The sequence below is a fragment of the Anabaena sp. FACHB-1237 genome (genome assembly GCF_014696225.1).
Taxonomy (GTDB): domain Bacteria; phylum Cyanobacteriota; class Cyanobacteriia; order Cyanobacteriales; family Nostocaceae; genus FACHB-1237.
Window position 1 is genome coordinate 1 of the sequence record NZ_JACJPV010000029.1, and the last position, 53,109, is coordinate 53,109.

At 34.3% G+C, this 53,109-nt stretch carries 63 protein-coding genes and 7 pseudogenes; 28 read left to right on the forward strand and 42 right to left on the reverse strand.

Annotation, left to right across the window (positions count from 1 at the left end):
* The first annotated feature begins 263 nt into the window (after positions 1–263).
* Complete coding sequence (locus H6F32_RS14135; protein ID WP_190369969.1) at positions 264–653, forward strand: hypothetical protein; 390 nt, start codon at positions 264–266, stop codon at positions 651–653.
* A gap of 16 nt (positions 654–669) precedes the next feature.
* Here the strand turns inward: H6F32_RS14135 and H6F32_RS14140 are convergent, their stop codons facing one another.
* The 3 genes from H6F32_RS14140 to H6F32_RS14150 all read right to left on the reverse strand — a co-directional run bounded on the left by H6F32_RS14140 (position 670) and on the right by H6F32_RS14150 (position 2,823).
* A complete protein-coding gene (locus H6F32_RS14140) occupies positions 670–1,278 on the reverse strand; it encodes a Uma2 family endonuclease (RefSeq protein WP_190369970.1) in 609 nt (202 codons plus the stop codon).
* Positions 1,279–1,446: 168 nt separating this feature from the next.
* Positions 1,447–2,022 (reverse strand): Uma2 family endonuclease, encoded by a 576-nt coding sequence (locus H6F32_RS14145; RefSeq protein ID WP_190369971.1) that lies wholly within the window; start codon positions 2,020–2,022, stop codon positions 1,447–1,449.
* 66 nt (positions 2,023–2,088) lie between these two features.
* Positions 2,089–2,823 (reverse strand): Uma2 family endonuclease, encoded by a 735-nt coding sequence (locus H6F32_RS14150; RefSeq protein ID WP_190369972.1) that lies wholly within the window; start codon positions 2,821–2,823, stop codon positions 2,089–2,091.
* 155 nt (positions 2,824–2,978) lie between these two features.
* Here H6F32_RS14150 and H6F32_RS21105 point away from each other — a divergent pair, with 155 nt between their 5' ends.
* Positions 2,979–3,125 carry a hypothetical protein gene (locus H6F32_RS21105; protein ID WP_313926643.1) on the forward strand — a complete coding sequence of 49 codons (147 nt, stop codon included), beginning with the start codon at positions 2,979–2,981 and terminating at the stop codon, positions 3,123–3,125.
* A gap of 17 nt (positions 3,126–3,142) precedes the next feature.
* Positions 3,143–3,442: a hypothetical protein gene (locus H6F32_RS14160; RefSeq protein ID WP_190369973.1), complete on the forward strand. Its 300-nt coding sequence runs from the start codon at positions 3,143–3,145 to the stop codon at positions 3,440–3,442.
* On the opposite strand, the gene H6F32_RS14165 is transcribed toward H6F32_RS14160, so the two are convergent.
* The 3 genes and pseudogenes from H6F32_RS14165 to H6F32_RS20625 form a co-directional block, all read right to left on the reverse strand.
* Positions 3,425–3,739: a hypothetical protein gene (locus tag H6F32_RS14165; RefSeq protein WP_190369974.1), complete on the reverse strand. Its 315-nt coding sequence runs from the start codon at positions 3,737–3,739 to the stop codon at positions 3,425–3,427. The genes H6F32_RS14160 and H6F32_RS14165 overlap by 18 nt on opposite strands.
* Positions 3,740–3,853: 114 nt before the next feature.
* Positions 3,854–3,976, reverse strand: coding sequence for a hypothetical protein (locus tag H6F32_RS20940; protein ID WP_277875069.1), 123 nt, complete (start codon positions 3,974–3,976; stop codon positions 3,854–3,856).
* Positions 3,977–4,040: 64 nt separating this feature from the next.
* Positions 4,041–4,241, reverse strand: a pseudogene (locus H6F32_RS20625) (IS607 family transposase); the annotation flags it as partial.
* 11 nt (positions 4,242–4,252) lie between these two features.
* On the opposite strand from H6F32_RS20625, the gene H6F32_RS14170 reads away from it, so the two are divergent.
* The gene (locus H6F32_RS14170) at positions 4,253–4,669 is read left to right on the forward strand and encodes an HNH endonuclease (protein ID WP_190369975.1); all 417 of its coding nucleotides are present in this window, start codon (positions 4,253–4,255) and stop codon (positions 4,667–4,669) included.
* Positions 4,670–4,876: 207 nt separating this feature from the next.
* Here H6F32_RS14170 and H6F32_RS14175 read toward each other — a convergent pair.
* A pseudogene (locus H6F32_RS14175) lies at positions 4,877–5,426 on the reverse strand (nitrogenase component 1); the annotation flags it as partial.
* 479 nt (positions 5,427–5,905) lie between these two features.
* On the opposite strand from H6F32_RS14175, the gene H6F32_RS14180 reads away from it, so the two are divergent.
* Positions 5,906–6,265, forward strand: a complete 360-nt coding sequence (locus H6F32_RS14180; protein WP_190370023.1) for a hypothetical protein — start codon at positions 5,906–5,908, stop codon at positions 6,263–6,265.
* On the opposite strand, the gene H6F32_RS14185 is transcribed toward H6F32_RS14180, so the two are convergent.
* The 3 genes and pseudogenes from H6F32_RS14185 to nifH form a co-directional block, all read right to left on the reverse strand.
* Positions 6,254–7,654, reverse strand: coding sequence for a site-specific integrase (locus H6F32_RS14185; protein WP_190370015.1), 1,401 nt, complete (start codon positions 7,652–7,654; stop codon positions 6,254–6,256). The genes H6F32_RS14180 and H6F32_RS14185 overlap by 12 nt on opposite strands.
* Positions 7,655–7,754: 100 nt before the next feature.
* Positions 7,755–8,666, reverse strand: a pseudogene (locus H6F32_RS14190) (nitrogenase component 1); the annotation flags it as partial.
* Between the two features lie 136 nt (positions 8,667–8,802).
* Positions 8,803–9,264, reverse strand: a pseudogene (gene nifH, locus H6F32_RS14195) (nitrogenase reductase); the annotation flags it as partial.
* Between the two features lie 109 nt (positions 9,265–9,373).
* Here nifH and H6F32_RS14200 point away from each other — a divergent pair.
* Entirely contained in the window at positions 9,374–10,801 is a 1,428-nt protein-coding gene (locus H6F32_RS14200; protein WP_190369976.1) for a site-specific integrase, read from the forward strand.
* A 115-nt stretch (positions 10,802–10,916) separates the two neighbouring features.
* On the opposite strand, the gene H6F32_RS14205 is transcribed toward H6F32_RS14200, so the two are convergent.
* Positions 10,917–11,288 carry a hypothetical protein gene (locus H6F32_RS14205; RefSeq protein ID WP_190369977.1) on the reverse strand — a complete coding sequence of 124 codons (372 nt, stop codon included), beginning with the start codon at positions 11,286–11,288 and terminating at the stop codon, positions 10,917–10,919.
* 43 nt (positions 11,289–11,331) lie between these two features.
* Positions 11,332–11,565 (reverse strand): hypothetical protein, encoded by a 234-nt coding sequence (locus H6F32_RS14210; RefSeq protein ID WP_190369978.1) that lies wholly within the window; start codon positions 11,563–11,565, stop codon positions 11,332–11,334.
* 187 nt (positions 11,566–11,752) lie between these two features.
* On the opposite strand from H6F32_RS14210, the gene H6F32_RS14215 reads away from it, so the two are divergent.
* The gene (locus H6F32_RS14215; RefSeq protein WP_190369979.1) at positions 11,753–12,358 is read left to right on the forward strand and encodes a hypothetical protein; all 606 of its coding nucleotides are present in this window, start codon (positions 11,753–11,755) and stop codon (positions 12,356–12,358) included.
* A 278-nt stretch (positions 12,359–12,636) separates the two neighbouring features.
* A complete protein-coding gene (locus H6F32_RS14220) occupies positions 12,637–13,074 on the forward strand; it encodes a DUF6918 family protein (RefSeq protein WP_190369980.1) in 438 nt (145 codons plus the stop codon).
* Positions 13,075–14,178: 1,104 nt separating this feature from the next.
* On the opposite strand, the gene H6F32_RS14225 is transcribed toward H6F32_RS14220, so the two are convergent.
* The 10 genes from H6F32_RS14225 to H6F32_RS14265 form a co-directional block, all read right to left on the reverse strand.
* The gene (locus H6F32_RS14225; protein WP_190369981.1) at positions 14,179–15,504 is read right to left on the reverse strand and encodes a type ISP restriction/modification enzyme; all 1,326 of its coding nucleotides are present in this window, start codon (positions 15,502–15,504) and stop codon (positions 14,179–14,181) included.
* A complete protein-coding gene (locus tag H6F32_RS20265) occupies positions 15,501–15,665 on the reverse strand; it encodes a type II toxin-antitoxin system RelE/ParE family toxin (protein WP_199294580.1) in 165 nt (54 codons plus the stop codon). Before H6F32_RS20265 ends, H6F32_RS14225 begins: the two co-directional genes overlap by 4 nt.
* A gap of 1 nt (position 15,666) precedes the next feature.
* Positions 15,667–15,804, reverse strand: a complete 138-nt coding sequence (locus tag H6F32_RS20270; RefSeq protein WP_199294581.1) for a type II toxin-antitoxin system RelE/ParE family toxin — start codon at positions 15,802–15,804, stop codon at positions 15,667–15,669.
* Between the two features lie 2 nt (positions 15,805–15,806).
* Positions 15,807–16,064, reverse strand: coding sequence for a type II toxin-antitoxin system ParD family antitoxin (locus tag H6F32_RS14235; RefSeq protein WP_137908491.1), 258 nt, complete (start codon positions 16,062–16,064; stop codon positions 15,807–15,809).
* Between the two features lie 79 nt (positions 16,065–16,143).
* Positions 16,144–16,350, reverse strand: coding sequence for a hypothetical protein (locus tag H6F32_RS14240; protein ID WP_190370024.1), 207 nt, complete (start codon positions 16,348–16,350; stop codon positions 16,144–16,146).
* Positions 16,340–16,567, reverse strand: coding sequence for a type II toxin-antitoxin system HicB family antitoxin (locus H6F32_RS14245; protein ID WP_190369982.1), 228 nt, complete (start codon positions 16,565–16,567; stop codon positions 16,340–16,342). Before H6F32_RS14245 ends, H6F32_RS14240 begins: the two co-directional genes overlap by 11 nt.
* A gap of 2 nt (positions 16,568–16,569) precedes the next feature.
* Complete coding sequence (locus H6F32_RS14250; RefSeq protein WP_190369983.1) at positions 16,570–16,785, reverse strand: type II toxin-antitoxin system HicA family toxin; 216 nt, start codon at positions 16,783–16,785, stop codon at positions 16,570–16,572.
* Positions 16,786–16,801: 16 nt separating this feature from the next.
* Positions 16,802–17,014 (reverse strand): type II toxin-antitoxin system ParD family antitoxin, encoded by a 213-nt coding sequence (locus H6F32_RS14255; RefSeq protein WP_190369984.1) that lies wholly within the window; start codon positions 17,012–17,014, stop codon positions 16,802–16,804.
* Positions 17,015–17,093: 79 nt separating this feature from the next.
* A complete protein-coding gene (locus H6F32_RS14260) occupies positions 17,094–18,848 on the reverse strand; it encodes an N-6 DNA methylase (RefSeq protein WP_190369985.1) in 1,755 nt (584 codons plus the stop codon).
* Between the two features lie 167 nt (positions 18,849–19,015).
* Entirely contained in the window at positions 19,016–19,672 is a 657-nt protein-coding gene (locus H6F32_RS14265) for a hypothetical protein (RefSeq protein ID WP_190369986.1), read from the reverse strand.
* Positions 19,673–19,836: 164 nt separating this feature from the next.
* Between H6F32_RS14265 and H6F32_RS14270 the strand changes: the two genes are divergently transcribed.
* Together H6F32_RS14270 and H6F32_RS14275 are read left to right on the forward strand one after the other, a co-directional pair.
* On the forward strand, positions 19,837–20,202 hold the full coding sequence (locus tag H6F32_RS14270) for a hypothetical protein (RefSeq protein ID WP_190369987.1): 366 nt from the start codon (positions 19,837–19,839) through the stop codon (positions 20,200–20,202).
* A 36-nt stretch (positions 20,203–20,238) separates the two neighbouring features.
* Entirely contained in the window at positions 20,239–20,751 is a 513-nt protein-coding gene (locus H6F32_RS14275) for a hypothetical protein (protein ID WP_190369988.1), read from the forward strand.
* Between the two features lie 287 nt (positions 20,752–21,038).
* Here the strand turns inward: H6F32_RS14275 and H6F32_RS14280 are convergent.
* The 5 genes and pseudogenes from H6F32_RS14280 to nifB form a co-directional block, all read right to left on the reverse strand.
* Positions 21,039–21,473, reverse strand: a pseudogene (locus H6F32_RS14280) (AAA family ATPase); the annotation flags it as partial.
* A 202-nt stretch (positions 21,474–21,675) separates the two neighbouring features.
* Complete coding sequence (nifU, locus tag H6F32_RS14285) at positions 21,676–22,578, reverse strand: Fe-S cluster assembly protein NifU (RefSeq protein ID WP_190369990.1); 903 nt, start codon at positions 22,576–22,578, stop codon at positions 21,676–21,678.
* Between the two features lie 117 nt (positions 22,579–22,695).
* Positions 22,696–23,904, reverse strand: coding sequence for a cysteine desulfurase NifS (gene nifS / locus H6F32_RS14290; RefSeq protein ID WP_190370016.1), 1,209 nt, complete (start codon positions 23,902–23,904; stop codon positions 22,696–22,698).
* A 122-nt stretch (positions 23,905–24,026) separates the two neighbouring features.
* Positions 24,027–24,365, reverse strand: coding sequence for a 4Fe-4S dicluster domain-containing protein (locus H6F32_RS14295; protein ID WP_190369991.1), 339 nt, complete (start codon positions 24,363–24,365; stop codon positions 24,027–24,029).
* 162 nt (positions 24,366–24,527) lie between these two features.
* Entirely contained in the window at positions 24,528–25,934 is a 1,407-nt protein-coding gene (gene nifB, locus H6F32_RS14300) for a nitrogenase cofactor biosynthesis protein NifB (protein WP_190369992.1), read from the reverse strand.
* A 1,404-nt stretch (positions 25,935–27,338) separates the two neighbouring features.
* On the opposite strand from nifB, the gene cysE reads away from it, so the two are divergent.
* From cysE to H6F32_RS14340, 8 genes and pseudogenes are all read left to right on the forward strand, one after another.
* Positions 27,339–28,070, forward strand: coding sequence for a serine O-acetyltransferase (cysE, locus tag H6F32_RS14305; RefSeq protein WP_190369993.1), 732 nt, complete (start codon positions 27,339–27,341; stop codon positions 28,068–28,070).
* Positions 28,063–28,320 carry an Asr1405/Asl0597 family protein gene (locus tag H6F32_RS14310; RefSeq protein WP_190369994.1) on the forward strand — a complete coding sequence of 86 codons (258 nt, stop codon included), beginning with the start codon at positions 28,063–28,065 and terminating at the stop codon, positions 28,318–28,320. The genes cysE and H6F32_RS14310 overlap by 8 nt, the downstream gene beginning before the upstream one ends.
* A 151-nt stretch (positions 28,321–28,471) precedes the next feature.
* Entirely contained in the window at positions 28,472–28,669 is a 198-nt protein-coding gene (locus H6F32_RS14315; RefSeq protein WP_190370017.1) for a DUF2949 domain-containing protein, read from the forward strand.
* Positions 28,670–29,192: 523 nt separating this feature from the next.
* Positions 29,193–30,326 (forward strand): homocitrate synthase, encoded by a 1,134-nt coding sequence (gene nifV, locus H6F32_RS14320; protein WP_190369995.1) that lies wholly within the window; start codon positions 29,193–29,195, stop codon positions 30,324–30,326.
* Positions 30,313–30,601 (forward strand): annotated as a pseudogene (locus H6F32_RS14325) (nitrogen fixation protein NifZ). Before nifV ends, H6F32_RS14325 begins: the two are co-directional and overlap by 14 nt.
* Positions 30,576–30,779 carry a putative nitrogen fixation protein NifT gene (gene nifT / locus H6F32_RS14330; protein ID WP_190369997.1) on the forward strand — a complete coding sequence of 68 codons (204 nt, stop codon included), beginning with the start codon at positions 30,576–30,578 and terminating at the stop codon, positions 30,777–30,779. Before H6F32_RS14325 ends, nifT begins: the two are co-directional and overlap by 26 nt.
* A gap of 337 nt (positions 30,780–31,116) precedes the next feature.
* Positions 31,117–31,659 carry a (2Fe-2S) ferredoxin domain-containing protein gene (locus H6F32_RS14335; protein WP_190369998.1) on the forward strand — a complete coding sequence of 181 codons (543 nt, stop codon included), beginning with the start codon at positions 31,117–31,119 and terminating at the stop codon, positions 31,657–31,659.
* Positions 31,660–31,800: 141 nt separating this feature from the next.
* A complete protein-coding gene (locus H6F32_RS14340; RefSeq protein ID WP_190369999.1) occupies positions 31,801–32,325 on the forward strand; it encodes a hypothetical protein in 525 nt (174 codons plus the stop codon).
* A gap of 117 nt (positions 32,326–32,442) precedes the next feature.
* Here the strand turns inward: H6F32_RS14340 and H6F32_RS14345 are convergent, their stop codons facing one another.
* From H6F32_RS14345 to H6F32_RS14370, 6 genes and pseudogenes are all read right to left on the reverse strand, one after another.
* A complete protein-coding gene (locus tag H6F32_RS14345; RefSeq protein WP_313926644.1) occupies positions 32,443–33,126 on the reverse strand; it encodes an NB-ARC domain-containing protein in 684 nt (227 codons plus the stop codon).
* Positions 33,060–33,314 (reverse strand): annotated as a pseudogene (locus H6F32_RS21250) (helix-turn-helix domain-containing protein); the annotation flags it as partial. The gene H6F32_RS14345 and the pseudogene H6F32_RS21250, both read right to left, overlap by 67 nt.
* Positions 33,315–33,338: 24 nt before the next feature.
* Complete coding sequence (locus H6F32_RS14355) at positions 33,339–33,590, reverse strand: type II toxin-antitoxin system Phd/YefM family antitoxin (RefSeq protein ID WP_190370000.1); 252 nt, start codon at positions 33,588–33,590, stop codon at positions 33,339–33,341.
* Between the two features lie 66 nt (positions 33,591–33,656).
* On the reverse strand, positions 33,657–34,118 hold the full coding sequence (locus H6F32_RS14360) for a DUF29 domain-containing protein (RefSeq protein ID WP_190370001.1): 462 nt from the start codon (positions 34,116–34,118) through the stop codon (positions 33,657–33,659).
* Between the two features lie 30 nt (positions 34,119–34,148).
* On the reverse strand, positions 34,149–34,391 hold the full coding sequence (locus H6F32_RS14365) for a DUF29 family protein (RefSeq protein ID WP_395939617.1): 243 nt from the start codon (positions 34,389–34,391) through the stop codon (positions 34,149–34,151).
* Between the two features lie 74 nt (positions 34,392–34,465).
* Positions 34,466–34,627, reverse strand: a complete 162-nt coding sequence (locus H6F32_RS14370) for a DUF29 family protein (RefSeq protein WP_242031139.1) — start codon at positions 34,625–34,627, stop codon at positions 34,466–34,468.
* 213 nt (positions 34,628–34,840) lie between these two features.
* Here H6F32_RS14370 and H6F32_RS14375 point away from each other — a divergent pair, with 213 nt between their 5' ends.
* The 4 genes from H6F32_RS14375 (at position 34,841) to H6F32_RS14390 (ending at position 36,528) form a co-directional block, all read left to right on the forward strand.
* Entirely contained in the window at positions 34,841–35,416 is a 576-nt protein-coding gene (locus tag H6F32_RS14375; protein ID WP_190370002.1) for a Uma2 family endonuclease, read from the forward strand.
* A 122-nt stretch (positions 35,417–35,538) separates the two neighbouring features.
* Complete coding sequence (locus tag H6F32_RS14380) at positions 35,539–36,003, forward strand: hypothetical protein (RefSeq protein WP_190370003.1); 465 nt, start codon at positions 35,539–35,541, stop codon at positions 36,001–36,003.
* 163 nt (positions 36,004–36,166) lie between these two features.
* Positions 36,167–36,382: a hypothetical protein gene (locus H6F32_RS14385; RefSeq protein WP_190370004.1), complete on the forward strand. Its 216-nt coding sequence runs from the start codon at positions 36,167–36,169 to the stop codon at positions 36,380–36,382.
* Between the two features lie 2 nt (positions 36,383–36,384).
* On the forward strand, positions 36,385–36,528 hold the full coding sequence (locus H6F32_RS14390; protein ID WP_242031140.1) for a hypothetical protein: 144 nt from the start codon (positions 36,385–36,387) through the stop codon (positions 36,526–36,528).
* On the opposite strand, the gene H6F32_RS14395 is transcribed toward H6F32_RS14390, so the two are convergent.
* Together H6F32_RS14395 and H6F32_RS14400 are read right to left on the reverse strand one after the other, a co-directional pair.
* Positions 36,520–37,227, reverse strand: a complete 708-nt coding sequence (locus H6F32_RS14395) for an NB-ARC domain-containing protein (RefSeq protein ID WP_313926645.1) — start codon at positions 37,225–37,227, stop codon at positions 36,520–36,522. The genes H6F32_RS14390 and H6F32_RS14395 overlap by 9 nt on opposite strands.
* A complete protein-coding gene (locus H6F32_RS14400) occupies positions 37,209–37,481 on the reverse strand; it encodes a helix-turn-helix transcriptional regulator (protein ID WP_190370005.1) in 273 nt (90 codons plus the stop codon). The genes H6F32_RS14395 and H6F32_RS14400 overlap by 19 nt, the downstream gene beginning before the upstream one ends.
* A 579-nt stretch (positions 37,482–38,060) precedes the next feature.
* Between H6F32_RS14400 and H6F32_RS14405 the strand changes: the two genes are divergently transcribed.
* A complete protein-coding gene (locus tag H6F32_RS14405) occupies positions 38,061–39,686 on the forward strand; it encodes a hypothetical protein (protein ID WP_199294583.1) in 1,626 nt (541 codons plus the stop codon).
* An 18-nt stretch (positions 39,687–39,704) separates the two neighbouring features.
* On the opposite strand, the gene H6F32_RS14410 is transcribed toward H6F32_RS14405, so the two are convergent.
* Positions 39,705–40,172: a DUF29 domain-containing protein gene (locus H6F32_RS14410; RefSeq protein ID WP_190370006.1), complete on the reverse strand. Its 468-nt coding sequence runs from the start codon at positions 40,170–40,172 to the stop codon at positions 39,705–39,707.
* A gap of 147 nt (positions 40,173–40,319) precedes the next feature.
* On the opposite strand from H6F32_RS14410, the gene H6F32_RS14415 reads away from it, so the two are divergent.
* Complete coding sequence (locus tag H6F32_RS14415) at positions 40,320–40,607, forward strand: DUF1778 domain-containing protein (protein ID WP_190370007.1); 288 nt, start codon at positions 40,320–40,322, stop codon at positions 40,605–40,607.
* Positions 40,608–40,806: 199 nt separating this feature from the next.
* A complete protein-coding gene (locus H6F32_RS14420) occupies positions 40,807–42,078 on the forward strand; it encodes a glycosyltransferase family 4 protein (protein ID WP_242031141.1) in 1,272 nt (423 codons plus the stop codon).
* A 277-nt stretch (positions 42,079–42,355) separates the two neighbouring features.
* On the opposite strand, the gene H6F32_RS14425 is transcribed toward H6F32_RS14420, so the two are convergent.
* On the reverse strand, positions 42,356–42,664 hold the full coding sequence (locus H6F32_RS14425) for a PIN domain-containing protein (protein WP_190370008.1): 309 nt from the start codon (positions 42,662–42,664) through the stop codon (positions 42,356–42,358).
* Positions 42,645–42,809, reverse strand: a complete 165-nt coding sequence (locus tag H6F32_RS14430) for a hypothetical protein (protein WP_242031142.1) — start codon at positions 42,807–42,809, stop codon at positions 42,645–42,647. Before H6F32_RS14430 ends, H6F32_RS14425 begins: the two co-directional genes overlap by 20 nt.
* 276 nt (positions 42,810–43,085) lie before the next feature.
* Here H6F32_RS14430 and H6F32_RS14435 point away from each other — a divergent pair, with 276 nt between their 5' ends.
* Positions 43,086–43,679, forward strand: a complete 594-nt coding sequence (locus tag H6F32_RS14435) for a Uma2 family endonuclease (RefSeq protein WP_190370009.1) — start codon at positions 43,086–43,088, stop codon at positions 43,677–43,679.
* 77 nt (positions 43,680–43,756) lie between these two features.
* Here the strand turns inward: H6F32_RS14435 and H6F32_RS14440 are convergent, their stop codons facing one another.
* Positions 43,757–45,136 carry a 1-acyl-sn-glycerol-3-phosphate acyltransferase gene (locus H6F32_RS14440; protein WP_190370010.1) on the reverse strand — a complete coding sequence of 460 codons (1,380 nt, stop codon included), beginning with the start codon at positions 45,134–45,136 and terminating at the stop codon, positions 43,757–43,759.
* A 156-nt stretch (positions 45,137–45,292) separates the two neighbouring features.
* Between H6F32_RS14440 and proS the strand changes: the two genes are divergently transcribed.
* Entirely contained in the window at positions 45,293–47,101 is a 1,809-nt protein-coding gene (proS, locus tag H6F32_RS14445) for a proline--tRNA ligase (protein ID WP_190370011.1), read from the forward strand.
* Positions 47,102–47,168: 67 nt separating this feature from the next.
* Here proS and H6F32_RS14450 read toward each other — a convergent pair whose 3' ends face one another.
* Positions 47,169–47,741, reverse strand: coding sequence for a Uma2 family endonuclease (locus H6F32_RS14450; protein ID WP_190370012.1), 573 nt, complete (start codon positions 47,739–47,741; stop codon positions 47,169–47,171).
* 571 nt (positions 47,742–48,312) lie between these two features.
* Positions 48,313–49,317, reverse strand: a complete 1,005-nt coding sequence (locus tag H6F32_RS14455) for a mechanosensitive ion channel family protein (RefSeq protein WP_190370022.1) — start codon at positions 49,315–49,317, stop codon at positions 48,313–48,315.
* Between the two features lie 441 nt (positions 49,318–49,758).
* On the opposite strand from H6F32_RS14455, the gene H6F32_RS14460 reads away from it, so the two are divergent.
* Positions 49,759–50,490, forward strand: coding sequence for a 2-phosphosulfolactate phosphatase family protein (locus H6F32_RS14460; protein WP_190370013.1), 732 nt, complete (start codon positions 49,759–49,761; stop codon positions 50,488–50,490).
* A gap of 146 nt (positions 50,491–50,636) precedes the next feature.
* On the opposite strand, the gene H6F32_RS14465 is transcribed toward H6F32_RS14460, so the two are convergent.
* On the reverse strand, positions 50,637–52,418 hold the full coding sequence (locus tag H6F32_RS14465) for a M61 family metallopeptidase (protein WP_190370014.1): 1,782 nt from the start codon (positions 52,416–52,418) through the stop codon (positions 50,637–50,639).
* Between the last annotated feature and the right edge of the window lie 691 nt (positions 52,419–53,109).

Sequence of the window (53,109 nt, forward strand, 5' to 3'; positions counted from 1 at the left end):
GACTAAAAAACTTAGCTTACAACACAGGTCAAACTATTTATCAAATTAAGCATAATTTGCTTTCTAATTATTTAATAGGACAACTAAAACGTCCAGATATTGCTATGTCAATGGTTTAGTCTTTAGGCGCTCGGTGCGGCTACGCCGCACCATCGCTTGTGCCAGTTGCGTAAGTCCTATCAATATTTAATTCTCGCAACTTTGGTGCTAAACGTTGAGTTTCTTAAAATGTTACAATATCAGTGGTAGTAGAGGAAAAAACGATGAAAAAAGCATTGATGATTAAAATACTCATTTCATCACTAACTTGCTTAAATATATTTACTCCTGATCAGGTTGCGGCTCAACTTTTACCACAACCTTGGGTGACGGTGGGAAGTAAAGATAGTGAAGTTACTTATGGTGCGGGTGTTAAGGTTTTAGGTTTTGGTGTTGAAGTAGGAAGGGGTCCTCAAGGTGCTACGGGAGCAGATGTTTTAAAATTCTTGAGTTTACCAGTGATTTCACCTTATGTCGGAATTGGCTGGTATTCGGAAGATAAAGGAGTGGCTGTTTCTGGAGGTGTACAAGTAGTGACTAGCGATCATCTTTTTGTAGGTGCTGGTTACAATTCTGTGCGAGGATTTAATGGTCAAATCGGTGTAAAATTCTAGAGGATGTTTGGATTTTTTAATTCTTTTTTTCAATCCCCTTGTCGTCCGTTAAGCCTTCTATTTCTTCCTCTGTAAAAATAGGAGGCCATAATTCAAAAATAGGTACTTCCCAACCAGGAAAAAGTTCAGGTAAAGTTAAAATATCGCCATTATAAAAAACTATTGGCTCACCTTGAGAACGATAAACTGTGACTGTTTCCTCATCAGGGTCAATTAAAATTCCAATAATTGCACCTAATTTGATCAAGTTAAGAATTTTATTTTTTAATGTTTTAATTCTATCACTTTGAGATTTAATTTCTACTACTAAATCTGGTACAAGTTCACCAAAATAACGGGGACTTTGACGCAACCTTGCAGCACTGACAAAAGAAACATCAGGAGCGGTTAAGTTGCTATCTGGTAAAATAAAACCACCCGCAGAATCAAATACTCTTCCTAAACGACGGGGATTTACCCAAGCAAAGAGGAAAGCAATTAAACGACTGCTAATTTCACTAGATACAATATCCGATGGACCCACAATAGAAATTCTCCCGTTTTCTAATTCCACATCGTAATCTAAACCTGCTTCATTGATGGCACTTTGTAGTTTTTCTACATCTTGAACTGTCATGATAGCCATAAGTTTATACTCCTGATGATAAATTTAAATTATAAGCTAATGTGCAGCACTCACTGTATAATTAAAAAACCTGAAGTTACAGTAGCACAAGCATCTTGCCTGTATTAATTATTCAAGTTAAAGGCACAACAGCTTAGACTAGTTTTGGATCATTTTCTATTTGATGTTTTAACCTTGTATTTCTTCCTCTGTAAAAATAGGAGGCCATAATTCAGAAATAGGTACTTCCCAACCAGGAAAAAGTTCAGGTAAAGTTAAAATATCGCCATTATGAAAAACTATTGCTTCACCTTGAGAACGATAAACTGTTACAGTTTCTTCATCAGGATCAATTAAAATTCCAATAATTGCACCTAATTTGATCAAGTTGAGAATCTTATTTTTTAATGTTTTAATTCTATCACTTTGAGATTTAATTTCTACTACTAAATCTGGTACAAGTTCGCCAAAATAACCAGGACTTTGACGCAGACGTGCAGCACTGACAAAAGAAACATCGGGAGCGGTTAAGTTGCTATCTGGTAAAATAAAACCTCCAGCAGAATCAAATACTCTTCCTAAGCGACAGGGATAAACCCAGTTAGCTAATAGTCGGCTAAAAAGAATACCAATTTCGCTAGATACGACATCTGATGGACCCACAATAGAAATTCTCCCGTTTGTTAACTCAACATCGTAATCTAAACCTGCATCATTGATAGCAGTTTGCAGTTTTTCCACATCTTTAATAGTCATGATTGGCATAAAATAATACTCCTAATATACAAAGTTGGGGTAATTCAACCAAACACAATTTGATTTTAGATTTCCTTAAATTGTATCTGGATCAATATTTAACTCTCTCAATTTTGCGGCTAACCTTTGATATTTTTCATTTGATATTTTCGCTTTTTCTGCTTCCATTGCTGCTCTTTTTGCTTCCATCTGTGCGCTTTCTTCCGGTGTAGGAACTAAAACTCCTGATGATGTAAAATATCTTAATAAACCCTCATGAATCCCTAAGTATAAACCCAATTCTTCACTCCATAAATGTCCTTTTTCGTTAGGTTGTAAGGGTTGATATTTGCCACTAATTAAATTAAATCCTGCAAATTCTAATGTATAAGGATCAAACCAAAAATAATCAGGTGTACGGAAAGTATCTTGATAAAGTAGTTTTTTAGTTTCTCTATCAGTTTTAGCTGTAGTTGGTGAAATAATTTCGACAATGACATGAGGATATTTGCCATTTTCTTCCCACACTACCCAACTTTTTCTAGTTTTTCGTTCTGTTCCTAAAACTACGAAAAAATCTGGATCTCTAACATCTTTTGATTTTTTTTGATGAGGACTATAGTAGATGCTTAGATTTCCGACAGCATAAAAATCAGTTCTCTCCTTCCATAACCATTCTAAACATTTAAGGAGGAGAATAATTTGTCGTAAATGCAGTTCTGTTTCCACGGGAGGTTCATCACTATATAGGTCACTGGGGGGGAAAATTATCTCTTCTGATATATCTTCTAAGGTATTAGTTTGTGATTCCAGCGCTTGAGTAATCATCATGTATGATACCAAGTAGTTACTTATCAATTATAACATGAATGTAAAAATGTTAAATTATTGGTACACTGATTATTAAGTCACCATAAACTTTAGGATGTCGCCCTCCTATTGCTGGTACTAGGGTTTCTGTCCAACGCATTGCTGCTTAGTACAAAATGGGATTAAATGCGGAAGAAATCACTGAACGCATGGGTAATGTAACTCTTATTCCAGTGTATGCAGCTTTAACTTATTATCATGCTGATCGAGAAGAAATGGAGGGCTATATTGCTGCTGAAAAAGCTGATTATCAACGGTTATAGATGAAGGAGATAAGTCTATGGAAAGTATGAAAATCAAAGCACAAATTGGTAATGATGGGATAGTCAAAATTGAACTTCCTCCTGAGTTTGCTAATGAAGAATTAGAAATGGTGATTGTATTTCAACGTATTGCCAAAACGTCATTAAAATCTGACAATAAATCTCCAGAAGAGTTAGGATATTCTCGGAGATTTTTAGAAGAAGTAGTAGGTATTTGGGAAGGTGAAATGATTCAAATTCCAGAACAGCTTCAGTTTGAAGAACGGGAAGAAATTCAATTTCATTTAGTAAAAAACCAGTTAGACTTCATCGTCTGATTCTTTCGGCAACGAACTTAAATTTTCACCTTGCGCGTGGACTGTTCTGTGCTTTTTAGAGATATTCAGCAAATATTTTTCTGGTGGGGGGATGGGATGGCTTTTACCTTTGGGAGTAAGTCTTTGGTGGGCTTCGTAGCGAGCGACGATTTTCTGCCAATCATCTGGGTATAACTCCTTAAACTTCAGGATAAAGTCTGAATCAGAATGGTTTCCATTTAAGTTTTTCAGCGTTCTCAAAATTTTTTCTTCTTTTTTTAAAAAAACTTGTCCTTTAGGCACTCTTAATCTTCTCATTAATTCCTCGATTTTTCTAAATTGGTACGGTCTGACTATAGTATAGTCAGGATATGCTAATAATATATATTATCGCCAACTATGATTACAATGGGTACTCGCACTTCTTCCAACCTAACGAGCGATCGCACTTTCCCAAATATTCAATGATAAAATCAAGAAAACTAAAAATAATCTACCTATGACAGCTACACTCATTAAACCTTCCCAATTCCTACCAGAAGGAATCTGTATCAAGCGTATTAAAAACCTCATGTTATTCAAATTTACCGATAAACTAGGGGAGCGAATGCAAGAACTCTCAACACTGTATTTCTTTATTGTCTAAGTTTGACACATTTTGTATAGGTTTGTAAATAGCATTTTTGAGACGATCTTTGATTTCTTTGGAGTAATTTCTCAATCCGTACAACCGACAAGAAAAGCAGTGAATAATTGCCATTAGGTCTTCTACTAATTCTTGTTGGGGTGACAAAGATTCCTGGTTTGCAACTATGATCTCTTTACGAGCAAGTGAGACAACGCGCTCAGTATCGCTGTGAATACTGTCACTACCCTGAACTTCTTAGCACAGCACCTCTTTCTATTGACCATTTGCAACCTCAATCTTTGGGAGGTACTGATAATCTTGATAATCTTGCCCTTGCCTGTCGTCGTTGCAATGAAAGACGTTACAATTTTACTACAGGTATTGATCCCGACACTGGAAAAGAAACTCCCTTGTTTAATCCCCGTCAGCAAATTTGGGCTGAACATTTTATGTGGACATTTGACGGTTTATGTATTATTGGCAAAACTCCCACAGGACGAGCAACCTGTGAACGTCTTGATCTAAATGATGAACGTCGTGGAGAAAAATTCATTCAAAAATCTCGACAAAGATGGGTTGAAAGTGGTCTACATCCTCCTGAAGATGATCCACAAGAATAATGGAAAAAATAGTTATTAGGGTACATTGGACAAATAATCTAACATACCTTACTATTTAGGCTAATAAAATTCCGAATAAAAAAGTTTTATATTAAACACTCTTGATTTAAGTCAAATTTAAGCCAAGCCTCAAACCTTGAAAAATCAAACCTTTACCACTTGCAGTTATTCACAAACAATGTTATATTAGAACATAATAAAATCAATTTAGGCTAAAAATTTAACTCTCATAATTCCCCAACCAAAAAACCTGAAATTATCGCACCTTTCAAACAACATTACCAAGTTCGGAGTAATCCCAAGAGTGCATTTGACGGAAAGGAAGACCCATCTTTTGGAAGACATACTTCTCTTTCACACCAGAAGCAACTAAGTCTGGTTTCAATGCTTTGATAAATTCTTCAAATTCGTAAGCGGTAACGTCGTCATAAACGATAGTTCCGTTTTCAATGTAGTGAGTGGTACGTTTATAGTCGTCATTATGAGCGAACTCATAACCAGTACCTACTAATCTCATTCCTAAATCTTGGAACGCGGGTACAACGTGACGGGGACGTAAACCACCAACCATCATTGCCACTGTCTTACCTTCTAAACGGGGGCGATACTTAGCAACGATCGCATCCATGGAAGGTTGATATTTAGCAATAACTTTCTCAGCGTTTTCTTGAATCTTAGAATCAAATTTAGAAGCAATTTCACGTAAAGATGCAGCAATCTTGGTAGGTCCAAAGAAGTTATACTCCATCCAGGGTAGATAAAAGCGATAATCCTGTAATCCTTCCATAGCAATAGTTTCAAAAAGATTAACTAAGATATGGATTACTTATAGCTTAAAACCTCAAGAAAAACCGCTTAAAATGCTATTTATTGCAACAATTAATTAATAAATGTTATGGCTTGAAAAAACAGTAGTAACATACGTTACAGAATATATAATTTCTAAATTTTACGTCACCAATAAAAATTTTATTTCTAAATCACAATAGTGCCGTCACGGTCGTCACTTTCCTTATATAGCAATACTTTCAAGTCGTCACTAGGTCGTCACTTTTATGAGATTATTGGGAACAGGGAACAGAAGGTTCAGAAATGAGAAATGATTTAATGGGAAAATAGTTGATCTATAAAATCAACTATTTTCTCCGTGAATAATTATTTTGAAAATATTGAAAAATCGCTATTACTAAATAATAGTGCTAGAATATTTATTGTAAATATTCTAGTTTTTTTATTATGGCAGAACCTACATTAACTCAAGTATTTGGTAGCGGTGCTACGCAAGACGCTACTACTATCACAATCAGTAAATCTGATCTGACAGAAATTGGATTAACACCAGACGCCAACAATTCAGCCGAATCTTTATTGATAGCTGAGATCATGGGTAAACTACAACCAACACCACAACTACTAATAATTGAAACCAGCCAATTTAAAACAGGAGACCAGATAAAACCCAAAAACCCTAAAAAAGATCAAAAAAATAAGGTCTACACAGTGACCTGTGTAGACCGGGGGCGGATTTATGGAAAAGCGGCTAGAGATTTTCGATCTAAGTCTTGGACACCTTCAGAGATTGAATTAGTTGGTTAAATGCTCCAATTGATACCGTATAAGCTGAGATTTTAATAATTCAATTTCAGCTTTTAACCTTAAATTTTCCTCCTTTAAAAATTCAATATCCTCCTGACGATCAATAGCCATTTTGATAACTTTTTTCCGATTATCAAGGCTAAACCACTTCTGATAAATTTCCGTATGAATTTCTACGGAATGTCCTAAATTATCAGCAGCAGCCTTAATTGGTATTCCCATAATGTGCGCTCTAATTGCCCAAGCATGGCGTAAATCATAGGGAGTAAATGGAATATTTACTCTACGAAACCATGATGAACAATTAACACGAATAGTATTAATATCGGTGAAGTTGTTTCTACCATCAGTTTGGTTCTTTAATAGTTCTAAATATTCAGCATTTTTCAAATCAAATAATTCTACCCAGTCAGGATATAGTGGTAAAGCCTCTCTATATCCTGTTTTCGTGTCTTTATCAACTTTCCAAGTATTATCGGTGTTATCAGCCGATAACCACCAATTAATATCAGGATTTACAAATAGTTCACGTGGTCGTAAACCGTAAGTAGCAAGCATTCCATAAACCCATTGCCATAATTTCCAGGTATTAATTAAATCTTTTTTAATAGTTCCTTTTCTGGTTTGGGCATAGTTTGAGAAATTCTGAAAAAATGTAACCACATCCTCATCACTGGGAATATCCCTAATTTGAGGTTGTGGTTTTTTAATCTTGATGTTGTCTAAATTGAAAGTTGTTAATTTTAAAGTATTCCTTAAAACCTTCAATGTCTTAACCGCACTCTGTTTAGCGTGTTGGTTATCTAATTTTTCTATTGCTAATTCAATAGATTCTTGAGTTAGTAAAGTTTCACATCCCACATACCTTTTTAAATAATCAAGGTAGTAGGAAAATGTATGCTTTGATTTCTCTGTTAGTTTGTGAGTTTTAAAATATTCATTTTCAAAGGTTTCTAGCACATCACCAATAGTTCTTATAGATTCTGAAATTCTACCTTTACCTAAATATTTATCATTCCATTCAAAAGTTTTACGAGCTATTAATTTACCTAATTCTTGCGCCTCCTCCTCCGCGGTTTTTAGACCATCTAAGTTAGCAGGAATATTGAGGGAAATTTTATATTGCCTGTACCCAGTTCCCAACCTATCAGCATCACCAGGGCGAATTGGTAGCGAAGCCTGTAGCTGAATCGTATTTTTACTAACAACTAAACCGACTTTAACCTTACCAGCTTTTAACCGTCCTTTTACCTTGTCTAACTCTTGATTAAATTTGTTTTGTAAGTGTGTTTGTGTCGCTTGCATCTGTTTTATGTTTCCCCTATAAGAACCATCGGTAGATGCTGGCGGTTCATAGCCGTCGAATATGTCCTGATCTGGAAAATTTATCATGGCTTAAATATGGATTAAATTTCAGTCCAAAATTTACAAAGTTCAAAATGAGCAATGTCTGATCTGAACTGAATGCGGTTATATCCAAATTTAACTTATATTTTGTACAGGGTATACCATAAGCCTCTTCCATGTGACGGCTGATATAGTTCATAGAACGATAGCAGTGGATGAGGTTCATCTTCACGTTGGGGGTCAACAACATTTCGTTGATTGTACCATCACCAGACCACTGTGCAACTACACGCAATCCTATTTCTTCTAATAAGATCCGGCTGGCCCAAGCGTCACCACCGATGTTATAGTCACCAATGATGGCTACGTCATAGGGAGTAGATTCAAACTGGAGAGTACCATCTTTCTTAGCTTTGTCTGCTCTGGGGAATACCCAGTCACGAATCATGTCGTTAGCGATGTGGTGTCCTAAAGACTGAGATACACCACGGAAACCTTCGCAACGTACAGGAATAACTGGCTTACCGATGGTTTTAGATGTCTTCTTAGCTACTGCTTCAATGTCATCGCCAATTAGACCGATAGGACATTCAGATTGAATGGAAACACCACGATTTAAGGGGAATAACTCATCTAACTCTTCAATTAATTTGATGAGTTTTTTGTCTCCACCAAATACGATATCCCGTTCTTGGAAGTCGGAGGTGAAGTGCATAGTACCAAAGGTATCTATACCTGTAGTACCTAAGTAGTAGTTACGACGACCTGACCAAGACCAGTAACCGCAACCTACAGGACCGTGACTGATGTGAATCATGTCCTTGATAGGACCCCAAACCACACCTTTAGATCCTGCATAAGCACAACCACGAGCGGTCATTACACCAGGTAAGGATTTGATGTTAGATTTAACACCACAATCTGTTTTACCTTCTTCGTGTACATTTAAGTGTTTTTCACGCTTCTTAGCAGCCTTTTCGGGGTAAGCTTTAAGAACTTCTTTGATCAGTTCCTTTCTTTCTTCAACAATTTTCTTGTTGTCTGGAGGAGTCATTTGTGGCCTCTCTTAACTATTTAGGATATGAGATGAATTAGGGAGGGGGAAATTAATCCCCAAGGGAAGGTTAAAAAGGAAGGTAAAAAGGAATTGTGTAGAGTGTTCCTTTTTCCTGTTCCTTGTGGACTAAATACTACTTGGCAGCAGAAGCGGGCTTACCAATGATTCCTGCGTGCTTGGTATCGTCATCTAATAGACCATATTCGATCAACAGAGCTTCTAATTCATCCATTTCCATTGGTGTAGGAATGGTGAGTTTCTTGTTGTTGATGATCTTCTTAGCTAATTCGCGGTATTCGTTAGATTGGTTGCTGTCAGGAGCGTACTCGTTTACTGTCATACGACGTAACTCTGCGTGTTGAACGATGTTGTCACGAGGTACGAAGTGAATCATTTGGGTATTTAAACGTTTAGCCAAGTTTTCAATTAACTCGTCTTCACGGTCAACTTTACGGCTGTTACAGATTAAACCACCTAAACGTACACCACCGGAGTGTGCATATTTAAGAATACCACGAGCGATGTTGTTAGCAGCGTACATCGCCATCATTTCACCGGAGGTAACGATGTAGATTTCTTGTGCTTTACCTTCACGAAAAAGTTAGATATTTTTGAGAAATAGCTGTAAAATGTTCATTTTACACAGTGTTTGCTGTAAGCATTGTCTGAATTAAACAGTTTTTTTATTAGGGTAAATTTAGGGTATGGATAGAACACAGGAAGCATTTGCCGATTTTCACCAAACAGCTATTACGGATGGAGGATATTTAGGTAGAATGCAAGCAGTAAATGAACAAGAAAATCATCTAACAGCAAAATTAATCACAGAATTAAAAGCAATTAATGGTAGACTAAGAGCCGCTAATGTTTGTGTTTCTGTGAGAAAATCTGGCAATTCTTTACAGTTAAGATGCACTTTACCTATTAAACCAGGTGATTTTGATAAAAACGGTAATGGTACAAAACAATATGATATTTCCCTGGGTATTCCTTTTAATTTTGCTGGTTTAAATACTGCGGAAGAGGAAGCAAATGAGTTAGGAAAATTAATTGCTAGAAAACAATTTCAATGGACTGATAAATATTTAGGGAAAACTCGGATTAAAGCTGGTTTAAAAACCATTGGTGATTTAGTGGCAGATTTTGAGAATAATTATTTTCAAACGCGCAAACGCACCTTAAAAAGTGAAAATACTTTCAGTAGTTATTTTTATATTGCTCAAAAACATTTACCCAAGGATAAACTAGCGATAAATGCGAATTTTATTGATGCTGTACAAAATTGCCCATCTTCTGATAGTGTGAAAAATGAGTTAATTAAAGTGATTCGGGTATTATGTAAATGTTCTGGTTTAGAAGTTCCTGAATTAAGCAATTTAAAAATTAAAGCTACTACAAAACGTAAACGGGATATTCCTACAGATAAAGAGATAGAAAAGGAATATTTCAAGTTTGAAAATTATGCTATTCATCGTCCTAGTAAGTTAGTAACTAGGGAAGATAGAAATAATTGGAAGTTGTGGAGATGGGTTTATGGGATGTTAGCTACTTATGGTTTAAGGCCGATTGAAATTTTTGTCAAACCGGATTTAGATTGGTGGTTATCTGTGGATAATACCATGAATACATGGCGAGTTAATGAACAATGTAAAACCGGAGAAAGGGATGCTTTACCATTATATCCCCATTGGGTAGAAGAGTTTAATTTAAAAAATGATTTAGAAGCAATTGAGTTATTAAAGTTGAAGATTGAAGATAAAATTACCAGTAAAGAAATTAATGCAGCGCGACATGGTACAGATAGATGGTTTAGATGTGTGGGAGTGAATTTTCAACCCTATGATTTACGTCATGCTTGGGCAATTCGAGCGCATTTAATGGGCATTCCTATTAAAGCTGCTGCTGATAATTTAGGTCATTCTGTGAATATGCACACTTCAATTTATCAAAAGTGGTTTAGTTTGGAAAATCGCAAGGTTGCTATTGAGGAAGCGATTAAGAAAAAATCAAAAGTTGAATATCTACAGGATATGGTGATTAGATTGGAACAGGAAAATGAGAGGTTGAGAATTGAGAATGAACGATTGAGATTACAGCTAGGAAATCAAAATTTCGTGAAAATGATTAATTAAAATTGTCGTAAGTATTAGACATTTCTTGGCAATTATTGTAGAGACGTTCTATAGAACGTCTATGCAAGGGTTGTAGAAAACCCTTATGTAATTTTCACCACAGGTCTATTACATTTCAACCTTTTCTACGTTTTCTACTGGAAATTTTATTAAATGTACCTCTCCATAGAATTATGACAGGAAGAAGAGTAATAACTAACAAGACTAGAGGTGCAAAAGATTGTGAAACTATCACTAAAAGAAGAATTAACAGATTCATACTTCCAAAGAGTATCCAACCTGAGATAAGAACCCACCAGGGAATGCGTCCTCCAGCCATACTTCTGAAAGCTCGACCCCTAAGATATATTTCCCCCATTGGATCATATCCATTAGGAATCCTATCATAGTCTGGAGAGATTTGTTCATCGGGAATATCAACAAATAATTTGTCTTTATTTAAGTCACCATCACCAAAAAACGATTGAGATTCATTTTGCTTGTTCATAGGTTAAAATAAATTCGGTTAACTAGATAATATGATATTGTTCTTAAATAAGTAACCAAAATTGGCGTTGCATAAGTGCGGGATATTTTCCCTGACCTTGAATATTTTGATTATCTAACCATTGAATTAGATTATGATTAGGTTTCATATCTGCCCAAGGAATTGCTGTACTATCATGATTTGCTTGGGAGTAAAGTTGTTCAAACCATGCTGTTGGTTGACCTGCTTTAATATATTCTTGGGCTAGATTTTGGACGTAAGCTCGATTTTCTGTCATATAGATAAGCTCTATACTTTTATACCATATAAATCATCAATTAGTTATGAACAACAAGATCCCCGACTTCTCTAAGAAGTCGGGGATCTGAATCTTGCTTTGGGTAATGCTGGGTTTCCTTGCATCAAGCTAACCTACAGTATAATTGAGTTAAAATAAGTTTTTTATAAATGGAATGTTATAAATTATGCCTTATAGTCAGTTTACATCTATTGGCAAGGTTAAAGAGGCTTTCGGGTTAAAAACTCAGGAAGGTGGGCGTTTTATTCCTGTTATTGAAAAAATTGAACCATCTGTGACGTTAAAAGCATATCTTGAAGAAAGTATACCAATTTCTGCTTCTGCTAGTGAAAAAGCACGTTCTGAAGGGATTATTTATCCAGTTTTGTTAGAAGTAAGAAGGATTTTAAATCGGCAAATTAGTTTATTTTCTGGTGAAGATTTCACTGTTGATGAGTCAGTAGGACTGAATGGAATGTGTGATTTTTTATTAAGTCGTTCTCCTGAAGTTTTAGAAATTGAAGCACCTGTAATTGTAATTGTTGAAGCAAAAAAAGCTGATTTAAGAACTGGGTTTGGTCAATGTATTGCAGAGATGGTCGCTGCCCAAAGATTTAATAGTTCTAAAAATAATTTCCTTAGTGCTATTTATGGTGCAATTAGTAGTGGTACACAATGGCGATTTTTAAAGTTAGAGGGTGATACTGTGACTATTGATTTGTCTGATTATCCTTTACCTCCTGTAGATGAAATTTTAGGGATGTTGGTTTGGATGGTGCAAAATGGAGGATAGTCAATAATTAACAATTATAATTAACAATTCACTAAACTTTTGTAAATGTAACTCTAAATCTTCTCACTAGAGAGGATTTTTCTTGATCAATTTTCGCAAATTGATTCACTTGAATAAAAACTTTGCTATTAAAAACTTTGGTAAATTAGTTGAAGTATGAAATTTTATCAAAGATTCCTTCCCCATATAAAACCATGTTACACTTTTCCTGATATTTGATGTAAATATTGGTATAATTAATTGTTCTGTAATTATTATATCATTTAAGGAAGTGTTCAATGGCGTTGATTGATGGGTTGAGTGATAATCATAAAAAACAAATATTGGTGGATGATTGCATCAATTTGTTAGAAACACAAGTCGCTGCTATGGGGGGAATTTCAGGGTTAGCAATAAAGGCTGGTTACGCTGCTGTGAAAGGTATTAGCCCGGATTATTGTGCTGGAGCGATCGCTCGCCTGTTACCTGAATTTTTGATGGCTTTTGAAGATAAGTGGCAGGATGCAGTGGGTAGTGGCGATGCAGTGACATACTTGGTTAAAAATTCTGACAGTACGGCCGATGTGTTGTTAAGTCTTACTGACAAGCGGATTGAAAAAAGTAGCAATTCTTCATTAAAAGCTGTTTACGGTAAACTGCGGAAATCTGCCAAAAAGCACGTAGAAGAAGCTGTACCTAGTCTTGCTAAAGTTATTGACAATTACAGTAAACTATAGCAGTCAAGCTGATCTTCTATATTTCTACCACGACAAATTACCAATAATGCACCATCAGGAGCGAGAAAATTGGCGATTAAAGCAATGACTTGTAAACCGACAAATTAGTTTATTTTCTGGTAAAGATTTTACAGTTGATGAGTCAGTTGGACTTAATGGAATGTGTGATTTTTTGTTAAGTCGTTGTCCTGAAGTTTTAGAAATTGAAACTCCGGTAATTGTCATTGGACATTCCCAGTAATTAATGTAGAGACGTTCTATAGAACGTCTCTAAAACGGTTGTAGAAAACACATATTGAATTTTCGGACAGGTCTATTTTTGAAGCAAAAAAAAAGCTGATTTAAGAACTGGGTATGGAAAATGGCGGATAGCTAATGGATATGAAGCAATTGTAGATGATCCTGCTGCAAAAAATGCGTTTATTTATAAACATCTGCGGATGCTTTCTTTAATTCTTGCTTTAAGTTCTTGAATTTCCATGAGTATTATCCTTGAGAATATAAATATTATTAAGTATTATACTGTTTTTAGTATAAGCGATCGCATTCCATAAACCAAAATACGGGAAATGCCATATCTTAGGTAAGCTTCCCTAACACACCTCAACAACCCACAACACCCAAAAGCGATCGCTAAAAAATCTAAATATCCTCAAAATTTCACACCAATTTGACCATTAAATCCTCGCACAGAATTGTAACCAGCACCTACAAAAAGATGATCGCTGGTCACCACTTGTACACCACCAGAAACAGCGACTCCTTATGTTTACACCATCATCATCTAATCCCAATAATTCCAGGGTCAAAACATGACTTTCAGATCCCCGACTTCTTTGAGAAGTCGGGGATCTAGCTCCTGGATGCTCAAAGATTTGGTGATCTGCAATTTCAATTATCTGTTCAGGATTTAACGCTACTACCCCCCTTCAAGTCAAACCTTTTCAAGTTGTTAATATTTTTTGGATTTCCATGAGCATGATCCTTGAGAATATAAGTATTATACCGTTTTTATCGCATTTCTACAACCCACAACATCAAAAAAATAATATCTTAATACATAGATCCCTGACTCATTCAAGAAGTCGGGGATCTTGCTACTTATCAATCTTTTGGTAATCCCAAATCTGGTAAATTATTAACAATTTCTACCGTCTCTAAACTCACAGTAATTATCTGTTTAATTAACCTCACAATATATTGTTCATCATCAACACGATTAGGATCATTTGTAATTTCACTGCGCTTATCTGTGGTAACTTGATATTGATCTATAATCCAATCTAAGGCCGAACGGTTGCCTAAACGATATAAAAATACTGCTGGTGGTATACCTGTTAAGGTGAGAAAGTCGTTATATTTGATTTGGGTTTTATCTTTAGATAGGCGCATTTTTTCTACACGCCAATCAATGGGTAAATCTTTATTTTCTAGGTGTTTCAGGTGATATTCTGGTTGTTTTTCATAGTTAATATGAATTTCTGCTAATCGTTTTCCGGCTATGACAAAAGGATGAAATTGGGGCGCAAAGGGAATGCGGGGAAGTTCTCTTTTCAGGTTGGCTGCGTAGCGTTCCCGGTAGTGGGGATGATGTAGCACTGCATAGATATAATAGAAGATATCCCATTTAGTGATTGTAGTATCTTGGTAATGGTTTTGATATTGTTTTAATGCCCAATCTGTGATATTTTCTTGGCGGTTTGTTCCGTCTTCATTGTAGGTGTAGAAGGGGAAACATTGTGAACCACCTTGAGGTAATAGATCAGGAATATAATTAATACTAAGGGCAAACATAGGAATTTCAGTTCCAACTTTGATCCAAATTACCTGATTTTCTTTTTCAGTTTCAGGTGTTGGAAATATTATATACTGTTGATATCTACGTTGATTTAGTAGATGATCAAAATAAATATATTTTCTAACAAAAGGGCGATAAAAACAATTCCGAATTTTTAAATTATCAAATAAAAGAAACTCTCTTTTCTCTAAAGCTAATTTAAGTCTATCTGTCCATTTTATGAAACTTGAATCAGTATTTATAAAACCTTCAATATTTGGTTTTGACTCCTCCTGAAAGTATCTATTAACTTCTGAGTTATAGTTTTGAATAAATGTTTTTATTTTATCCTGTAAATCATTCTCATAAAAAGAGAAAACCCATTCATCTCTACTAGATACTACTCCAAGACTAAATAGCTTAAAAATAACTTGTGGATTTGAGTCTTTTTGCTTTTTGACTTCTTTTGATCCAATTTCTATAAATTTATCAAAATCATCTTCTAAACCTTCAGTTAACCAATTATTATTTTTATCTGGTTTAATTTCTTGCCAATCAACATCATACCAGTTAAGGTTTTCTAAATATTTTAACTTTTCTTCCTTTGTCCAAAATTCATCCATTCGTGCATAGTATATTTTAGCTTTTTTCATTCTTGTTTTCCAAATTCTTCAAATACAGCGTTTAAATCTCTTTTTCCATAAACAACACGGACAATTTCAATTCCATTTTCTAGGGGATAATAAAAAACAATATAATCATCAACAATAAACCCACGTAAATTTGATAAAATCTCAGAATAATCTTTTCCCATGCTAGGAAAAGACTAACTTACATTTTTCCCGAATAGTATCAAAAAGTTTACTCGCGGCTTTAATATTGGTTTGTCCGATAAATTCACAAATTTGATTGAGGTCTTTCACCGCAAGTTGAGAGAAAAAATAATTACCCATTTTTAACCCTGTCCCATTTGCTTTAACTTTTCTTGTAGTTGTTGGAAAACTAATTCACCTTCAACTACTTTCCCCTCATGAAGTTGTTGTGTTCCGTCCATGAGTTTTCGTCTTAGTTCACTCAGTTGCTTTTCTTTAAGATCATGTTGTTCTAACAGTTGAAAAGCTACTGCTAATAACTCATCCACACTATGATACTTACCTTGTTGTAGTTTTTGAAGAATGAATTTTTCTTGTTCTGGTTTAACGACGATTTGCATTTTTATCTCCTTATCTACTGTTGAACTGAGAATAATTCCTAATTTAGATCATCAATATTAATTTGATTTTAGCATAAAATCACCTAGTTTGTTTCTTGACCAATATATTAACACTTACTGCCACCTGAATACCAAATACATTATGAGTTGTACCTGACAGTTTAGGATTTTTGCGAACATTCCCCCCTAAATCAAATACGTAAATTTGATCAAAATGTTTTTCTAATTCCTGTCTCATTACATCAAAAGCGATTTGTTCAATAAAACGTTGAACATTACTGACCAATTATCATAGAAGAACCTACCATTAAAGGCTGTGGAAGTGGTCTTCCTTGTAACTGATACTCTTCAATCAAAAGTTCTAATACTTCTTCTCCATTTTTTAGGGATTCTGCATAAGTTTCTCCATGAGTATGGGCATAAGGACCGAACTCTGGAAAACTGACTACATATTTTTGATCTTCATCTGACCACTGAATTAATATACTGTAATGATGATTCATAGTTACTCTTCCTCGTTATCTAAATTTTCTAAGTCTCTGAGGGCATTTTTTACGTCACGTTCTTGATAACGATCTGCATCTGCTCCGTCTTTCCCTGATAAAATCAAACTATAGGATAAACTGGAATGACTCCAAACTGTATGACTTCCTTTACCTGGTCTGTAAGTAAAGCCTGCTTTTAATAGTTTAGCTTTTAGTTCTCGAATTTTTTTAGGCACAAATAAAAATATCCTATTATTTTAACTTTTCTTGTAGTTGTTGGAAAACTAATTCACCTTCAACTACTTTCCCTTCATGAAGTTGTTGTGTTCCGTCCATGAGTTTTCGTCTTAATTCACTCAGTTGCTTTTCTTTAAGATCATGTTGTTCTAACAGTTGAAAAGCTACTGCTAATAACTCATCCACACTATAATACTTACCTTGTTCTGGTTTGACGACGATTTGCATTTTTATCTCCTTATCTACTGTTGAACTGAGAATAATTCCTAATTTAGATCATCAATATTAATTTGATTTTAGCATAAAATCACCTAGTTTGTTTCTTAACTAATATATTAACACTTACTCCCACCTGAATACCAAATACATTATGAGTTGTACCTGACAGTTTAGGATTTTTGCGAACATTCCCCCCTAAATCAAATACGTAAATTTGATCAAAATGTTTTTCTAATTCCTGTCTCATGCCATCAAAAGCAATTTGTTCAATAAAACTGTTATTAGTGACAAAAGCAATAATACCCTCTTCTTTGATTCTATCACTTGCCCAACGAATTGCTTTCACATAAGGATCTGATAATTTATTTTTTAATGTTGCTTTTGATGCTTTTGCGTAGGTTGCAGACACACGATCATCTATACCTGTTTTATCTTTTGTAGTATATTTCCTATTTTTATTATTATCATTTTCATTCAATTGTCCTGCATTATAAGGAGGATTACCAATAATCACAAAAATATCAGATTTCCTTTGTTTTTCCACTCGTTTCATGTTATCTGGACTAAATAAATCCAATTGTTGAATATTTTGATCTTCAAAGGTATCAACTAAACAAATACCCTCAAAAGATTTATATTCTCCAGCTTGCTCAAAATACTCATGCTCAATATTCATAGAAGCAATATAATAAGGTAATAACATCACCTCATTACAATGTAATTCATGTTCATATTTATAGGGTAAAGCTGATTTTTGAATTTCCGCTATTTCTCGCATTATTCTAATAATAAAATTACCTGTTCCCACAAAAGGATCAAGAATATGTACACCTTTATCAACCAAGGATTTACCAAACTCTCTTTGTAAAATATTCTCCACACTTTTGACCATAAAATTAACAATCGGTTGAGGAGTATAAACAATTCCGTGAGTATCGGCAACTTTTACAGAAAAACCTTGAAAAAAGCGCTCATAAATTTTATTGAGAAAATCCTGTTTTTGGGAAAAATCATCAATAGTTGCGGCGGTTTCTTCAATTGCACCATAAAACCGATCTAAACTACTTAAAAAATGACTGCGACTAAAGGATTTAGAAGTTAAAGCATTAATTACTTTCTCAATTTCCACAGCGATGATATTGCGTTGAGCAAAATCAGGATTATTAAACACATTTCTAAAAATGCGCTCAGTTAATAAATGTTGAATTAACATTTCCTCAACGGCTGCTTCTGAAATATTAGGATTAATTGATTGACGACAAAGTTTGAAAAATTCGGCAAAAGCATCAATAAATTTTTTATTTTTCTGGCTTTGTTCTTTAATTAATCTTAATAATGCAGTTGCGTGTTCTTCCACTCGCAGTCCAAACTCATCAGCGGCTTTTTCCCATTGTTCAATTGCGGGAGGACGATATTCAAAAAGTTGTCGTAATACATCTACTAAGTTTTGGGGTTTGGTAATATCTTCATCCATTACCAATTTACCATCTTGGTAAAGAATTGCCCTTTCTGGTTGTTGAAAAATAATATTATCTTTGGGATAATCAATAGCTAGTTTTTTCTGGACTTCTTTTTTTAAATTATCTTTAGTGTCTTTAGCTTCCCAATAAGCACGAGCTAAGTTATAACTATCAACTAAAGCCCCATCAACTCTTTTTCGTTTTTTAATAGCATATTCTTGTACTAGAGTCCATTTAAACTGTTGACAGCAAGACTCAAGCAACTTTTGAAAAGCCACTTTTACCGCAGTTTCATGAACAACTCCCAGTTTTTTGAAATTTTCTAATTCTTCGTAATATTGCTTGACAGGTTTATGGGTTGGTTTGAGGTTAAGACTGGACATATAATTAAAACTAGTTTGTGGTTATATTACCACATTCTACTTTTGCTACGGTTAATCATAGGAAATGAATAAGACGCAATTTGTCTTGCTGGGATAGTTGATTAATAGTAGGTAGCAGTTCATTTAGAGACATATAGCAAGTGATGAGCTTTTAACGTTCAAATGTCTTACTTACTGTTATTGCTTTTATTCTGCTGAGTTGTTTTGAAAATTGTAAGGGAAAAGCGCAAAGCTTCGTCCTGCTTTTGTTGTTCACGAGCTAAACGCTGTCTCGATTTTAAGGTTTCTCTTAATAAGTACCTAACCCAGCTATCTAAATCTGCCCCAAATTTATACTCATCCAGCAAAGCTTCTTCTAAAAAACCAAGAAATATTTGAAGCAGATCAGAAGTAGTCAGTTCTAGATAGCGATTAAAGAAATTTGATTCTTCAGGCCAGTGAGGTAAAGTACGATCCCCTAAACCCATATCTTTCGCTAATTCAATTAGATCATAGTAATCTGTGTACCAAATATCCTCATAGTCCATATCAGGAAATATCCTGAAGTTATTACCAAGGTATACTATTGCTTTCATAAGATTATCAATAACTCGCTGTTGTTCTTGAGCAGAGTAATGTTCTTCGATAGCTGCTCTCAAACTCCGCCCCAATTGATAACCTCTTTGAGAAGTTATCTGTTTATCCCTTTCCAATTGGTCTTTTGAAAGTTTTTCACCCTGAAAATATTCGCTTTGAGGCAAGCTGTCATGATTTATCCGCGCTGCATCCAATTCAGGATTATGAGTACCGGAAATGAGCGTCTGTAGTAGCTTTAAAAGTGACATAGCAAAAGATCCTCATGTTTACTAAAAAATTTAATTTGACAAATAGGATAGACCAAAAATCACCTATATAATCAAATTTCTCGAAGCAAATGTAAGAAAAAACTTACCTGCAACATCATATACGATTATAATGTGTAGTGTAAATTTTTGGTCGGAGTGCAGAAGTGACAGAAGAAATTGATTTGATGAAACTTGTAATCGAAGTAGATGATGAGCTTATTCAAAAAGGGATAGAACCCTCTTCACGTCCTCTACATACTTACTTAACGATTACACAGCGATTGAAACCCGGCAGCAGTGTCACACTTGAATATGATCCCCTATTTAACGCTATAAATCAAATATATAAAGAACTATATCGTTTAACAGATTTAGTAATGCCACCTATCCATATAGGAACATTTATGTTTCGAGATATCTTTTTTCCTCTACGGATACCACTTATTTTTGGTTCACCAGCAATTAATCCAATAGATTTTCTAATAGATATACCTGACATACAAAAAAGATGGTTATTTAATGATCAGTAGACCGCCCTAACATTCTTAGATCAGGTTATCGATCTCATGGATTTTACGTATGGACTTGATGATCTTGGGCAGATGGGAAAGATACCAGATAAAACAGTAGAATTGTGGTATCTAGCAAAACAGCAGATGGAAGCAGCATCGGCAACACTTCTAGGATCGTTCAATAAATATGCCGTAATCCAAAACTGTTGTATTGCAACTGAGCTACTTTTAAAAGGTGCTTTAATAACTTTTGGTTTTGATGAAGAAACTTTACGAAAACAGTACGGGCATAATTTTAAAAAGCTAGTAAATACAAGTTATCAACATCTATCTAACCTCGACAAAGAAACTCTGCTATTTGTAGTTCAGCAGTTTCCTGATTATGTTAAAAGTCGGTATGAAGATCAAAAATTTTCACGATTGGATCTTGGTAAATTTTTGATGAATACTCAATATATCAGTGGTGAAATTTTGCGTCAGTTCTCTAATCGCAATTGTCGAGAAGACTTTACAGCAATGCCGAATAGAAATTGGGATTTAACTTATAGGACATTCCCAAAAAAGTAGAGTGATATCATATCTGCTTGAATACCCATCAATGTTGTGGTAGCTATTAGCTGAAATTATGATAGTGTATTTACATTCAACTTTTAGAACTCTCTTGAAAAATCAGTAACCCATTTATCAAAAATCATGTATCCCCCTTGACACTAGGGACAAAATAGGGTAAACAAAAGCAGAAAAACAAAACAAAAACCCCATTTACCCAAAAAATCCCAGGGCAAAAATAGGGAACAAAAAACCGAAATTTCTCAAACAATTGCACCATCAAAAACCCTAAATAACTTACCTTAACCTTCACGGATAGGCATAGCGAAACCACCGCATACAACGTCACCTAATACGTCGTAAGATACGAAATCTAAATCTGTGTAAGCACCGTTTTCTTCTAAGAAGTTAATAGCGGTGATAATACCACGACCTGCACAACCTACACCGGGTTCTGGACCACCAGATTCAACGCACTTAACACCACGGAAACCGGTCAGCATTACTTCATGTAATTCTAAATCTTCAACTGCACCTCTTTCAGCAGCTAAGTGTAATACTGTGGTTTGAGCCTTAGAGTGTAGCATCAAACGGGTAGAATCTGCTTTAGGGTCGCAACCTACGATCATGATGCGTTGACCCATTTCAGCCATAGCAGCTAGGGTGTTTTGAGAGGTGGTAGATTTACCGATACCGCCCTTGCCGTAGAATGCTATCTGTCTAATATTTTCGTCGCTCATTGTTCCGTTTTCCTAGTATTTAGTGGTTTACTTGTTTTGGGAATATCTCACGCCTTCTATCTACGGCAGTGAGGGTCTATAGAACGTCGCTATGGGGGCGATCGCTCTACGGAATTTGTCATCTTTTTCATGGTTGTTTATTGGGTTAGAAGAATGATTTTTTACTGGTCAATTGTCACTGGTGAATTAACTTAATTAACAATTAAATTGCTTCCACAATGATGTCTTTACTAATACGTTCGCGGAGTCTTGATTCAATGGCTATCTTTAATGTAGCGGTGCTACTGGGACATGAACCACAAGCACCTTTTAATATTACTTGAATTTTATCGCCTTGAATATCATATAGTTCTACGTCTCCCCCATCGGCAATTAAAACGGGTCGGACTTCTTCGTCTAATACTTTTTGAATTAGGGCAATTCTTTGGACGTTAGTTAATGGTTTTTGTTGTCCTAATTGAGAAGATTGGTTTGTGGCTAATTCGCTTTGGTTATGAATTTTCTCTTTAGCCAACTCTTGTTTAACTTCTTTGATTATATCATCAATTTTCGCTAAACAGGAACCGCATCCGCCACCAGCTTTTACATAATTTGTTACCTGTTCGGCACTGAAGAGATTGTTTTGTTGGATGGCTTTCTTTATTTTAGCATCACTAATTCCAAAACAACTACAGATTAGGACACCTTCATCATCGTCATCATGGGCAGCTAATGGAATACCACGATAGTTATAAATAGCTGCTTCTAATGCTTCTTGTCCCATGACAGAACAGTGCATTTTTGCTTCAGGTAGGCCACCTAAATAAGCCGCAATTTCTTTATTTGTGACTTTTAAAGCCTCATCTAAAGTTAGACCTTTAATCATTTCTGTTAAGGCGCTAGAAGAAGCGATCGCACTAGTACAACCAAAGGTTTGAAAACGTGCATCTAATATTTTATCGGTGGCTTCTTCAACTTTCAAATGTAATCTTAAAGCGTCACCGCAAGCAATACTTCCTACTTCTCCAGTGGCAATTTTAATACCAACTTCATGAGTATCTTCCATCGCGCCTTGATTTTTAGGATCGTAAAATAGTTCTAATACTTTCTCTGTGTAGTCCCACATAATTAATTCTTGTTAATTGATAATTGGTGATTGATAATTGGTGATTGGTAATTGGTAATTGGTAATTGGTAATTGGTAATTAATGATTTTCACTATTACCTATTACCCATTAACTAATTACCGATTTACTAATGTTTGTTCTTGCTGTTGTAACCAACCAGCATCATCATTTTTAAAGGGAGATAAAGCTCTCAACTTTTCCACAATTTCTGGCATTACTGCTATTACTTGATCAATTTCTGCTTCTGTTGTGTAGCGAGAAAGGCTGAAGCGAATTGAACCATGTAAAGTGGTGTAAGGTAAACCCATTGCTCTTAAAACATGGGAAGGTTCAAGTGAACCAGAAGTACAAGCAGAACCGGAAGAAGCACAAATTCCATGTTTATTTAATAGTAACAAAATCGCTTCACCTTCAATATATTTAAAACCAATATTTGTGGTGTTAGGCAATCTATTTTTTACGTCACCATTAACTTGACATTCAGGAATCTTAGCAAGTAAATTTTGTTCCAGGCGATCGCGTAATTGTTTAGTTTTTGTTCTAGTCTGTTCCAAATGTAAAAGTTCCAACTCTGCCGCTTTTCCTAATGCGATAATACCGGGAACATTTTCTGTACCTGCTCTGCGTCCTCTTTCTTGATGTCCACCAATTAAGAAGGGACGAAATCTTACTCCACGTCTAACATACAAAGCACCAATACCCTTGGGAGCGTGAATTTTATGACCAGACATAGTTAATAAATCTATGGTGCTGGTTTTCATATTTAAGGGTACTTTTCCTACCGCTTGCACTGCATCAACGTGAAAGATTGCTCCATATTCTTTAACTATAGCACCAATTTCTTCGATGGGAAAAATTGTTCCAGTTTCATTATTGGCATACATTACTGTTACTAAAGCTGTATTTCCAGTAATCGAAGCCTCTAATTCATTCAAGTCAATTTGTCCATGATTATTTACTGACAAATATGTTACTTGATACCCTTGAGTTTCCAATTGTTTACAAACATTTAAAACTGCTGCGTGTTCTACTTGGGAAGTGATGATATGGCGTTTTTCTGGTTGGGCTAATAAAGCAGCACGAATGGCCGCATTATCACCTTCTGTACCACAACTGGTAAAGACAATTTCTGACTCATCAGCACCAATTAAATTAGCAACTTGTTGTCTAGCAATTTTCACACTTTTACCTAATTGGCCACCAAAAGTGTGCATACTAGAAGGATTACCATAATAATCAGTGAGAACAGGCATCATTGCCTCAAGTACCAAGGGATCTATCTTTGTAGTGGCATTATTATCCAGATAGATGCAATCTTTTAGCATAGTTGACATAAGAAATTATAAAGTATGAATAATTTGGTAATTGGTAATTGGTGATTAGTAATTGGTGAGGGTTTAGCAATGCTAAACACCTACAATATTCGGGATTTACTATCACCTGCTACCTAAATAATTACTTGATTCTTTTGCAATTGTTCCGAAAACTTTTGAGAATAGGTTTTATACCAACATTCCCAATAATCTTGTTTATTTGTTAATTTGGCAATGAGTTGATTATATTTTTTAAACCAACTTTCCCAATAGTCAGTAGTTTCCTCCACACAACCATCATAGGTAGGACAAACGGCTTTACATTGAGGTACAGTATGAATACTACCAGCGCAGTTTGTACACAGTTTCGCATCAATGTGGTGCTGATTGTCTACCATTGTGATTGCACCATTAGGACAAACTGACAAACAACGTTTACAGGAAATACACTCTGCTGTGATTTTGTAAGCCATAACTATTTCTCCTTGATGGTAATTTGGTAATAGGTAATTGGTGATGGGTAGTTGGTAATTGGTAATTGGTGATTGGTGATTGATGATTTATAAAATATTTGCCACTAATACTGTCACCTGTCACCTGTTACCTGTCACCTATTTTTTCCTATTACCTATTACCTATTCCTTGACGTATTGTTGATAAAACTCTAAGGCAACTTTTTCGATTACGTCGTAAGCCTCTATAGCCTTAATTCCTACTGCTTCTAATTTCTCTTTAGGACAGTTACCAATTTTAGAAACTAAGACTGCTTGACAATCTGCGATCGCTTTCATTATATTCTCTGCTGTTGCCTCTTCGCCGTATCCTCCTTGACAATATTGGTCAATTTTTCTATGACTTACAAATCTCACTTCTTTACCATCCACTTCGTACACTTGAAACTCTTTCGCATGGCCGAAATGTTGATTTACTAGTCCGCCTCCTTTTGTTGCTACTGCCACTAAAATCTTAGGGCTATTAACAACTGGTTCAGCATTTTGTACCTTAGCTTTTGCTAGTTTGATCTCCTCTCTAAATTTCTCAATTCCTTCGTGAATTTCTTGACGAGTTTCTAAATTATATTCGGGAGACATTTCCATGAATTTATCTTTAGTAAACTCTTGGCTTCTATCTTCTCCTAATAATCCTACTGCATCGGCTCGACATTGACGACAATGCCGCATCATTTTCATATTACCAGCACATTGATCTTGAACTTCTTTAAGTTCTTTTCCGCTGGGTCCACGTTGCCCAATTAAACCAAAATGTGTTCCATGTTCTGGTGCAGAAATTAGTGGCATGATGTTATGTAAAAATGCTCCATGCTCACGAATTTTTTTATTAACTTCCACCAAATGTTGATCATTAATTCCGGGAATCATCACCGAATTAACTTTACATAAAATATCAGCTTCTTTTAAAGCTTGTAACCCTTCTAACTGCTTTTCTAGCAGAATTTTTGCACCTTCAATTCCTTTATAACGTTTGCGTTTATAGTGTACCCAAGAATAGATTTTCGCGCCTATTTCTGGATCAATAGTATTCAGGGTGATAGTAACGTGATCTATATTTAACTCTTTAATGCGATCAATATATTCAGGCAACATTAAGCCGTTTGTTGATAAGCATAGCTTAATATCTGGAGCTTTATCTGCAATCAACTCAAAGGTGCGAAATGTCTTTTCGGGATTTGCTAAAGGATCACCAGGTCCAGCTATTCCTAAAACTGTCATTTGCGGAATTTTTCCCGCAATTACTAACACTTTATGGGCAGCTTCTTCTGGTGTTAATAATTCGCTAACTACTCCCGGACGACTTTCGTTAGCACAGTCATACTTGCGGTTACAATAGTTACATTGAATATTGCAAGCAGGAGCGACTGCCACGTGCATCCTTGCATAGTGATGATGTGCCTCTTCACTGTAACAGGGATGTTTCTCGATGCGCTCTCTGAGTTTTTCATCCATTTCCGGTGCTGTGGTGCTATCACAACCGCAACCACCAGATTTAGCGGGTTTAATGGTTTGTGTACTAGATAGTGTCATTTAATTTCGCAAGGGTCGGTGGACTGGATAACCACTGTGAGAGGTTGATATTCACTTATATCTGATGAATTATATAACTGTCAGTTGCTTTCAATAAAGTACAGGCAGAACATAGACAAACATAAAGTTCTCTTAATTTGAGAGTGTTATCATTAGTTCATAATTACCCTGATAATTGTTCTTCTAGCCAAAATTCCATCAGTTTGATGATTTTGGGTATAATCGCAACTTCAATTTAGTCAATTTAGTTCAGATATAGCGCTATTTCATCCCTCACGGGCGGGGAGAACCCGCCCCTAACACTTTTGACTCTTTGTTAAGGAGCGTTAAGTGATTGGCGATAAATGATTTATAGCAGGGGTTTTTTTAGGAGTGTTCTGGGTTGTCAGGATAGAATTTATTGGATTTATTATGTTTGCACTCAAATCTTCAATTCCTTGATTTGCAACTATAACAAAATTCAAAAGTTTTTTTTTGGGATGAGGTACTAGTATTTTTCAGTTGGGGTTCAAGTATTTATAGTTGGGGGTTCAAGTTTTCTTTGTACTCATTTATAATTTAGTTATCATCAGCATTTGAGCTATTTATCTGTTATTTTGCCGTTACATTTCTCTGTACTCAAACCTTTATAAAATCTAAATTTGATTACATATTTGAGATGGAAAGCTCAAGTAAGTAAGTCTTACTACTCCAAAAAAATGCAAAATTCTATTTATGTATATACCATATCATTGTTTTTTGAGAAAAAATCTAATTTATATTTTTTTAATATTTATTGTTAAATTCATCTATTCTTTATCCTGTCTAGGTTCTGGAAGATTTGAGGTAATTTTGAAGATTTGTTAATTGTCAATTAATTTCATTAGTTAATAAAATCCTGGACTTTTCAGAAGTTGATAGGTTCAGATCCCTGACTTGTTTAAGAAGTCGGGGATCTTGGAAAATAAAATAAAGAATCCGGTTGTTTGACTCACAAAACTATAGAATATTGGTAGTAGTTATAAGTACATCCAGTAGAGACCAGTAGAGAACAGTAAAGGGGAGAAATTACCAATTACTCAACTAATAGCTGACTTTAAATTTCTCTCATGAGTACAACTTAATATTTAATCTCCTATCTGATGTCAAGTATTGATAATATGGACATTAGACCAATTTATTTTGAGTACAAAAAGTCTATTACCTTATTTGATAAATACCAGTACCCATATTAGAAAATGCTAGTACCTCTACCCCATAAAAATTATTAAGTTGTATTAAAGTTGTTTTAAATAGGGGTTTTCAGCTATTGAGTACAAAGTTAATAAATTCAATATATTTAATCTACATGGTTGAAAATAGCGGATGAATAAGTATCTGATATAAGCAGAAAGAGTAAAAGGTCATTTTCATCTGAGATTACCAATGCACCAGTCTTTAAAAAGTGTCAGTCATGCTGATACTATAAATCAAAAGGATCACGATTTTCAAGGTTTTCATGGGATATGGACAACGTTAATAAGTGATTTTCGCATCATTTTTGAGCGTGATCCTGCTGCTAGAAATTGGTTAGAGGTCATATTTTGTTATCCCGGATTTCATGCCTTATGTTTATATCGTTTAGCACATTGGTTATATTGTCGTCAAGTGAGTTTCATTCCTCGCTTTATTTCTCATTTAACTAGATTTTTCACTGGTATTGAAATTCATCCAGGGTCAAAAATTGGTAAGGGTGTTTTTATTGATCATGGTATGGGGGTGGTAATTGGAGAAACGGCAATTATCGGCGATAATGTTCTCATTTACCAAGGTGTTACCTTAGGAGGAACTGGTAAGGAAACTGGTAAAAGACATCCCACTTTAGGTAATAATGTGGTAGTTGGTGCGGGAGCTAAGGTATTAGGAAATATTCACATTGGCGATCGCGTGCGAATTGGTGCGGGTTCAATTGTGTTAAGAAATATTCCTGCGGATGCTACTGTGGTTGGTATTCCTGGAAGAATAGTCTCTCGTAAACCAAATGTGAAAGTTGCACATTTAGAACATGGTAAATTACCTGATGTGGAAGCGGAAGTAATTCGTACTTTAGTTTCGCGCATTGAGGAATTAGAAAAACAAATGCAAACCCTGAAAAATCATCAACAAAACGATGTATGAATTTGAAAATTGTGCATTTCACAGTGAACAAGTATTACAACTTCCTCCAAGCGATCGCACAGATCTTTATCAAAGATTACAACAATTAGATATTAGTTGTTATTGTGATTTGCAGGGTTATTTACATATAGAAACTAATAATACACGAGAAGTAATTCTTGTGAGAACGGTATTAATGGAATTTTTTGCATCTCGTGATCAATTAGTTACATGGTTAAAACAATGTTGGGGTAATTATGAATATAGATGAAATATAGATCAAATGTGGATTAAGTCATTATTTCGTGATAAATTATCTTGCTATTTATAGATAATTATTGTAAAGTCAAAAGAATTAATAATTATTGACTATTCAGTATTGATTATCAGTTATTAATTCTTGACTATTGTTTATTTGTATAATTGTAATGAGTAATAGTGATAGGAAATTGTTGGAATTTTTGCATAAAGAACTACAAATTTCTCAAGAAGACATTGATGTAGCATTAAAACATCCTGAATTAAATTATGGTCCATTACCGATGTTATTGTGGCAATATGGTTTAGTTAATTTACAACAATTGGAGAAAATATTTGATTGGTTAGCAGAACAAACCTAATTATCAACTCAAAACTATCATTTGTAGGGTGCATCAGATATCAATAATTTATTGATTCACAGTATTCTTACAGTCTGACGCACCCTACTAATATGTTATTTTTACCAGGATTTATTAATAGTTGTATGAATTACTATTTAATAGTATAAACTCAGATAGAAACTGATCAAAATCATACAAAAAAATCCTGATGGATTATACATAATTTTGGTTTGATAGCATACAGATGTAAAGATAATTATTGAGGAATAATTAAGGATCGTAAATTAATAAAAGGTAAGCATTCAGCCATCAGCCGTCAGCTATCATGAAATATTTTAACATGAACAATGAAAAGAAATAGATGCAGATAACAGTGAAATTACAATTTCTCAATTCCTGTTATTACTTCTATTAGCTAATTGCTGATTACTAAAAGCTGAATACTTACAAAAAAAGCAAATAGCCGTCAGGATTCAGAAACAGGATATTTTGAACAACCTGATGCAAAATCACAAAAAAATCCAGAAAAGGAATGTGAAAAATGTATCAAGTTACTATTAATGATACGACATTACGTGATGGAGAACAAGCGGCTGGCGTTGCTTTTAATTTAGAGGAAAAAGTAGCGATCGCTCGATTTTTAGATGCCATAGGTATCCCCGAAATAGAAGTAGGTATTCCTGCTATGGGTAGCGAAGAAATTCGCGCCATTACAGCCATCAAAAACTTAAATTTACAGACTAAATTACTAGGTTGGAATCGTGCCGTAATATCAGATATTAAGGCTTCAATTCGTTGTGGTTTAGACAGAATACACATAGCAATTCCTGTTTCTGGTATTCAAATTGCAGCCAAATTTAATAATCAATGGCGCACCAGTTTACAAAGACTAACCGATTGTATAAACTTCGCCTTAGATCATAATTTATGGGTATCTGTAGGGGGAGAAGATTCATCCAGGGCTGATCCTACATTTTTAGAAGATGTGGCACTTTTAGCCCAAGAATTAGGTGCTTCTCGGTTTAGATTTTGTGATACAGTGGGCATATTAGATCCTTTCACAACTCACCTAAAAGTTAAACATTTAGTTTCCAGATTATCCATACCTGTGGAAATACATACTCATAATGATTTCGGATTAGCAACAGCTAACGCCTTAGCAGGTATCAAAGCCGGAGCATTATCAGTTAATACTACTGTAAATGGATTAGGAGAAAGGGCAGGAAATGCAGCATTAGAAGAAGTAATTATGGCGTTAAAATTGATTTATGGAGTAGATTTAGAAATTGATACTCGCCATTTATTAGAACTATCTAAATTAGTAACTAATGCTTGTGGTGCGAATATGCAACCCTGGAAAGCAATAGTAGGAGAAAATACATTTGCCCATGAATCAGGTATTCACGCAGATGGAGTTTTAAAAAATCCCGAAACCTATGAACCATTTTCTCCAGAGGAAGTGGGTTGGGAACGTCGTTTAGTAATAGGTAAACATTCAGGAAGACATTTATTATCTAATCTATTAGAACAGCAGGGAATATTTTTAGATGATCAAGAAACCCAAGCTGTGTTAACTTTAGTGCGTCACCAATCAACGGTAAAAAAACGCAACCTTTCCATAGAAGAATTATTAAATTTAGTTGATGAACAAAGGTATTCCCATGCAACGAGATGAAATAGAAATAGATGCACCACCAATTTTTGAAATAGGTGAAAAAGTAAGAATAAAAAAACTCATCAAAAATGATGGTACTTTTCCAGGTAAAGAAATTGGACAAGTATTAGCAAAAATTGGTGATGAGGGATATGTAGCAAGTATAGGAACTTTTTTACAAGCATACTATATTTACGCTGTCCATTTTTTAGATACAGGGTACATTATCGGCTGTCGAAAAAGAGAACTAGAATCTGCTGAGGAAAAATAATGAAAGTAATGTTGCGTTTGAATGATGCGGGAACTTTGGTAGTCTATGTCGCTAAAAAAGACCTAGAAGAAGAAGTTGTTAAACAAACAGATGGAGATGCTGGTAAAATTCTCACTTTAGCAAATGGTTGGGAATTAGAATTTAGTGAATTACCAGATAAAAGTAGTTTACCTTTGACAGTGGAAGCTAAACGTTTAGCTTAGTTACTATTAAGATCCCGACATATTAAGTTAGGGGTTTAGCAGCTAACCAGCATAAATGTTAACTTAACGTAAAATTCATAGCCTGACTGGGAATGATAGCGTAGCATAAGCCATATTTCCAGTCTAATAGCAAAAGTCATCTAAAGATGACTAAATAACCCGAAAATTTTTTAGATTGTTTAGTTTACTTTAGTAAACTTTAGCTATTAGCCCGGAAATTCATTTCTGGGCGGGTTTGTCAGCTAAACAAATAAGGCTTCTGTAGCTTAATTTCACACCAATGAGTAAGGCTAAACCCCTACAAAGATATGTTTTCTATTTCATTCAGGTTTGATATATGAATCAGAAATATTTGACCTTATCGGAATTGAATATTGAAGGACAATTTTTAGGTTTTGTTGGTAGTAAACCAGAGAGATATAAACATTTGCAGTTAGCTATTCCCGCAGGAAATATTAAAATCAAAATCCCTAAAGATTTACGTTGTTCTTTAGTTTCTGCTTTAGTTCCTGGGGAACAAATTAGAATTAATGCTATTAGTCAATTAAATCCCCGTAACAATAAATTAAAACTGCAAGCATATCAAATTCATCCAGTGGGTTTTTGTCCTTTACAAAATCGTATTTCGCCAAATCAAGAAGCGAAAATTATGGTGTGTCAAAAATCAGGATGTATGAAAAAAGGTGGTCAAGGATTATTATCAGACTTAGAGAAAACATTGTGCGATCGCGGATTACTGCATAAAGTAAAAATAGAACATACAGACTGTCAAAAACGCTGTGGAAGCGCACCAAATTGTGTATTAAAAGTAGGAAAAAAACAATACAAAAAAATGCATCCAGAAAGTATAGCATCCTTGCTAGAAAATCATTTTTCTTGAACATCAAATCCCCATTAGATCCCCGACTTATTTAAGAAATCAGGGATCTTGTTTTATGCAATTAGGAAACATAGGAAACAATTTAATATTACTCCACGTCATCAATAATTAATCATTCTCATATTATGCTAATGAAAAATCATGAAAAACCTTCTTTTATTAACTACAATTCTATCATTAACCACTTTAATAACAATTCCCACATTTGCTAATCCTGCACATCAAAACCATCAAATCAATCATAGTAATTATCTCAAACCCGTAGTAATTCCTAAAAATCAATTACCCACACCATTAACCAGAGGAATGATATTTAGAGAAATTGCTAGTGGTGGAATAACTGGAAGAACTCAAGAAACAGTTTTAATGGATGATGGCAGACTTTTAAAAGTAGTAATAGGAGATGCTAACGACTCTCAAAGAAGTGTGAAAAAAGTTTCATTAGCACAAGTTAGACAATTTGAAAAATTACTGAGAAAATCCAACTTAAAAAAATTTAATAGATTGAGTTATCCTGTAGCTAGTGGCGCTGCTGATTATATTACCTATACCTTAACCGGTAAAACAAGCACAACACAATATAATGATATTTCTCAATCACAATTACCAAATAAATTAGATGATGTTGTTAAAGCATGGAATCAATTAAAAAATAGCGCTGAATAATGTCAATAGTCAATAGAATAATTGGCGATTAGAAATCACATCTACACAAACAAAGTCCACGCAGGTGGACTTTGTTTGTGTAGTAGCGAATTATATTCGCCCTTTTAAAACATCATCTTATAACATTGTATTTTCTTCTAAAAATTTACCAATATCACCATCATATAAATCAATAATAGAAATAATAACTTGTTTAACTTTCAAAGGATTATGATCACAAAAATTACATAAATCATACTTTTGTTGATCACTTCCTTGTAGTGATTTTGATTCTATCAGAGAAAAGGGTATTTCTGGTGAATTGTCTAACTTTAAACAACGTACAGATGATAGCCAATATTCCAAAAAAGTAATTTCTTGATGTTGTTCTCGACTAGTGAAAATAATACAACTTTGATGATGAGATTCAGTAATTATTTTCATGAATTGAATATACTCAAAATGGTCAATATTTACATTATCTAAGATAATTAAACAGCGATGGGTACGCAAATAATGGATAATTTTATTAATATCGGGTTTGGTTTCTTTGTGATGGGAGAATAAAGATAGCAAATCATTCAGCATAGTATCAAAATACGGGACTGTCGGTAGTGAACGCCAAAAAACGTAATTAAACTGATCCTGAATTTGTTTTGCGAGGTGCGTGACAAAAGTAGTTTTACCGACTCCTTCCATCCCTAATAATGATACTAAGCGACAGCTATCCTGTAAAATCCATGATTCTAGCTGTATCAGTTCTTCGTTGCGTCCGTAAAATGTGGAAATATCAATTCCTGTTCCCCAGTCTTGATTGAATATATTTGGTTTTTTTTACGTATTTGTACGTATGCGGGGGGGAGGGTAGATATTACTTGAACACTGGTAGTAATTTCTTGCCAATCTAGATTTAATTTACGACACAGTTCTTCAAAGCTTGTATAACTAACAGGTTTACCAGTCAGGAAATTGCTAACTGTGCTTAGGGATAACCCTGTATCATAAGCTAAGGCTTTTACAGCTAACTCTGCTGCTCAATTTAACAAATCTCGCTGCACCACTTTCCCCTGCTTAAATTGAGCAATGGAACGTTCTAGATGGGCTGCATTTGCTGGAGACTTCAATAAATGCACAGTCTCCATGAGACTATTAAAAAACTCCAGGGACATCACCACCGCATCATCAGCATCCCGTCTAGTGATAATTGTATAGTCGGCATCTTCCGTCACCTGGTCTAAAACTGTTTTCAGACTATTTCTGGCCTCGCTAAAAGAGATAATTTTCATTGGCGGCGAACCTGTACTTTTTATTGTACAAGTATAGCGGGTTTAGGCAAATTTTACAAACCCTAATTAAAATTCAATATTCATAGTATCAGAAAACCAATGATCATCAATTAACTGTTCTAAAGTATAAGGACATTGATCAGGAAAAGTATTTTTCTTTAATTTAATAGCTTTTTGATAATTATTTTCTTTTTCTTGATCAAGATGTTTTCTTAAATTCGTAGTCATATCGGTTTCTAATTCACTACGAAAATTCACAATTTTCGCCGCCCAATGACGACGATTTATGCTTTCTAATTCCCAATATTCAATTAATAGTAAATGAATGATAATTTGTCTTAAATAACTTTCTCCACTGCGTTTAGTATCTTTAACGAAATTTTCTAAAACCTCACTTAAACTATCTAAATCTACATCATTTAACTGATTATTTTTTATTTGTTCCAAGGTCATTTCATACCAAGCTAAATAGTCTGATTTATATAAATTTTGTAAATTTATTAAGCTATTTGTGCTGAAAGTTTGCATATTTTTACCTCAAGAAATAATATAATTTCATTATACTCCATAAAAATCCTCATCCAGAATTTCCTCAATCCCAAAAGGACAAATTATAGGATACTCACTTTCTTCCGGTAAACGAACCCCAAATTTAGCCAATTTACCCTCCTTAATTGCCAATTTTCGCCCATCAGGATAGGCTTTTTCTACTGCTTCTATTAAAAAACTTTTCAAAGATGGAGTATCTGCTACAGGACTTACGCAACTGGCACATTGGTAGGGTGTGTCAGATATCAACAATTTGGTTATTTACATGATTTATACTGTCTGACGCACCCTACAACAGATTTTTTAGTGTGACACTTGCGTAAGTCCTATGCTAAATTATCTAAAACCCGTTGACGATGTTCTACCACAGAACTATACCAACTTGTTTTCATAGAGTCGGGTACATCATGCTGAATTTTTAATTTGAGTAAGTGAGCTAATAAGATTTTAATATTACTTCTGAGTGTATTTTTCTCTGACTTACCCAAATAACCAATGACATTAATGGTTACTCTTAATGATTTACGTGATTCTATCAGTGAAGATAGTGCTAAAAAAAATTAAATTCTCAGCATAAATAATTACTGTTCATACTTGATTTTATCACACTATTTTGATAATTTTATCTACTATAAAATTTTAACGCAATATGGTAATATAAACAGTTATAATCAAAATGGCTCTATATTTCTGTAACTTTTATGACTGTAGTTACTGCTAAACGCTTTACCATATCTGAATATCACCGTCTAGCGGAACTTAGCTTCTTTAGAGAAGATGAGCGAGTAGAATTAATTAGGGGTGAAATAATTCAGATGGCTGCAAAAGGTACATCACATTGTGTTTGTGAAACACTATTATGTCAAGAATTAATTCAGCTTTTATTAGGTCGTGCTATGGTTAGAGGACAACAACCTATTATTATTGCTGATCACAGTGAACCAGAACCAGATGTAACCATTGTCAGAAAAGTTAAAGATAACTATCTTTCCAGTCATCCCCAACCATCGGATATATTACTTTTAATTGAAGTTTCTAATTCCACTTTAAAATATGATCAAGAAGTAAAATTACCTCTTTATGCAGAAGCAGGAATTTCTAATTATTGGATTTTCAATTTAATTAATTATCGTTTAGAGTGTTACAGTCAACCTTATCAAGATGCACAGGCAAATTTTGATTATCGTCATAAATTAATTTTATTACCTCATGAATCGGTTAAATTACCATGTTTTCCTGATTTAATTTTGGACTTATCTAAAGTATTTCCTGGGTAAAAATTAGAAAGTACAATATTAATTTGCCAATTTGAGTAAAATTTCATACACACAGGAAACAATTTAACATTACTCTACGTCATCAACAAGTAATCATTGTCATATTATGCTAATCAAAAATCATGAAAAACCTTCTTTTATTAACTACAATTCTATCATTAACCACGTTAATAACAATTCCCACATTTGCTAATCCTGCACATCAAAACCATCAAATCAATCATAGTAATTATCTCAAACCCGTAGTAATTCCTAAAAATCAATTACCCACACCATTAACCAGAGGGATGATATTTAGAGAAATTGCCAGTGGTGGAATAATTAAAAGAACTCAAGAAACAGTATTAATGGATGATGGGAGACTTTTAAAATTGGTTATACCGAAAGCTGTAAATTGGACACCAGTGACTACTGACACATATATAGATGGAGCAAGATATCAAGGAATAAACTTGAGAGCGATGAATCAAACTGGTGCGGATAGTTCATTAGTTATGCTAGATATTTTCGGTTGCAATACACAACATAATTACACTTTGAAAGAACTTTATTCAAATACAAGTTCAGTATTTTATACTGTGCAGTGATCATAATGCGGTGTATTGACAGCTATTGATCAACTGTCCGTCAAGTACGACCCTAAACCCACTGAAAGTATCTTGTAATTGACGGGATGTGTAAGGGTTTAGCATTGCGCTTTACCCCTACTATAATGTTAAAATAATTAAAATGTAATCATGAGAAAAACCTATGTTACAAACCATCCAAGGAATCTATAAAAACGGACAAATAAAACTTTCTGAAATACCCCAAGGAATTACTGAAAGTTATGTTTTTGTGACATTCTTACCAACTAAACCCACTGCTTGGCCAGAAATGATTATCCACCATCAAGGTATAACAGAAAATATCATCTTTGAATCTTATCGAGACGAACTATTACCACCTAAAGAAATAGAATTTTAATCATGGCTTATTTACTCGATACTTGCGTAGTTAGTGATTTTGTCAAGGGGGAACAAAATACATTAAAGCAACTTAAATCAATTTCTCCTACGGATATTTTTATTTCATCTTTAACAGTGATGGAAATAAAATATGGATTAGGATAACATTGTATTTTCTTCTAAAAATTTACCAATATCACCATCATATAAATCAATAATAGAAATAATAACTTGTTTAACTTTCAAAGGATTATGATCACAAAAATTACATAAATCATACTTTTGTTGATCACTTCCTTGTAGTGATTTTGATTCTATCAGAGAAAAGGGTATTTCTGGTGAATTGTCTAACTTTAAACAACGTACAGATGATAGCCAATATTCCAAAAAAGTAATTTCTTGATGTTGTTCTCGACTAGTGAAAATAATACAACTTTGATGATGAGATTCAGTAATTATTTTCATGAATTGAATATACTCAAAATGGTCAATATTTACATTATCTAAGATAATTAAACAGCGATAGGCACGCAAATAATGGATAATTTTATTAATATCGGGTTTGGTTTCTTTGTGATGGGAGAATAAAGATAGCAAATCATTCAGCATAGTATCAAAACACGGGACTGTCGGTAGTGAACGCCAAAAAACGTAATTAAACTGATCCTGAATTTGTTTTGCGAGGTGCGTGACAAAAGTAGTTTTACCGACTCCTTCCATCCCTAATAATGATACTAAGCGACAGCTATCTTGTAAAATCCATGATTCTAGCTGTATCAGTTCTTCGTTGCGTCCGTAAAATGTGGAAATATCAATTCCTGTTCCCCAGTCTCGACTGGATATATTTAGTTTTTTTTTACGTATTTGTAGGTATGCGGGGGGGTAGAAGTTACATCCTCATTGGTAGCGGCAATTTCTCGCCAGTCGAGGTTTAATTTGCGACATAATTCTTCAAAATTTGCATAAGCGACGGGTTTACCTGTAAGGAAATTGCTAACTGTGGTTAGGGATAACCCTGTATCATAGGCTAAGGCTCTTTGGCTTGGGTAGCCATTATGTGTAACTGCTATCTTAACTTTATTAATGTAGTTATTATGAACACATAGTGATCTGGGCATTGGTATTTTTCGATTATTTGCTTTACATAAGAGTATATTTTCGATTGTATATTTGTTTGTCTCTATTAATTTAATTTCAGAAAAGTCGGTAATAAGTCTGTAATAAGTCGGTAACAAATCAGTATTTCTCAGTACAGAAGTTGGTACAGGGTTGGATAGACTAGAAAAATGTTAAGTATTATTGCTTAATTACTAAGAAATATAGACATAAAATCTATCTTCCGCACTCTCAACTGTCACAATCGGTTTTTACCATTTTTTATGATAACATGAGGTTATATTGTATACTAATTATCAAAAAATTAACGGAGGTAGGATGCCAGCAAGGCATAATTTATATCCAAAAATCAAGAGAAAATTAAGTGATAATACCATGTGACACCCCAGGGTGCGGAATGTGGGATAAAAATCTATATTTTTAATAAACAAATTCCTTAGGTGAGTTAAAAATGCCCCAGTCATTTTAAGTGTTTCAGACTTCACTTGAGCAGCAAGTTCTAATGTTACGAACGAGATTGCTTTCTTTCAACCTCGAACTCACATAAGCCTTAAAAAAATATAAATTAGTGAGATAAATTTATGTTTTTCAGCACATCTGAACGTCGAATGCACTTGATAAGATTGTTTTTAACAATTGCATGGATAGGATTAATTATATCTTTGTTATATGATCCTTGGACTCCCATACTAACTGAACCAGAGCAAATCTGGAGTCCACTACGACTGACTAATAACTGTATTCAGGTACAAGGAAAATGCCTATCACAGCAACCCTATCCCCTGGGAACTACATTATTTTGGGGGGCAGTTATTCCGATTTCAGTCTTCATTTTACTTGTTTTTGGACATGAACTGTGGCGCAGGATTTGTCCTCTATCTTTCATATCACAAATTCCCCGTGCCTTGGGCTGGCAGCGTCAGTTGAAACGGGAGAATCCCAAGACAGGGAAAATACGTTATGAGTTAGTGAGAGTTAAACCAGATTCCTGGTTGGGAAAAAATTACTCTTATGTACAGTTTACATGGCTTTTTGCAGGGCTATGTGGTCGGATTTTATTTTTCAATGCAGATCGTTTAGTTTTGATATTATGGTTGTTATTGACAATTATATTTGCTATTACCGTTGGTTATTTATATAGTGGAAAGTCTTGGTGTAATTACTTTTGTCCAATGGCTATCCCACAAAAGATTTATAGCGAACCTAGTGGATTATTCACCAGTCAAGCTCATACAAGTGATCAACTCATTACTCAATCAATGTGCCGCATTACATTACCAGACGGCAAAGAACAAAGTGCTTGTGTCGCCTGCCAAAATCCTTGCATTGATATTGATTCTGAACAGGCTTATTGGGCTGACTTGAAAAAACCTGAAGCATCATTTTTACGTTACGGTTATGTCGGTTTAGTTATCGGCTATTTTATTTATTATTACCTATATGCAGGTAATTGGGAATATTACTTCTCTGGTGCTTGGGCATGGCAAACAGACCAACTTACCTCACTATTTAAACCTGGATTTTATATTTTCGGAAAGACAATTAACATACCCAAAATAATTGCAGTACCGATGACACTTTCAATGTTTACAGCGATCGCTTATGTCTTAGGACGCTTTGCAGAAAAAAAAGCAAAAGCTTATAGTCGTCGTCATAATCTCAATATTTCTTCAGATACAATTAGACATCGGATTTTTACCCTTTGTACTTTTAGCATTTTCAATTTCTTTTTTATTTTTAGTGGTCGCCCATTAATTCAATTACTGCCATTATGGATACAATATATCTATGATCTAGTATTAGTATTACTTAGTACACTTTGGATTTACAAAACTTGGTCACGCAACCCAGATATTTATTCACGAGAAAGTGTGGCCAATCGTTTCCGAAAACAACTAGAAAAACTACAGATCAATCTCCCAAAATTTTTAGATGGGCGTTCTATTGAAGACTTAAATACCCATGAAGTCTATATATTAGCAAAAGTATTACCAGGTTTCACAAAAGATAAACTATATCAAGTTTATAAAGGAGTTTTGCGAGAAGCTATGGAAGAGGGCTTCGTCAACTACTCCGGCAGTTTAGAAGTATTCCAGCAAATGCGGCAAGAATTAGAAATTACAGAAGATGAACATTCGCAAATTCTTAATGAATTGGGTATTGAAGAGCCAGAACTCCTTAATACCAATCCTCAGCGTAATCTATAAAATTACATACTACAACTATTATACCCCATAAAAATCCTCATCCAAAATTTCCTCAATCCCAAAGGGACAAATTATAGGATACTCACTTTCTTCCGGTACTCGAACTCCTAATTTAGCCAATTTACCCTCCTTAATTGCCAATTTTCGCCCATCAGGATAGGCTTTTTCTACTGCTTCTATTAAAAAACTTTTCAAAGATGGAGTATCTGCTAAATTATCTAAAACCCGTTGACGATGTTCTACCACAGAACTATACCAACTTGTTTTCATGGAGTCGGGTACATCATGCTGAATTTTTAATTTGAGTAAGTGAGCTAATAAGATTTTAATATTACTTCTGAGTGTATTTTTCTCTGACTTACCCAAATCGGCCAACTCCTCAATTAAATTCTCAATATCTAAAGATGTAAATTCACGATTTTGTAATTGTTGAATTGTTTGCTCAATCCATAATTGCAAATCGCTATCATATAGTTTATTAGACATATTTTAGGTCTATTTTATTCATTGTTTCTACTATTGTAACTTAATTATTACCAGAAATAGCGATTTTTTCACCAACTATTGTAATGTCATTGTCATTACAATATGCTAAAATGATTTAATCAATAATTACGCCCAAAAAAATCCACCATGACTAATAAAACCAAAAATACCACTGTGCGTAACACCCTAAATTTACGCATTAAGCCAGAAGAACGTGATTTAATAGATATGGCGGCCAAATTACAAGGTAAAAATAGAACTGATTTTATTTTGGCTGCTGCGCGAAATGCTGCGGAGGAAACTTTACTAGACCAAAAAATTTTTATGGTGACACCAGAGGCTTATGCAAAATTTATTGCTTTATTAGATGCAGCACCCCTACCTAATGAGCGTTTACGCAAAACAATACAGACAATTCCACCTTGGGAAAAGTAATTACTTTTTTAATTTGTCTCCTCTTCAACCAATGACATTGATGATTACTCTTAATGATTTACGTGATTCTATTACTGAGGATAGCACTAAGAAAAATTAAATTCTCAGCATAAATAATTATTGCTCATACTTGATTTTATCACACCATTTTGATAATCTTATGTACTATAAAATTCTCTGATTATTTGATAAATATTTTATGTCCAATATGTCTAATATCTCCAAAAAACCCAAACGTATTTTATTCCTACACCCCAATTTCCCCGCCCAATTTCGCCATCTAGCCACAGCATTAGCAAAAGATGATAATTATCAAGTAGTATTTGGTACTAACCGTCAGGAAGGCAATATACCAGGTGTATTTAAAGCTATTTATGAACCTTCCCGGACGGCAGCACCCCAAACCCATCATTATATCCGTAATTTAGAAAATGCTGTAATTACTGGACAAGCTGTATATCGCATTTGTGAAAAACTCAAAACCGAGGGTTTTATTCCTGATATAGTATATGCCCATTCTGGTTGGGGACCTGGTTTATTTATTAAAGAAGTTTTCCCTAAAGCTGAATTATTATGTTTTTTTGAATGGTTTTATCATGCAAAAGGTTCTGATGCTGATTTTGATCCTAGTGAACCTTTAAATGCTGATGATCAATGTCGTATTAGGGTGAAAAATTCCCCTATTTTATTTGATTTATATAATTGCGATCGCGGACTTTCTCCTACTAATTGGCAACGTCAACAATTCCCGAAAGAATATCATCAAAAAATCACTGTTTGCCATGATGGTATTGATACCAAATTTTTCCAACCTCAAGGAAATGCTAAACTAATTTTACCTCGTATTAATCTCGATCTTTCCCATATCCAAGAAATAGTAACTTATGTTGGTAGAGGAATGGAACCCTATCGCGGTTTTACTCAATTTATGGAAGCAGTAGCATTAATTCAACAACAACGGCCAAATTGCCATATTGTAGTAGTAGGAGAAGATAGAGTCGCCTATGGTAAAAATCTCCCTAATGGTCAAACTTATAAACAATTAATGTTAGAAAAACTAGATTTAGACCTATCCAGATTACATTTTACTGGAAGACTACCTTATGATGAATATTTGCAAGTTTTACAAGCATCCTCAGCCCATATTTATTTAACTCGTCCTTTTGTATTATCCTGGTCAATGTTAGAAGCAATGTCCACAGGATGTTTATTAATTGCTTCTGATACTCCACCAGTTTTAGAAGTAATTAAAGATGGCAAAAATGGACTATTAGTAGATTTCTTTTCTCCCCAACGAATAGCAGATAAAGTAAATCAAGCCTTAGATAATTCTCAAGATATGATATCTATTCGTAAGGCAGCAAGAAAAACTATCATTAGCAATTATGATTTAGATATTTTATTACCAAAACATTTAGATTGGATGTTGGGTAAAAAAACTTCCCTTAATTCTCATGGGTTTAGTAAATAGTGATGTGGAGTAACAGAAAATAAAAGTTTTTTTAACCCACTCAGGTGTGTTTCGTCTGTGTAGATGCGATTTATAATCGCTACTGACTCCAATCTTCAATTTCCAAACCTTAAATTTTTTCAAAATGCTTTACATTATTAGTAACAATGATCAAATTGTTAGCTATAGCAATACCAGCTATAAGAATATCAATAAGCTAATGTGCAGTACTCACTGTATAATTAAAAAACCTGAAGTTACAGTAGCACAAGCATCTTGCTTGTATTAATTATTCAAGTTAAAGGCAGAACAGCTTATCATCAACTGGTGTTCCTTTATTTCGTAAATTGGCATAAATATCAGCAGCAATTGTTGTAGAACTTGTAGTTAAAGGTAAAACTTCATTGTATGAGACAAAATTTAAGAAAGATGTCAGTTGTTTTTGTGCATCACGATGTTTTAAACCACTGAGAATTTCATAATAAGTAATAATGCTAATAGTAATTTTACCATGAACTCTTAAATATGCTTCAAACCTCTCAACAACTAAACTAGAATTGCGGAAGAAAAATGATAAAATATTGGTATCAATCAAAGCTGGTTTCATCACTTCTCCTCTCAAAAAATGCCTGTTGACGACGGGTATTAATTTCTTCACTAAAATTAGTAAACATCTCATCTGACATATCATTCCAACAACCAGCGAACTGCATAATTTGTTCTATTGAACCTGGAGATGATTCTACATTCAAGCGCCAATAATGAATAAAATTATATAATTCTTCTAATTTATCTTCTGGGATAAGATTAATTTCTTTAATAAATCCATAAACTAAATAACCTTAGATTAATTGACACATACATTAATTATATAGCTGTTTTGACTTCATTACCAGAATATTATTGTATAATTTTCAGTGATCATCAGATATAATAGTATAATAGAAAAATCCTGAAAACTGAAAAATAGGTCAATCATCTTTGACCATGAGTTATAATCAAAATAAAGTCATACCCATAAAATTACTATGACTCTCCAAATCCTAGACAAAACCATCACAACTTCCGAACAGCGATTTCTTCTACCAGGTTATTACACATGGAAGGAATTTGAAATAATAGAAACCTTAACCGCAGACGCAACAGGTTTACGGATAACTTATCTTGATGGTTACATTGAATTTATGACACTTGGTGAACAACATGAAATGATTAAAACTATTATTGGTTTTTTGCTAGAATTATACTCTTGCGAAATAGGTATAAATCTTATTCCAGTAGGTAGTGCTACTCGTCGCGCAAAAGAAAAAAGTGCTTCCTTTGAACCTGATGAATCTTATTATATAGGACAAAAAAAAGCAAATCTAGATTTAGCAATTGAAGTTAATATTACCAGTGGTAGTATTGATAAACTGGAAAAATATAAAAGATTTAATATTACCGAAGTTTGGTTTTGGGAAAATAATCAATTCTGTTTATATCATCTCAGAAATGATAATTATCAACAAATTAATCAAAGTGAATTATTGCCAGATTTGGATATAGATTTATTATTAAATTGTGTTTTAATGCCTTCCATTATTGATGCAAGAACAGCATTTATTCAAGGTATTAGAAAATAGTAAATATTTTTCAATGTTTTCGCTATCAGTTTAGATACCGGACTTCTTCAAGAAGTCCGGTATCTTATTTATTGAAACTAAATCAATTTCTCTAACGCTGTTTGTAAATCATTTGTTAATTCAGAAACCGCTTGTCTAGCAGCTACTCGACTACTTTTATAATCTCCATATCTATCAGAAACAGAAATAGGATCACCAATAGTTATCTTCACTTTTTGCTTACCTAAATTTGGACGTTTAAAAGGATTTCCTCCTTGAATTTTTCGCAACATATCCCATAATAATAACGTCGTTTCTGCAAATCTTTCGGCTGTGGGTTTTTCTCTAATATACATCCCAGAAACAGCCACAAAACTTTCTACTAGTCTAGTATGCCACATTCGAGAAAATGCTTCTTCGGCAATTCTATCACCTAAACTTTTCTCAATCGGTGATAATGATTTAATATCTTTAAAATCTTCTCGATATATATAATTCCATGCAGCTTGTTCTACCTTTCTACATCTATCATTCCAATTTCCTCTTGATGGTAAATCAAAATACTGTTCAGATATAAATAAAGCCGCATTCATTACTGCTTGTAACCGATAAGCTAAAGCTTCATTTCTATCAGTAATTTCTCCTTTAACAATCTTTTCATCTGGCAATGTTTGATGATAAAATCTGCTATAAAACTTCTCCATTACCGATAATAAATGTTCGGCTAAAGTCAATAAACGCGGATAAAGTTCGGCAAAAGTTGTCCCGGTATTTTCAGAATTTAAACCACTAATTAATTCTAATTCTGTTAATAACTTAGCAATATTTTCCCAAGGTTCATCAACATAACCATATTTAATTCCCACAGGTAAAATAAATACCTGTTCATTTCTATTTGCTTTTTGTAAATCTTCCGCACACCAAAAACTTAATTGTGCTATTCCTGGTTCTAATGGACTAATTATTTCTGATAATCCATTTGTAGCGCCTTCTGGTGCTGCACTGATAGGAAATTTACCATTAACAAATAATTCCCGTGCAGAACGTAAACCTGTCCAGTCCGCTTTACCGCGTTGTATGGGAGTTCCTCCTAAGCGAGAAAATAACCAACCTACATAATTACCCGCCCATAAAGGAATACCCCGATCATAAATAAAATGAGCATGAAGAGGATTTTGTAGTATGATATCCTTTTGTCCTGCTGCTTTGGGTAACAGTTGGGATAACAAATACAATAAACATTGAGGATCTTGTATTTGCGGATGACGAAATGCTAACATAAAGCGAATTTTACCATCCTGAAATTGCTGATAACTATTAGCCAGAATTTGGATATTCTCTGCTTCTATGCTACTAATAGTTGTTTGCCACCGCATCCAATGAGGTAATAATAAATGTGCGATTTTTAATACCCCAGGATGAAAATTTGGTGGAATAAATTCTAATGGTGGTTGTGCTTGATAATTTGTATCTGACAAAGTAGTTATCTCCTCAATTTCTTAACTGACAAATGACAGGTAATAGGTGATACTTAATAAGTGATATTCAAGAATTATCAATTATCAATTACCAATTACCTATCACCAACATGAACACATATTAAACGATCTGATTTGAGTAATTAAGGAAAAACCATGAGACTATCACAGAAATTATTTGTTACTTTACGCGATGACCCTGCGGATGCGGAAATCCCTAGTCATAAATTATTACTCCGTGCAGGCTATATTCGCCGTATTGGTAGCGGTGTGTATGCTTATTTACCTTTAATGTGGCGAGTTTTACAGAAAGTTTCCCAAATTGTCCGGGAAGAAATGAATGCTACTGGGGCGGAGGAATGTTTGTTACCTCAATTACAACCTGCGGAATTATGGCAGGAGTCGGGAAGATGGGATACTTATACTAAGGCGGAAGGTATTATGTTTTCGTTGGTTGATAGACGAGAACAACAATTAGGTTTAGGTCCCACTCATGAGGAGGTAATTACTACGATCGCTCGTGATATGATTCGTTCTTATCGTCAATTACCTCTGCATTTATATCAAATGCAAACTAAATTTCGTGATGAAATTCGCCCTCGTTTTGGTTTGATGCGGGGACGGGAATTTATTATGAAGGATGGTTATTCTTTCCATGCTGATGAGGAAAGTTTAAAGAAAACTTATCAGGATATGTACACAGCTTACAGTAATATGTTACGTCGTTGTGGTTTGGCTTTTCGTGCTGTGGAAGCGGACTCTGGGGCTATTGGTGGTTCTGGTTCAACGGAGTTTATGGTGTTAGCTGATGCGGGAGAAGATGAAGTTTTATATACTCAAGATGGTAAATATGCGGCTAATGTAGAAAAGGCTGTTTCTCTTCCTCCTGATGCGGAAGTTTCACCTTTTACTACTTTTGAAAAACGGGAAACTCCTGGAACTGATACTATTGAAAAACTTTGTAATTTTTTAAAATGTTCTCCCACTCAAGTGGTGAAAAATGTTTTATATCAAACTGTTTATGATAATGGTTTGACTGTTTTGGTAGTGGTGAATATTCGTGGCGATCAGGAAGTTAATGAGGTAAAATTACAAAATGAGTTAACTAAGTTAGCTGGCCAATTTGGTGCGAAAACTATCCTTTCTCTCAGTGTTCCTACTAGTGAAGTAATTGCTGGTTGGGCTACTAAATCTTTACCTTTGGGTTACATAGCACCGGATATTAATGACGATTATATTGCAGAAAGTAAGCAAGTTAATGGTAAATTTATCAGATTGGTAGATAAAACCGTATTTGAGTTAAAGAATTTTGTCACTGGCGCTAATGAAAGGGGTTTTCACGTAGTGGGAGCTAATTGGGGTGAGCAATTTAAATTACCTGAATTAGTGATAGATATACGTAAAGCTAAGGTAGGCGATCGCTCACTGCATGACTCAAGCCAAACCCTAGAAACAGCTAGAGGTATCGAAGCTGGCCACATCTTCCAATTAGGTACAAAATATTCTCAAGCTATGGGTGCAACTTATACCAATGAACAAGGGGAAGAAAAACCTTTAGTAATGGGATGTTATGGTGTGGGCGTGTCAAGATTAGCACAATCGGCTGTAGAACAGTCCTATGATAAAGATGGTATAATTTGGCCTGTTGCGATCGCACCTTATCACGCTATTGTCACTATTCCTAACATTAAAGATGCCCAACAAATCGAAGTTGCGGAAAAACTGTACACAGAACTTAATAAAGCAGGAGTAGAAACATTATTAGATGACAGAGATGAACGTGCAGGAGTTAAATTTAAAGATGCAGATTTAATTGGTATTCCCTTTAGAATAGTCACAGGGAGAGCGATTAATAATGGTAAAGTGGAAGTGGTAAAACGGGCAAATCATGAAACTCAAGAAATTGCCATTACAGAAGTAGTAAATATCATCAAACAATGGGTTAAAGAAGCAACAGAAAGTTAACTTAATTTAACTCAAAGTAGTGCAGGCATCTTGCCTGCAATTGATATATAATATCAAACATTAGAAATTAAAAACTGACTCCTTCATAAATATCATTTAAAGAAATTTGTAAATCTATAGATTTAAGTAACAAAATATCATGAATTGATTCATATTCACTTAATACCCATTTTCCTTCAGCATTTTTATTAAACTGTTCTACAAAGTATTCATATTGATTAATCATAATATATTCTTTTAGTTCAGGTATAGAACGATAAAATCTAAATTTATCTGTTTTATCATAATTACTAGTTGATTTAGATAAAACTTCTATAATCATTATCGGGTTGGTTACTTGTGTATTTCCAGTTCCTTCATATATTGTTTGTCCTGCAATTACCATAATATCTGGATAGGCATATATTTTATAGCGTGATAGCCATAATTTTACATCACTCATATAGATTTTATAATCTTGACCTCGCATTTGTAATTTAAAATAGGCGTAAAAATTTCCTGCTATTTCATTATGATTTGTAGTTCCAGCAGTCATGGGAATAATTTCTCCACCTATATATTCGCTTCTAAATTCTGATGATTCTTCTAGTTCTAAATATTCTTCTGGACTATAATATTTTTTCGTTGTTTGTATTTGCATAAAAACCTCAGTTCATGATTTATAGTTGTATATTTGTGCAACTATTTTACACCGATTTTTTCCAGAAATAGATTTGATACAGCAATTTCAACTACCTTTTGTGATTCATTACTTACATAAACTTCATTTTTCACATCTAACCAACCTTGAATAGCATCTTGTAAATTGAAGATAACTTCTTCATAAGTAAGCTGTTGTGCTTTTAACTTGAATAATTAATACAAGCAAGATGCTTGTGCTACTGTAACTTCAGGTTTTTTAATTATACAGTGAGTGCTGCACATTAGCTTATCACCTTCAGTAATACATCCTGGTAATGCAGGAACTTCTGCCTAATATCCCCCTTCTTCAGCAAGATGAATAATTGCTTTAATTTTCATATTTTTCTTTACAATTCAAAAGATAAAATTTGATTCCATCATATACTAATTTTAAAATTATTGCAAATAAATCAAATAAACCAAATAAACTTTATAATAGTAGATATCCTGCTCAATCAGTATCATAGTTGACTGGATATTAATATTCAGATCCCCGACTTCTTAAAGAAGTCGGGGATCTTATTGCACCATTAATTGTGCAAATAAACATTTCTCGCAGGAAAAGGAATAATAATCTCTTCCTGTTGATAACGCCGATGTAATTTCTTCACTAACAAATGTTTACCAATACCTTGATCTAAAATTTCATTCACCCGCATATATAAGGTAAAGTCAATACTGAAATCACCAAAATTATTAAACCTAATAAATGGTTCATTGTCTATCAGTTGGGGAGCAATTTCCGCCATGACTTCCTTAGCAACTTCTATAGTTACCCTTTCTACTAAATCTAAATCACTAGCATAACTTACACCTACATTAATACTTAAAGTAATTTCCTTCACAGGAAGATGATAATTAGTAAAAGTTGCTGAAGCTAACTTAGAATTAGGGACAATAATCACATTATTAGACATTTCACTAATTGTGGTATTTCGCCAATTAATATCAGTTACATAACCTTGATAGTTGTTATCTAATTTGACATAATCTCCCGTTCTTACCTGTTTAGAAATAACTAAATAAAACCCAGAAAATAGATTTGCTAATGTATCTTGTAAAGCTAAACCTACAACTAAACCACTAATTCCCAAAGTAGTCACTAAAGGGGTAATTTGTACTCCTAAAGTTTGCAAAATAATTAATGTACCTAAAACTAAAACTGCTATTTTGGCAGAATTAGAAATTAAAGAAGTAGAAACACCTTGATTTCTACTAGTGAATACACTAATAAACCCACCAGTTAATCTGGCAATGACTAAAGTTATGCTATACAGTAAGATTACTGTGATAATTTTTTGCAGAATATTACTAATATTTGGTTGTACTGGTGCGCTTAAAATTGCCCAGAAAAATCCAGCTAACACTAACCAAATAAATGTCATGCGATGAAAAGCATGGAAAATGATTTCACTACCAGTAATTTTTTTAGTTTCTACGAACTTTTTCAGTTTATTAAAAATTACTTTTTCACCAATTATTCCTGCTAGAAAACCAGTAATCACAAAAAGTACAGGTATTAACCACTGAGTCATCATTAAAGTCATAGTTAAATAGGTTGTGTGATAATTGATAGCACAAGTTAGGAGTCTGGGAGTACATCCTATTGCGGCCTGAGTTTCATTGTCGGTTGCTAGTCTCACTATCCTCACGATGGATGATTACTATAACATTTTTAGGACTTACGCAAGTGTCACACTAAAAAATCTGTTGTAGGGTACGTCAGATATCAACAATCTGTTTATTTGCAACCCTAGGAATGTGCCAGTTGCGTAAGTCCTGATTTTTATGATTATTATTTTCTTATGTTTAATATTAGAATAACTAATATTATGGCTGAAATGCTTATAAATACTCTGTTTATGGGTTTTTAGTGGTTAAATCTTGATCAAAAGATGCCATTTATGATCATCAGTTAGTGACAGTAAATAGGTAAAATATAAGCGCAGTATTCATAAAATAGGTATATCCAGCCCGTGAAGATATTTATATATCATACTCCGGAATTAACTCCTACTGATCAAATTCCCGAATGTGCGATCGCTGTGGACGTTCTCAGAGCAACTAGCACCATTGCCACTGTTTTATCAGCAGGTGGTGAAGCAGTACAGGTATTCAGTGACTTAAACCAACTCTTGGCAGTCAGTGAAAAATGGCCTGCGAATAAAAGGTTACGTGCTGGAGAAAGAGGAGGTGGTAAAGTAGAAGGTTTTGATTTAGGTAATTCTCCTTTAGATTGTACAAGTGATTTAGTAACAGGTAAAAGATTATTTATTAGTACAACTAATGGCACTCGTGCCTTACAAAGAATAGAAAAAGCTCCTATAGTTTTAGCAGCCGCTTTAATTAATAGAAGTTCCATAGTAGATTTTCTGTTGGCCAAAAAACCGGAAACTATTTGGATAGTGGGTTCAGGATGGGAAGGTAGTTTTTCTTTAGAAGATACTGTTTGTGCAGGAGCGATCGCCCATAGTATAGTAGAAAAAACAGGTGTTAGCATAGCAGAAATTGGTGGTAATGATGAAGTTGCAGGAGCGATCGCATTATATTCACAATGGCAAAATGACTTATTAGGATTATTTCATCATGCTAGTCATGGTCAACGTTTATTAAGATTAGAATGTTTAGAAGACCTGAAATATTGTTCGCAAACGGATGTTTTAAATGTCCTACCAATGCAACATGAACCTGGAGTTTTAAAAAGTTAATCTTCAGATCCCGGACTTCAGATCCCGGACTTCAGATCCCGGACTTCAGATCCCGGACTTCAGATCCCGGACTTCAGATCCCGGACTTCAGATCCCGGACTTCAGATCCCGGACTTCTTAAAGAAGTCCGGGATCTTAAACATTGATTATTTTAAACTAGATAAAGGCGCACCTAACCACCCCAAAAAATTCTCCTCCTGCATTTTATCCACATTTTCTAAAGGTAATAACTCATAATTTTTAGACACAGGTTCAGTCAAAATTATGTCATAACTAATTAACTGATCCTGATGAAAAACCGTCACCTCAATTTTATCATTAGGCCGATAATCCTTTAACCTTTCCGCCAAATTATTTTTGATTCTCACCCCATCAATAGCTAATAACTCATCTCCCGCATTTAACCCTGCAAAATAAGCAGGAGAATCTAATTCCACAAACTTAATCATATCACGGCCATTGTCATCATTAATCCGCAAACCCAAATAAGGATGTTCACCTTTATCACCTACTAATTGTAAGCCAAAAGGTCGTAAATAATCATTAAAAGGTAAATCTGACAAACCATGTAAATAGAGATTAAAGAAATCTGTTAAGTCTTTACCAGCAACATCAGCAATAATAGCTTGTAACTCCTCCTCCTCATAACCAACTTCATCCTTACCAAATTTCTCCCACATTATCCGCATCACATCATCTAAGGAACGACGATTATGATGTAAATTCCTAATTAATAAATCCAGTAAAAATGATACCATTTCCCCCTTGATATAATAGGAAATTTGGGAATTACCACTATTAGCATCAGGACGATAAAGTTTAATCCAAGCATCAAAACTAGACTCAGATAAAGGTTGAACCCTTTTCCCTGGAGTCAACAAATATCGCGTAATTTCCTTACTAAAATAATGCAAATAAGCCTTGGCATCATAAATTCCCGCTCTTTGAGGAATTACCAAATCATAATAACTAGTAGTTCCTTCACAAAACCATAAAGAAGGAGTATAATTTTCCTGATCATAATCAAAAACTTCCAAACCTTGAGGACGTATTCTTTTCACATTCCATAAATGGAAAAATTCATGGGCTACCAATTGCAGAAAACCGTGATATTTTTCCACATTACGAAAACCAAAATTATCATAAATTAAACAACAGGAATCTTTATGTTCTAAACCTCCATAAGCCTGGGGTAATAAATGCAAGAAAAATATATATTGATCATAAGGCAACCCAGCAAACATTTCTGATTCTACATTAATGATTTTCTCAAAATCAGTGATCATTTGCGAAACCTGAAAATTACCTTTTCCCCACATAGCTAACTGATGAGACTTTCCTAATACTGAAAATTGATGTAATTGATGACTACCAATTTCAAAAGGACTATCCACTAAAGTATCAAAATCTGCCGCTAAAAAGCTATTTTCTGAATTTGCGATCTTGGGTAAAGCGGTTGTCACGTGCCATTTATCATCAGGAGGAATGATGGTTATATTAATGGGTAAATGTTGATAATTAGGAATCCTGAAAAATAAAGCAGCACCATTAAAATAACCATGGGTAGCATCTAAATGATTAGTTCTTACTGTTAGTTCATTAGCAAAAATGCGGTACTTAATGGTAATTTCAGAAAAATCACTTTTAGTAATTTGCCAGTGATTTTTACTAATTTTCTGCCAACGCAAAGATTGATTCTTACTAAAAGCATAAAAATCTTGTAAATGACGAGCATATTCTCTGACTAAATAAGATCCAGGAGTCCAAACAGGCATTTTCAAATCAAGAATATGATTTGGATAATTAGTAATATTTAAAGTTACCTCAAATAGATGATTTTGAGGTTGGGGCATAGACACTGTATAATGAATTTTTGGTTGTAATTCTAGGGATGTGGCGTTTAGCTCAGAAATCATTAGTTTACTCATGTTATATTTTCAGTTTTTCTTATTAAGACTTACGCAAGATTAAACTCAAAACCTGATTCTTGTGTAGGGGTAATTCATGAATTACCCCTACTTTCGTTCTATTTTGCGTAAGTCTTGCTTATTCATCTATATTGACATACTCACCGACCTGAAGGTGCGGTGATTCTTGACGCTTCGCTGACGGATGCTACCTAAGTAGTCTTATTCTGTCTCTGCGCCCGTTTAGAGTCGTGGCAATGCCCTATCCCGACTTTATTTATATTTTTTGCGGCGTTTTCATCTCAGTCCTGTTCAGTTCCACAATTCAAGCACTGAACTAACCGGATTTTTAAATCAAGTTTACCCCATTTGTAGCCACATTCAGAGCAAATTTGACATCAATGTTCTGAAAACCAAAACCTTTCATTTGTCAAGGTTTTGGTTTTATTCAGCAACCTCTATTTAGGTATATTATTTTACATAGAGAAAATATTATGTTTGATATTTATAATTCCAATTAATTTTAATATTTATAGGACTTACGCAACTGGCACAAGCGATGGTGCGGCGTAGCCGCACCGAGCGCCTAAAGACTAAACCATTGACATAGCAATATCTGGACGTTTTAGTTGTCCTATTAAATAATTAGAAAGCAAATTATGCTTAATTTGATAAATAGTTTGACCTGTGTTGTAAGCTAAGTTTTTTAGTC

What these genes read in the sequence shown, in the direction of transcription:
- H6F32_RS14135 (WP_190369969.1), top strand. Translation starts at nt 264, where the DNA reads ATGAAAAAAGCATTGATGATTAAAATACTCATTTCATCACTAACTTGC.
- H6F32_RS14140 (WP_190369970.1), bottom strand. Translation starts at nt 1,278, where the DNA reads ATGGCTATCATGACAGTTCAAGATGTAGAAAAACTACAAAGTGCCATC.
- H6F32_RS14145 (WP_190369971.1), bottom strand. Translation starts at nt 2,022, where the DNA reads ATGCCAATCATGACTATTAAAGATGTGGAAAAACTGCAAACTGCTATC.
- H6F32_RS14150 (WP_190369972.1), bottom strand. Translation starts at nt 2,823, where the DNA reads ATGATGATTACTCAAGCGCTGGAATCACAAACTAATACCTTAGAAGAT.
- H6F32_RS21105 (WP_313926643.1), top strand. Translation starts at nt 2,979, where the DNA reads ATGGGATTAAATGCGGAAGAAATCACTGAACGCATGGGTAATGTAACT.
- H6F32_RS14160 (WP_190369973.1), top strand. Translation starts at nt 3,143, where the DNA reads ATGGAAAGTATGAAAATCAAAGCACAAATTGGTAATGATGGGATAGTC.
- H6F32_RS14165 (WP_190369974.1), bottom strand. Translation starts at nt 3,739, where the DNA reads ATGAGAAGATTAAGAGTGCCTAAAGGACAAGTTTTTTTAAAAAAAGAA.
- H6F32_RS14180 (WP_190370023.1), top strand. Translation starts at nt 5,906, where the DNA reads ATGGCAGAACCTACATTAACTCAAGTATTTGGTAGCGGTGCTACGCAA.
- H6F32_RS14200 (WP_190369976.1), top strand. Translation starts at nt 9,374, where the DNA reads ATGGATAGAACACAGGAAGCATTTGCCGATTTTCACCAAACAGCTATT.
- H6F32_RS14205 (WP_190369977.1), bottom strand. Translation starts at nt 11,288, where the DNA reads ATGAACAAGCAAAATGAATCTCAATCGTTTTTTGGTGATGGTGACTTA.
- H6F32_RS14210 (WP_190369978.1), bottom strand. Translation starts at nt 11,565, where the DNA reads ATGACAGAAAATCGAGCTTACGTCCAAAATCTAGCCCAAGAATATATT.
- H6F32_RS14215 (WP_190369979.1), top strand. Translation starts at nt 11,753, where the DNA reads ATGCCTTATAGTCAGTTTACATCTATTGGCAAGGTTAAAGAGGCTTTC.
- H6F32_RS14220 (WP_190369980.1), top strand. Translation starts at nt 12,637, where the DNA reads ATGGCGTTGATTGATGGGTTGAGTGATAATCATAAAAAACAAATATTG.
- H6F32_RS14225 (WP_190369981.1), bottom strand. Translation starts at nt 15,504, where the DNA reads ATGAAAAAAGCTAAAATATACTATGCACGAATGGATGAATTTTGGACA.
- H6F32_RS20265 (WP_199294580.1), bottom strand. Translation starts at nt 15,665, where the DNA reads ATGGGAAAAGATTATTCTGAGATTTTATCAAATTTACGTGGGTTTATT.
- H6F32_RS20270 (WP_199294581.1), bottom strand. Translation starts at nt 15,804, where the DNA reads ATGGGTAATTATTTTTTCTCTCAACTTGCGGTGAAAGACCTCAATCAA.
- H6F32_RS14235 (WP_137908491.1), bottom strand. Translation starts at nt 16,064, where the DNA reads ATGCAAATCGTCGTTAAACCAGAACAAGAAAAATTCATTCTTCAAAAA.
- H6F32_RS14245 (WP_190369982.1), bottom strand. Translation starts at nt 16,567, where the DNA reads ATGAATCATCATTACAGTATATTAATTCAGTGGTCAGATGAAGATCAA.
- H6F32_RS14255 (WP_190369984.1), bottom strand. Translation starts at nt 17,014, where the DNA reads ATGCAAATCGTCGTCAAACCAGAACAAGGTAAGTATTATAGTGTGGAT.
- H6F32_RS14260 (WP_190369985.1), bottom strand. Translation starts at nt 18,848, where the DNA reads ATGTCCAGTCTTAACCTCAAACCAACCCATAAACCTGTCAAGCAATAT.
- H6F32_RS14265 (WP_190369986.1), bottom strand. Translation starts at nt 19,672, where the DNA reads ATGTCACTTTTAAAGCTACTACAGACGCTCATTTCCGGTACTCATAAT.
- H6F32_RS14275 (WP_190369988.1), top strand. Translation starts at nt 20,239, where the DNA reads ATGGATTTTACGTATGGACTTGATGATCTTGGGCAGATGGGAAAGATA.
- nifU (WP_190369990.1), bottom strand. Translation starts at nt 22,578, where the DNA reads ATGTGGGACTACACAGAGAAAGTATTAGAACTATTTTACGATCCTAAA.
- nifS (WP_190370016.1), bottom strand. Translation starts at nt 23,904, where the DNA reads ATGCTAAAAGATTGCATCTATCTGGATAATAATGCCACTACAAAGATA.
- H6F32_RS14295 (WP_190369991.1), bottom strand. Translation starts at nt 24,365, where the DNA reads ATGGCTTACAAAATCACAGCAGAGTGTATTTCCTGTAAACGTTGTTTG.
- nifB (WP_190369992.1), bottom strand. Translation starts at nt 25,934, where the DNA reads ATGACACTATCTAGTACACAAACCATTAAACCCGCTAAATCTGGTGGT.
- cysE (WP_190369993.1), top strand. Translation starts at nt 27,339, where the DNA reads ATGCACCAGTCTTTAAAAAGTGTCAGTCATGCTGATACTATAAATCAA.
- H6F32_RS14310 (WP_190369994.1), top strand. Translation starts at nt 28,063, where the DNA reads ATGTATGAATTTGAAAATTGTGCATTTCACAGTGAACAAGTATTACAA.
- nifV (WP_190369995.1), top strand. Translation starts at nt 29,193, where the DNA reads ATGTATCAAGTTACTATTAATGATACGACATTACGTGATGGAGAACAA.
- nifT (WP_190369997.1), top strand. Translation starts at nt 30,576, where the DNA reads ATGAAAGTAATGTTGCGTTTGAATGATGCGGGAACTTTGGTAGTCTAT.
- H6F32_RS14335 (WP_190369998.1), top strand. Translation starts at nt 31,117, where the DNA reads ATGAATCAGAAATATTTGACCTTATCGGAATTGAATATTGAAGGACAA.
- H6F32_RS14340 (WP_190369999.1), top strand. Translation starts at nt 31,801, where the DNA reads ATGAAAAACCTTCTTTTATTAACTACAATTCTATCATTAACCACTTTA.
- H6F32_RS14355 (WP_190370000.1), bottom strand. Translation starts at nt 33,590, where the DNA reads ATGAAAATTATCTCTTTTAGCGAGGCCAGAAATAGTCTGAAAACAGTT.
- H6F32_RS14360 (WP_190370001.1), bottom strand. Translation starts at nt 34,118, where the DNA reads ATGCAAACTTTCAGCACAAATAGCTTAATAAATTTACAAAATTTATAT.
- H6F32_RS14375 (WP_190370002.1), top strand. Translation starts at nt 34,841, where the DNA reads ATGACTGTAGTTACTGCTAAACGCTTTACCATATCTGAATATCACCGT.
- H6F32_RS14380 (WP_190370003.1), top strand. Translation starts at nt 35,539, where the DNA reads ATGAAAAACCTTCTTTTATTAACTACAATTCTATCATTAACCACGTTA.
- H6F32_RS14385 (WP_190370004.1), top strand. Translation starts at nt 36,167, where the DNA reads ATGTTACAAACCATCCAAGGAATCTATAAAAACGGACAAATAAAACTT.
- H6F32_RS14390 (WP_242031140.1), top strand. Translation starts at nt 36,385, where the DNA reads ATGGCTTATTTACTCGATACTTGCGTAGTTAGTGATTTTGTCAAGGGG.
- H6F32_RS14400 (WP_190370005.1), bottom strand. Translation starts at nt 37,481, where the DNA reads ATGCCCAGATCACTATGTGTTCATAATAACTACATTAATAAAGTTAAG.
- H6F32_RS14405 (WP_199294583.1), top strand. Translation starts at nt 38,061, where the DNA reads ATGTTTTTCAGCACATCTGAACGTCGAATGCACTTGATAAGATTGTTT.
- H6F32_RS14410 (WP_190370006.1), bottom strand. Translation starts at nt 40,172, where the DNA reads ATGTCTAATAAACTATATGATAGCGATTTGCAATTATGGATTGAGCAA.
- H6F32_RS14415 (WP_190370007.1), top strand. Translation starts at nt 40,320, where the DNA reads ATGACTAATAAAACCAAAAATACCACTGTGCGTAACACCCTAAATTTA.
- H6F32_RS14420 (WP_242031141.1), top strand. Translation starts at nt 40,807, where the DNA reads ATGTCCAATATGTCTAATATCTCCAAAAAACCCAAACGTATTTTATTC.
- H6F32_RS14425 (WP_190370008.1), bottom strand. Translation starts at nt 42,664, where the DNA reads ATGAAACCAGCTTTGATTGATACCAATATTTTATCATTTTTCTTCCGC.
- H6F32_RS14435 (WP_190370009.1), top strand. Translation starts at nt 43,086, where the DNA reads ATGACTCTCCAAATCCTAGACAAAACCATCACAACTTCCGAACAGCGA.
- proS (WP_190370011.1), top strand. Translation starts at nt 45,293, where the DNA reads ATGAGACTATCACAGAAATTATTTGTTACTTTACGCGATGACCCTGCG.
- H6F32_RS14450 (WP_190370012.1), bottom strand. Translation starts at nt 47,741, where the DNA reads ATGCAAATACAAACAACGAAAAAATATTATAGTCCAGAAGAATATTTA.
- H6F32_RS14455 (WP_190370022.1), bottom strand. Translation starts at nt 49,317, where the DNA reads ATGACTCAGTGGTTAATACCTGTACTTTTTGTGATTACTGGTTTTCTA.
- H6F32_RS14465 (WP_190370014.1), bottom strand. Translation starts at nt 52,418, where the DNA reads ATGAGTAAACTAATGATTTCTGAGCTAAACGCCACATCCCTAGAATTA.